Below are 57,671 nucleotides of genomic sequence, written 5' to 3'. Positions count from 1 at the left end.
AATAAATCGGGCTTTTATATTGGGATAAGAATACGATAGTTGTATGGTAACATTTGAAAGGTTTTATGGGGTTTTGTGGTAACATATTGTAATAGTTAAGTGTTTTTTTGTAGTTTTTTAAGGTTTTTTTGTAAAATTTTAGGATGAAAGTATAAGAGTGTCTGGGATAACGGCTAATAAAAAAAAAGGATAAAGACTTTCTTTTTAGGATTTCGAAGTAAAAAAAACTTTTTATTGAAGTATTGGCAAAAATATTCACTGAATTTGCTTAAAAATTGAATTTTTTGCTTTTCAATGGGTAATTTTACTGGTAACTAATAGTCTCTTAGAAATAAGAAACATAACACAGACTCAACATGAAAACCAAGACAAAGGTCATACTTGGATTAAGTATGATAGCCACGATTTTGGTTTCCGGTAAAGAACTACCCTCCGGAGACCATCAAACAAGAACAAATTCAATTAATGTGCAACCATGTGAATGGGGAAATAGTTTTCTGACTCCAACTGTCGATTTCAAAGATACAGACAGAGGCTCCGTTGGATCGAGAATTTTCCATCAAATGATTTCTAATCCAGAACAGTATATGCAGCAAAAGTGTCTGGAAGTAGCCAGAGTGCTGTATAGAAGATCACAAGAAGCTCCCAGATTCAGAAAACTAGGATTTAATATCCAGAAAAAAGATGGACAAGGAAACAGTTTTGTTGCATATTTATTAAAAGGAGATAATGAACTGACAATTGTAGTGAGTTCAGAACACCTTACTAAAATCTACCAGGATTCAGGGAATAATGGACAGATTATTAAAGACGAAATTGATGGGATATTGTATCATGAAGTAACACATGGATACAATCATTCTCCAGAAGCAGGAGGAACCTATGACGGATCTTCTCCATTTTGGGCATATACGGAAGGAATCGCAGATGCTGTAAGAATACATGCTGGTTTTCATCAAACCAGAACTCCTGATCCGAATAACGGGAGAAAATGGCTGGGAGGATATACTACTACAGGTTTCTTTTTGCACTATGTGTCTCAGAAATACGACAAAAACTTTTTGTATAAATTCAATGAAGCGGCAAAAGATTTAGGGAAATCCTGGTCATTTGATGCTTCATTCAAGAGCATATTAGGAAAAGGAGTAGAACAGGTATGGAATGAATACAAAAACTACATTAATAGTAATAATAAGTTGGATTATGATGGAGATTATCCATGGGTTCTTGATTGCTCTGGAGGAGGAGGAAATCCTACTGATGATGTAGATATTACGAATGATGGTGGAGTTGTAACAAGTCAACATAACGATTCTCCAAACGGAGAAGGAATAAACCAATTAATTGATGATAATATAAATACTAAATACCTTACTTTTAATAATAAAGGATGGGTGAAATATGAAGCGACAAAAACCTATAAATTATCTTCGTATACTATTACTTCTGGGAATGACGCTCCAAATAGAGACCCTAAAAGCTGGACATTAGAAGGATCTGTCAATGGGTCAAACTGGACAGTAATTGATCAGAGAAATAATCAGGATTTCCCTAATAGAAGGCAAAAAAGAACATTCACTATACAGAACGCAGGAACATTTAAAAGTTACCGCTTAACGCTTACGAATAATAGCGGAAATATTTTGCAATTATCAGAAGTAGAGTTGTTTGGTAAAGACTCAGATATTGTTGTAGATGCACCTGTAGCTTCATTTACGGCGAACCAACAAACGATCACAGAAGGAAACCAGATAACTTTTTCTAATACTTCTACGGGAGCACAGCAATACGAATGGACATTTACAGGAGGTAATCCTTCCACAAGTACAGCTAAAAATCCTGTAGTTCGATATGATAGAGAAGGAAGATATGATGTACAACTAAAAGTAACAAATAGCGCAGGGTCAGATTCAGCTGTAAAAAGAGGATATATTACTGTGACTAGAAGAGGAACTGACACCTGTGAGTGGGGGAATGATTTCCTAACTCCAACAATAATCTTTAAAGATTCAGATGGAAGTTCGACAGGATCTCAAGTGTTTCATCAGGTGATTCCGGATGCAAAAAGACATATGCAGCAAAAATGCTTAGAAGTTGCTCAGATTCTGTACAGAAGATCATCAGAAGCTCCTAAGTTCAGACAATTAACTTTTGAGATTAAAGATGGAGATTTTGTAGCGTATAAATATGGAGATGGAGATGCAATTGGAATTGTGGTAAGTACGAGACATTTAACAAAAATTTATAGAGATTCAGGGAATGATCCTCAGGTGATTAAGGATGAAATTGATGGGATTTTATACCATGAAGTAACACATGGATATAACAATTCCCCAGAGGCAGGAGGAACATATGACGGTTCTTCTCCATTCTGGGCATATACAGAAGGAATAGCTGATGGAGTTAGAATCTATGCAGGATATCATCAAACCAGACAACCTGATGTGAATAATGGAAAAAGATGGCTAGGAGGATATACTACTACAGGTTTCTTTTTGCAATATGTAACTCAGAAATATGACAAAAACTTTATCTATAAGTTTAATAAGGCAGCAAAAGATTTAGGAAAATCATGGTCATTTGATGCTTCATTCAAGAGCATATTAGGAAAAGGAGTAGAGCAGGTATGGAATGAGTATAAGAATTTTATTAATAGTAATGGAAAACTAGATTATGATGGAGATTATCCTTGGGTATTAGATTGTTCTGATGGAGGAGGAGGAGACCCTGGAGGAGAAGTTGATATAACCAATGACGGAGGAACTGTATCAGGAGAGTATTCGGATTCGCCTTCCAGAGAAGGAATAGAGAATCTGATTGATGATCAGTCAACTACAAAATATCTGACATTCCATAACAAAGCATGGGTACAGTACAAGGCTAAAAAATCATATAAACTAGTATCTTATACGATTACTTCTGGGAATGATGCACCTTCCAGAGATCCAAAAGACTGGGTGTTGCAAGGTTCTAATAACGGAAGATCATGGGTAGTATTAGATGAGAGAAATAATCAGGACTTCCCTAATAGAAGAGAGAAAAGAACATTTACAGTACAAGATGCTGGTGTGTACTCGTATTATAGATTGACATTAACAAATAATAGTGGAAACATTCTTCAGCTATCAGAGATAGAATTATTCGGTAAGGAAACAAGTTTGCGTAGTAACCAAAAGAACCTGGAGGAAGCTATCGAAATTTCGACTTATCCAAATCCGGTTAGAGATAAAATCTATATTCAGAGATCATTACAGCTTAAGAATAAGGCAGTTCAATTAGAGGTATACGATATTCAGGGAAGAATGATCCTGAAAACAGTTACCAAAGGAAATGAATTAGATGTACAAAGAATAGATAGCAAAATGTACTTTATGATGGTTAGGTATAACGGTAGCGTAGTCTATAAAGGACGTTTTGTGAAACAATAAATTGATATCGATTATTTTGATGTGAAGTTACTGCGAGATATAAGAAAGAGTGCATAACAATTTTAGAACACAACAGATGATTTAATAAATGATCTTTGGTTTTGGATTACTCAAAAAAAGTATTCTTTCTTCTCGCGGTTCTTGGTTAGAGTACGATATGATTTAATAGGGTTCAAAAAAAGGGCGTAGCAGAAGAAGCTACGCTCTTTATTTTATTCGGATAAAGTATAGATATTATAGGTACAATTCGGAAGTTTGTTTAATGACTTTTAAAGAAAAAGTAGTATTGAGAATTCCAATATTTTCAATTTTAGAAAGTTTCGTTCTTACAAACTCATGATACTCTTCCAGACTTCTCATATTTATTTTTAATAAAAAGTCTACCTGCCCAGCCATGTGGTAACATTCCTGTACTTCTTTTAGATTAAGAATTTGATTTTCAAACTTGTCAATAAAAGATTCATGGTGTGATTGCAAAGATACCTGGCAAAAGGCAGTAATAGGTAAATCGATAAGATTCTTATTGACGATGGCAACATATTTTTCAATATACCCTCTTTTTTCTAACCTTTTGATACGTTCATAGATAGGGGATACTGTAAGGTTTAACAGGTTAGCGATTTCCTTAGCGGTTTTTTTAGAATCTCTTTGAAGTATTCTAAGAATGGTCTTGTCTGTGTTGTCTAATAGTTCCATAGCAATAAAAACTCTTTTTCTTCACTTTTTATTCTTTCTCTGCAATGTGCTTTTGAACAGTAGGGAATAGTTCTAAATAATCACTCTTTATATTTCATGACTGCTTAGTAATAAGCTACCTGTTCATAATTTAGAAAGTAATATATAAGATTTTTAGTTTATGAGTCATTATTTTGAAATAAATATGCAGAAGATCGTAAATATTACTGTTTTTGTTGTTTTTTTATGATTTAAAAAGGAAAAAACATAAGAAAAATAACTTTTGAAAAGAATAAAAACTGTTCTTTAGATTTGATGATTGTAAGGAGAATAAATAGTATAAATTTGAAGGATTAAATTAGATAATAATTTACGTTAAAAGTGAGTGTGTTATCCGATTAGAAAAAAACAATTTGTTTTTTTAAAGAGAAAAATTCAGAAAAAGAAAAGTTTTTACGTACTTGTCTTTTTGTTGGATCAAATTGAGTGTAAAAACAGATAGTGAATAATAACATGATATTAGGTGTAGATATAGGAGGAAGTCATATTACAGTAGCTTGTATTGATATAGATAAAAAAGAAATAATAAAATCTCAATTAGTAAGTGTACCGGTTGATAGTCAGGGGACAGCAGACGATATTATTGATAGGTGGGTATATGCTATAAAAGAAGCCAAAAAAGGAATACCCCCGGGAGCATTGGAAGGAATAGGAATTGCAATACCTGGACCTTTTGATTATTACAACGGTATTTTTGCTTTTAGAATGGAGCAGAAATACGATGCATTGTTTTGTATGAATATCAAAGAGATATTAGTGAGAAGGTTAGAATTATCCGATGATACATTAATGCGATTTTATAATGATGCAGCCTGTTTTGGAATTGGAGAAGTATGGAAAGGCAAACTGAAAAATATAAAAAGAGGACTGGCAATTACCTTAGGGACTGGATTTGGAGCTTCTTTTCTTTTTCACGGGCTTCCGATTCAATCAGGAGAAGATATTCCTAAAGATGGAGAATTATATCACGTGCCGTTTAAGGCAGGTATTGCAGATGATTATTTCTCTACCCGTTGGTTTGTCAAGAAATATGCAGAACTTACAGGAGAAACTATTGCAGGAGTAAAAGAACTCACAGAAGCAGAAGATAAGAAACTAATTACAGCAACAATTTTTAAAGAATTCTCAGAAAATCTGGCGCAGTTTTTAGCACCGTGGTTGCTCACATATGAAGCAAGTGCACTTGTTATAGGAGGGAACATTGCAAATGCATGGAATTTTTTCTATCCTATACTTAAAAAAGAATTAGAAAAGCGAAAGTGCTACACAGAATTACATAGAAGTGAATTGCAGGAAGATGCAATTTTATTAGGAAGTGCTCGCTTGGTAAATGATATTTTTTATAAAGGATTGAGTTTCTAAACCTTCTTTTCCATAAAAAAATCAGATGGGATTCTTACTTTAAAAGGTATGAATCCCATTTTTTTATCCTTATATAAGGTTAAAAAAATGTAAATTTTATTACAAAACAGTTAATAATTTGAGGTGTAAGCGCTTGTAAAACAGTTTGTTGTTTTGGTTTTACTGTTTTATTGTAATTATTGTAGGGTTTTTGTGTATCTATCATAAATAGCAAATTACCTATATTTGACTGCCGCTATATTCAGGCATTTAGATGTCGATACAATCTTAAGCAGTCGACTATATAAAAATTAATTCATCACGTCAATTTCTAAAAAAGACAACATTGTGAGTTAAAGAAGCGAAGCTTTGCTCATAAGTGAACAATCAATAAACATCAATATTTTCCTAAGGATTGTATCAGATGCTATGAATCCCCCTTTTCTAAATTAAGTAATCAAATAGCGATCAGTTCTATTTTGATCAATAAGAAGATATCGATACGTTCATCGGGTTCATAATCAGTATACAAACTCAGGTTCTTCACAATAAAAAATCGTTGGTTTTTCATTAAGGTGTAGCATTTAATTGCATTTAGAATAGAAACGTGCATTCTTATTAATAGAAATCAAATAATTAAACATACAGAAATGAGTCAACAAAAAGAAAAAATAGGAGTTATTGGACATGGATTAATGGGGAGGGGAATTATTCATTCGTATGCAGAAAATGGATTTGAAGTAGTCGCGGTTAAAAGAAGAGATAATGACACTCGATTAGAAGATCATTTTCGACATGAAATAAAAAAAGGACGATTAGAAGAAGAGCAATACACAACTATAAAGAAACAGATTACTTCTACCACTGATTTGTCTGCGATTGCAGACTGTCAGTTAATCATAGAAAATATAAGTGAAAATGTAGCAGAGAAAGTAGCGCTTTTTGATACTTTGGAAAACCTGTGTCCTCCCGAAACAATTTTTGCTACAAATACTTCCAGTATTCCTATCGGGAAAATGGCAAAAAAAACCAAAAGACCAGAAAAGGTAATAGGGTTACATTATATGTCTCCGGTTCAGGTAATGGACTTAGTAGAGATTGTAAAGGGGTTAGAGACTTCTAAAGAAACATTGGATACCTGTATAGCTATTAATAAACAAATCAATAAGGTACCGGTAGTGGTAAAGGATTTCCCTGGATTTGTAGCCAGTAGATTAGTATCTACTTTGGTGAATGAAGCTTCTTTTATTTATATGCAGGGAGTAGCAGAAGCAGAAGCAATCGATGAAATTGCTAAGTTAGGAATGAACCTTCCGGTTGGTCCTTTAAAACTGGCAGATTTAGTAGGACTGGATACTGCACTGTATACATTAGACAGTTTATTCGAAAATTTTAAAGATCCTAAATACAGAGCAAACCCTTTATTGCGTACAATGGTAGAGTCAGGTCATTTGGGAAGAAAAACAGGAAAAGGTTTTTACGACTATAATAAATAAAGATGAAAACACTTAGAAACGTTGGAATTGCAGGAACTGGATTTTATTTTCCGGAACAAAGAGTTAGTAATGACGATTTGAAAAAACATATGGCAACTTCTTCTTCTTGGATAGAAGATAAAATAGGTATCAAAGAAAGAAGAGTCGTAGCAGAAGATGAATGTTTGTCAGATCTGGCATATCATGCATCTAATGAAGCGATAGAAAAGGCAGAAATATCAGTAGACGATATTGATTTAATTATTGTTTGTGCCGTGAACCAGGATAAAAGAATTCCGGCAACAGCCAACATATTGCAGAAAAAGCTGAAAGCAAAAAATGCAGCTACCTTTGATGTAAATGTAGGAGGGTGTCCAGGGACTGTATATGCCTTGGTAATAGGACAGCAATTTGTGACATCCGGGATGTATGATACTGTTTTGGTTGTTTCTGGAGAGGTGTACTCCAAACTACTGGATTGGTCCGACCGAAATATTTCCATGTTTTTTGGGGATGGGGTTGGAGCCGCTATATTAAAACCCTGCAAGCCAGGAAAAGGAATTTTGTCTTCTGTACTGGGAGCAGATAGTGAATGGGGAGCAGATAAGGTAGTGATGGAAGGAGGATCATTACATACCTATTCAGAACACCTTATCAAAGAAAACCGCCATAGAATTAGAATGGACAATCGAGAAGTTTGGAATTTTGGAACTACTATTTTTCCTAAAATCGTTAAAGAAGCTTCTGCCAAGGCAAATATAGAAGTTGATAAGCTGGATTTAGTAATACCTCATCAGGCTAATATCAATATGATTAAACACGGAATGAAAACATTGCGATTAGGAATGGATAAGGTGTTTACCAACTTAGAATACTATGCTAATACAGGAGCGGGCTCAGTAATTATTGCATTAGCAGATGCAGTAGCTCAAGAAAAAATAAAAGAAAATGATACCATTGCCTTAGCTTCATTTGGGGCAGGTTTTTCCTGGGGATCAGCCATTGTGAATTGGTGTAGTAAAGAAGACTTTATCAATTAGTCTTTTTTATTAAAAACAAATGTACAAACGTTAATAGATCATTATGGTAGCATCGAAAATATCCCAATTAGCTTATTACTTACCAACAGCAACCCTTAGCAATGAAGAATTACAAAAAGAATTCCCGGAACTGGATATAGATAAAACAGAATCCAAATTAGGAATAAAGAAAAGGCATATCAGTGCTCAGAATGAAACAGCTTTAGATCTGGCAGTCAAGGCTTCGGAGAATGTGTTGAGTAACTTTGATAAAGAAGCCATAGATTTTGTGATTTTATGTACGCAAAGTCCTGATTATTTTTTACCTACCTCCGCCTGTATTCTTCAGGATAGATTACAGCTAAAAAAAGATATTGGTGCGTTGGATTATAACTTGGGATGCTCCGGTTTTGTGTACGGATTAGCCATGGCAAAAGGATTGATCAAAGGAAATATAGCTTCGAATGTATTACTAGTTACCGCAGAAACCTATTCTAAGTATTTGCACAAAAGGGATAGAGGAAATCGCTCTATATTTGGTGATGGTGCTACTGCGACCATCATATCTTCCTCAGATAAAGAACAGATTATGGATTTTGTTCTGGGAACAGATGGAGGAGGAAAAGATAAGCTAATAGTGCATAATGGAGCCATGAGGAATTGTACGGAATTTGCAGCAGAAGAAGTGATCGACAAGTCTGGAAATATTACTTCCAGAAACCACCTGATGATGAATGGACCTGATATTTTTAATTTTACAATTAAGAATATCCCGCAGGCAGTTTCCCAATGTTTGTCCAAAAATAACATTACGCTGGAAGATATAGACTTTGTTATTTTTCATCAGGCAAATAAATATATTCTGGAATATCTGAGAAAAAAAACAAAGATTCCCGAAAGTAAATTTTATATCAACCTAGAAAATACAGGGAATACAGTTTCATGTACCATACCTATCGCAATACAGGATTGTCTGAACAGTAAGAAAATAAAAGCAGGAGATAAAGTCATGCTTGTAGGTTTTGGAGTTGGACTTTCCTGGGCAATGACTGTAGTAGAGATATAGTCTGTTATAAAATATCCCCATCACACTTTTACAAAAAAACACTAATTATAAAACACACATAAATGAAAGCAATGACAATTGATCGGTTTATTGAAATTATCAAAGATGACCTGGAACTGGCTAAAGATGAAAATGTACAATTAGATACAGAATTAGAATCATTAAGTAAGTATGATTCTATGTCAAAACTGTTTTTAATTACGTTAGCAGATGAACATTTTGATGTTCAACTAATGGCAGAACAAATCGATGGTTTAACTACAATTCTCAGCTTTGTAGAGTTGATTGGAGTAGAGAAATTCGAATTAGAGCACCCTCTAGCAGAAAACGCTGTAAGTTGATTGAGGTCTTGTATGTAATATTATTATCCATAGGAGTATAGGTGCTTTCTATGAAGTTTATCGCTCAGCTAATTATTCCCCTTTCTTTATAAAAATTCACACGTAAAAGGAATTCAATAGTATCTTTTTGATTCCTAAAATAACAACATTGCTGTAACTTCTTAACTAATTTTTTTACACAGTGAAGCGAGTCATGAAAAAATAAGAACATCAAACATGATTACTTACTAAATAAGATTTAAACGCTTCGACATTTGTGAAGCAATATTTTATAGTAGTTGCCTTTGAGTATCTTGTGGGCTTGTCCCGTGATAGTTGATTTGGCGAGTTCTATGTGACTTCTAAAACAATTGTATAAACACATGAAACAAATAAAAACGATCATATGGATCGCCATACCAGTAGTATTATGTCTTTTTTCGACAGCTTCAACAGCACAGGATGCTACAGAAATAATAAAGAAAGCAGATCAAAAATGGAATGGGGAGAAATCCAGCCGGGGACAAATGACAATGACCATTGTACGACCTGAGTGGAAACGGACCATTGTTTTTAAAGTTTGGACATTAGGAGATGCCTATTCTATGACATTGATCACTAAACCGGCAAAAGAGGCAGGGCAAACATTTCTAAAAAGAGAAAAAGAGATGTGGAACTGGATGCCGTCCATTGGAAGGATGATTAAACTGCCTCCATCAATGATGGGTGATGGTTGGATGGGATCAGACTATACGAATGATGACATCTTAAAAGAATCTTCCATGGTCACTGATTTTGTACATACGATTATAAAAGAAGAGACAATTGATGAAATTCCTTGTTGGGTTATCGAAATGAAACCCAAAGAAGACGCTGCTATTGTATGGGGTAAGGTCGTTAAGTGGATTAGTAAGGATGAAGAATATCTAATGCTGAAATCAACATATTATGATGAAGATGATATCTTGGTTAAGACAGAATATGGGAAAGAGATTAAAGATATTGGAGGAAGAAAATTACCGACACGAATAGAAATCATTCCGGCAGAAAAAGACAATCAAAAAACAATTTTGATAACTAATGAGATCGAATTTAATATACCTATAAAGAGTGGGTTTTTCTCTCAGCAACAAATGAAACGATTAAGAAAATAAACTCCTGTATAGAAATAGGGAAACTATAAAAAAATCAATTAAAGTTATGAATGAATTATCCATGGCATGGAAAAACCTTTGGAGGAATAAAAGAAGAACTATAATTACGGTAGCTTCTATCTTTTTCGGGGTCGTATTGTCTACGGTTATGAGTTCTCTACAGGATGGAACCTATAGTAATATGATCAAGATGTCGGTCAAACTATCATCAGGTTATATTCAGGTTCAACATCCAAAATTTCATGAAAAAAAGTCGATTAATACTATTTTCTCTCCAACGGATACTTTTATATCTTCAATAGAAGAGGTTAAAACAGTAAAAACAATTACCAAACGACTAGAATCATTTGCCTTATTCTCATCAGAAGCCAATACCCGAGGTGGGGCGGTGATAGGGATAGAGCCATCAAAAGATAAAGAGACCTCTAACATACAGCATTGGGTATCAGAAGGAACATTTTTAGAAAAAGGAGATACAGGAATCTTATTGACCAAAAACACAGCAAAAAATCTGAAGGTTGGAGTAAAAGATACTGTAGTGCTGATCAGCCAGGGGTATCATGGGGTTTCTGCTGCAGCAAAATACCCTGTAAAAGGAATTATCACATTTTCGACCCCACAGATGAATAACCTGGGAGCTTTTGTCGATTTAAAATTAGCGCAACAGTTTTTTTCTGCCGAAGATAAAATCTCATCTATTATGATTATGGTAGATGATTATAATAGTGTTCCCTCTACAGTTCAACAAATAAAAGACTTATCCGATAATCAGTATAATGTGTTGGATTGGAAAGAAATAAACCCGGAAATTGTCCAGTTTATTGAGAGTGATAAATCCGGAGGGTTAGTAATGATCGGAGTGTTGTATATCGTTATTGGTTTCGGAATTTTTGGAACAATTATTATGATGGTAGCAGAGCGAAAAAGAGAATTGGGAGTAATGATTTCTATCGGAATGCAACGCATGCGATTATACACAATTTTGTTTTATGAAACCATCCTTATAGGAATTATAGGAGTTGTTGCAGGATTTTTAGTAAGTGTTCCTGTTATATTTCTTTTTAGAAAGAACCCTATTAAGTTACCTCCTGAGCTAGCAGAAACCTATGCTCAATATGGATTCGAACCATATTTTTTCTTCGGAACGACTCCGTCTGTTTTTATGAATCAAATTTTTATTGTGTTTCTGATTACATTGATGATTTCTCTTTATCCGATTCTGAAAGTCAGAAAATTAAAAATAACAGAAGCCCTGAGGAGTTAAGTATCTCTTTTGGTAGTTGTATTATCCAGTAAAAAGGCAATTAAGGATGTCCTTTAACCCTAGCTAACAAAACTTAATAAATTATGATTTGGTCAATATCATGGCGAAATATTTGGCGAAGTAAAACCAGAAGTCTGGTGATTATTTCTGCAATTGCACTAGGCATATTTGCAGGTGTGTTTATCATTGCGTTTTTATACGGATGGGTGAATCAAAGAATAGATAATGTGATTAAAACGGAGGTGTCTCATATTCAGATTCACCAACGAGAATATATGAGAACAAATGATGTACATCGTTTTATTCCCTCTGCTCAGAAGGTAAGAGATGAGATCCTGGAAGAAAAAGAAGTACAGGGAGTGTCAGCAAGATTAATTAGCAATGCAATGATTGCTTCGGCAGAGTCAAAATCAGGAATTCAACTGATAGGAGTTACCCCTGAAGAAGAACAGAAAGTTACAGATCTGCATACTAAAATCGTAGCAGGGAAGTATTTTGAAGGGATTAAAAGAAATCCAGTCGTAATTGGGCAGAAATTAGCCAAAAAATTAAATGTAAAGCTTCGCTCTAAGATTGTACTGACCATTTCAGAATTGGATGGAACACTCACCAAAGCGGCTTTTAGAATTGCAGGGATATATAAAACATCAAATACGGCTAATGATGAGTTAAAAGTGTATGCTTTAGCAAAAGATATGAAAAAAGTGATTAAAGCAGAAGGAGAAATAACACACGAAATAGCCATTTTGCTCAATAAAAATAATATAGAGAATAAGGTGGTGCAACAGTTACAGAACAAATTTCCTCAGTTAGAAGTGGCTCCCTGGACAACATTGATTCCCGAAATAAAAATGATTAACGAGAATATGAATGTAATGACATATGTTTTTGTAGGAATTATTTTACTGGCACTTGGTTTTGGAATTATCAATACCATGTTGATGGTCATATTAGAACGAATAAAAGAACTGGGAATGATCATGGCAATAGGAATGAATAAATTAAAAATATTCTTAATGATCGTCGTGGAAACAGTATATCTGGCAATAGTAGGAGGAAGCATAGGGATTGTATTAGCAGTAATATTGATAACCATTACCCATAAAACAGGGATTGACTTATCAGTATGGACAGAAGGTTTACAAGCAACAGGATTTGATACGATCATCTATCCGGAAATTCAGTTAATGGAAGTGTTGAAGGTTGCTCTTCTGGTAGTGATCACAGGGATTATAGCCTCCATCTATCCAGCTAGAAAAGCTATTAAACTGAATCCTTCTGAAGCATTAAGAGTAGATTGAGGAAACGATTAGGATACATGTAATTGAATAAAGGAGCAGAAAGGATTATTACATGAAATAAGCCATAACAATTATGTGGATATCCGCGGGTATGATGATATGGCATTCCATCTGACCAATAAAAAACAATAAATATAAACAGATGAAAGTATTAGAAATAAAAAATCTGGTCAAAGTATATAAAAATGCAGAAGTAGATGTTCGCGCAATTGATGGAGTAAATTTATCGTTTGAGGAAGGGGAGTTTGCCGCTATTGTAGGACCGTCAGGTTCCGGAAAAACATCTTTGTTAAACATGATTGGAGGGTTAGATACCCCTACAGACGGCGAAATATATGTCAATAAACAAAATATAGTTTTGTTAAGTCCATCTAAACTGATAGATTTTAGACTACATAATATCGGGTTTGTATTTCAGTCATATAACTTGATCCCTGTACTTACAGCAAAAGAAAATGTAGAGTTTATAATGGAGCTACAGGGAAAGAGTAAGCAGGAAAGGAAAGAAAGATCTATAGAATTATTGACTGCAGTAGGTCTGAAAGAAAGAATAAATAGCAGACCATCTAATCTATCAGGGGGGCAACAACAACGAGTAGCTGTAGCTCGGGCATTGGCATCAAAACCAAAGTTCGTTTTGGCAGATGAACCAACCGCAAATCTCGATTCCAAATCCACAGAAAATTTGTTGAATATCATGGAACAATTAAATAGAGAAGAAGGCATTACATTTATATTCTCTACACATGATCAACGAGTAATTAATAAAGCGAGAAGAGTCATTACTGTTGAAGATGGAAAAATCGTATCAGATGAACGAAAAACACAAGCTAAGAAAATAAACAGGCAATTAGAATCCTTTGCATAAAACATCTTTGATGAAAAGCAGTTGGCTAGTATTCCTTTTTATAGGAAGTATTACTCTTACCTCAGCACAGGAAAAGAAAACCATATTTTCTACGATGGATGTAAACGGGTATCTAAAATATATGAATACCAGTATGTTTACAAAAATAGATTCTACCTGGGTCGTAGATAATTTAGTACACAATCGGTTGAATTATCTATGGGATATAGCAGATAATCTTACTGTAAAAGCAGGGATGCGTAATCGGATTATTTATGGAGATATGGTTAGGTTGAATCCCGATTACGCCGCTTCACTAGAGGCAGATACCGGGTATTTTCATTTTTTGACAAACAACCTTAGTGAAGGAGAATCATATGTGATAAATACCACTTTTGATAGAGCATTTTTGGAGTATTCGTATAAAAATATAACAATAAGTGCGGGAAGGCAAAGAATTAATTGGGGGCAGAGTATGGTTTGGAATCCGAATGATATTTTTAATTCGTATTCTTTTTTTGATTTTGATTATGAAGAAAGACCGGGAAGCGATGCTGTCAGGGTACAGTACTATCCTGATTATACTTCAGTGACAGAAGCAGTGATAAAAATTGATAAAGATGAAAATATTACAATGGCAGGGTTGTATCGTTTTAATAAATGGGGATACGATATTCAGCTTATAGGAGGAGTTATAGATACGACAGATTATGTGCTGGGAGCAGGTTGGTCCGGAAACATAAAGAAGATGGGGTTTAATGGAGAACTGACATACTTTTATCCTCAGGAAAAAACAGAAAATACCTCAGCAGATGTTATAGCCTCTGCAGGGATTAATTATACATTTAAGAATTCAGTTACCGTTACAGCAGAAGGAAATTATAATAGCTATTTTGATAAAATAGGCATAGAAGGAATTGCCGGCTTATATGCCGTTCCGTTATCAGTGAAGACTATTACATTTAGTAAGTTTTCCTGGTTTGGTCAGGTGTCTTATGCAATTAATCCACTACTGTCTGGAAGTCTGGCCTGTATCTACATGCCTTCATTAGAAAATGGATATTACATTACGCCCTCTCTTCAATATTCGATAAAAGATAATTTTGAGTTGTCATTACTGGGGCAACGATTTGAGATGACATTAAATCATCAGAAAAGCGAATCAAATCTTCTGTTTTTGAGAATGAGATGGAGCTTTTAGCATAATTAAATTACCGATTAGACTAAAATTTTTAGCACATGAAAACGAGCCTGAGAAAGGGAAATAAAGAGGGATCGTCTTTTTTAAATCCAAAAAACTAACGATGAAAAATATTTCAATAAAAGTAGCTACCTTTTTTCCAGAAGCTACAAAAACCTTTGCAGAATTAACAAGTGCATCAGAATATAAAGACTCAAAGATATTAGCAAATGGAATTCGTTCTGTACATACTTGTGATGAAGGAATATCGTCTACTGCATTATCTGTAAAGGCTTTTGAAAAACTAGTAGAAAGAGAAAATATAGATGCAGATAGCATTGATTGTGTTGCCTGGATTTCAGAAGGAGTAGATGACTATATCTATATGGATACTGCAAAGACATTCGTAGAAGATATCAAAGGAATTGTTGATGGCGAAATACATACATATCAGTTATACGGAGGAGCAGGAGGAACAATTCAAACTATCCAATTAATCAGTAATCAGATAATTGCTAATCCTAGTATAAATAAAGCAATTATTGTGACATCACTAATCTGGGGGGCACACTCAGAGAACAGACTCTTATATCCAACATATGTAGGGGATGGGACGGGAGTTATTGTATTAGAAAAAGACACGGTCCCCGATATGATTCAGGGAATTAAAGTGAGAACTCTAGAAGCCTATAATACTCCTTATGCAATTCCATACGGTGGAACTAAGCATCCAATTACACAAGAAGTAATCCAGCAAAATGCATTTAAGGTCGAAACCATCACGAAAGAACATCAAAATGGAATTCTAGATACCATTATTCAGGAAGCAAGTCTGATGATTAATGAGTTATGTGAGGAGAATAAGTTTGATATTCATACACTTGACTATATAGGGATTTCAGGATTTCACCAGGATTATACAGTAGAACTGTTAAAGATGCTTCCAGCAAAGAAATTGATCAATCCTCTATCTGAAAAAGGATATCTGGGAAGTTTAGGCGTTTTTGAAATTTTACATCAGTTTTTGAATACTTCTAAAATAAGAGAAGGGAGTAAAATGCTGGTTATAAACCTTGGACTGGAAGGGAATTTAGAAGGGATGCTGATCCATAAACCTATTTCATTATAACCCAAAAAAACAATATTTAGTTTGGAGACAGAAGTAAAAGCAGGTATCGCAGGAATAGGAATTTACATTCCTGATGAAAAAGTAAGTACTAAAGAAGAAGCCGCGAAGGTAGCATTACCGGAAAAAGTGTTTGAGAATATAGGGATTCGAACCATACATAAAGCCCCGGAAAATGAGCATCCGTCAGATATGGCAGTAAAAGCTGCTAAAAAGGCGATAGAGGATGCGGGAATTTCTGAAGAGGAGATCGATCTGATTATTGCTGTAGGTGTTTTTAAGGATTATTACCGGTGGAAAATGTCGAATAAAGTCAAGTATGAAATAGGAGCAAAGCGAGCTGCCACCATGGATGTGACAGGAGGCTGTGCCGCATACTATCAGGCGACAGAAATAGCAGCCAATCAAATTGAAGCAAACACTGGTATCAAAACAGTATTGATTACCTGTGGAGAAAAGCTATTTGGGTATGGGTGGCCTACATTTTTGAGCTCTGGGGGGCAGTCAGTTATTTTGACAAAAGACCATCCGGACTTTAGGTATTTGAGTTTTGCAACTTCTAACCTGATTAAATACCACAAATTCGGTAAAATTCCCATAGGAGGTACACAGAAGCCTTTTACAGAAACATCCGTTTGGAAAGATAATTTAATTGAGAATTTTGATGCGGATAAAGACCTGTATTACGATAAAGTAAAACCCATAGTATTTCAAAAGTTTTTAGAAGTAGCTACCATAGCCATGGACAGGGTTGGAGTTTCTATAGATGATATTAGTTACATGGTTACCTTGACACAGCAGTATAATTTTCCGGATAAAATACTGGAAGTATTAGAGCGACCAGATTTGCCGACATCAAAAGAATATTCGGTAGACCTGGGACATTTTAGTGGGGGAGATAATTACATCTTATTAGATAAAGCCAGAAAAGACGGCAAAATAAAAAAAGGGGATCTCATCCTCAATATGGGATTAGGGGGAGTAGCTTGGTTTGCTTCCATTATTCAGTACTAAAGAAATATAGAATGATTGGTATAAAAGGATTAGGGTTATACATGCCAGATGCTGTAATTCCCATAGAAGAACTATTGCCGGCGTTGAATGAAGATCAAAAAAAAAGAATCGGGGTTCAACACTCTATGCTAGAAGAGCAATACACCGCTACAGAAATGGCTGTAGAAGCATCAAAAAGAGCCATCGAAAAAGCAAATATTGATCCGTTGGAAATCGATTTGATTTTGAGTTGTCAGGCAGGATTACCAGACTATTTAGTATGGCAGACCGCAGGTAAAATACAAGAAGACTTAAACGCAAAACATGCTGGATTTATAGATGTTTATCAAGGGTGTTGCAGCTTTATAGCAGGAATGAGAATGGCAAGAAATACACTGCTGGCAGAAGAGAATATTAGAAACATTTTGATATGTTCCGGAGAAAAATGGGAACATGTTATAGAAAATAGAGTTGTAGGAGGATATGTTTTTAGTGATGGGGCTTCTGCAGTATTGATGTCAAGAGGAGAGTCTAATAATATAGTCAAGGGATTTGGAGTGACAGGAAGAGGGGATTATGGAAATATTTCTAAAATGAAAACAGGACGAATTGACGGGCTGAAAGGAGATAATCCAGGAGATAAATATTATAATATAACAGGAGATAATCCAGAAGGATTAGAAGAGTTAAAAACAACCAATCTTCAGAATTATTTAGATACGGCAAATAAAGCATTGAAAGATGCTTCCTGTACTATGGAGGATATTGATTTCGTCATATTACCTAATGGGAGACTCGATTTTACCAATAAGTTAATACAGGCTTTTGGAATAGAACATGATAAAACCAACTATAAATATATAGCTACTACAGGAGATATAAGTTCAGCAGATGCGATGGTTAATTATCAGCGACTGTTAGAAGATGGTTCTCTTCAAAAAAATCAAAAAGTTTTGATATTGTCTCAGGGAGCAGGAATGACTTGGGCATCAACCATATTACAAGTGTAAATAAAATAAAAAAGCAATGAATAATGTTAGTATCATCGGATCTGGTTCCTATGTTCCGGAAAATATTGTAACAAATAAGGATCTCGAGAAGACATTGGACACCACAGATGAATGGATCGTCCAGAAAACAGGAATAAAAGAAAGGAGAATTGCTCCTGCAGATATGTTGACATCGGATATGGCTGCCTATGCTGCCAGAAACGCATTGAGTACGTATTCGATAAACCCGGAGGATATTGATTTGATTGTTTTAGCTACCAATATGTCAGATCACCTAAGCCCAGCTTGTGCTGTAAAAGTTCAGGAGAAAATAGGAGCTATAAATGCTTGCGCTTTTGATATAAGAGTTGGAGGATGTCCTGGAATTATTTATGCAATGTCTGTTGCATATCAATATATAGCAAGTGGAACTTATAAAACAGTCTTGGCGCTTTCTGCAGATATGAACTCTAAAGTAGTGAATTGGGAAGATCGAAAAACCTGTGTATTCCTGGGAGATGGAGCCTCTGCTTTTGTACTTCAGCAAAGTGAAAGACCAGGAATTAAAAATATAAAATTACATACAAGCCCTAAAGGGTATTATGATGCATTTATTCCAGCAGGAGGTATTGCAGAACCGATCACTACCGATAATATAACATCCGGGCGACAGTATTTTACAATGAATGGAAGAAATATTTGGGAATATGCAACAACAGTATTTCCAGCAACAGTTCATGAACTATTAGAAGAAGGAAACCTGGATATAGAAGATGTTAATTTCGTGATTCCACATCAGGCAAATCTGAATATTATAAAAGAAGGATTACGTCAGTTAGCTGTGCCTTTAGAAAAAACAATTATCAATGTAGATCGCTATGCGAATACAGGAGGATCTTCTGTAGGAATTGCTTTTGCAGAAGGGATCGAAAAAGGAATCATAAAAAAAGGAGATACAATAATATTAGTAGCTTTTGGTGCAGGATACTCCTGGGGAGGAATGCTACTGGAACTACATTAAATACGATACCTATGATTACATGTATTGAAATATTAATAACGGTTATTAGTCATATATTTATTTGGCTATACAGTTTTTAGAAAAGATAAAAGTGTATGATTAAAATTTTCAGGATCATCCAGATTAGCAAAATGACCTGCGTTTTTTAATTCTTTTAATTCAAAGTTACCTCGTAAAAGAAAGCAGGTAATTGTACTCTCCAGAACATTATTTATTTCATCATCCATATTCCCCCTGATGATCATAGCTCTTGTTCTGGATTTTTTTATGGTTTTGAGATAATTTATTTTTCGTAAATGTGGAATTAGATTCATCACGGTTAATGTTTGAGTAGCAGCGATCATATCCTTTATTTTTTGTTTGGAATATGGAGTTATTCCTGCAGCGTTAGATAAATGACTGAGCGTCTTTGTTCCAACTACCTGATAGACTAATTTAATAAGTCCGACGACAAAAGGGGATTTTTTTAGGTATGCAGTTGTACCGAAAGTTGTAAGTGAAAGTAATTTTTCCGGATATGATTTTAGCATTTCATAACCGATATTTCCTCCCATAGAGTTTCCTACGTAATGTATTTTCTCTATATGTAATTCTTGAAGCAATGTAATTATGTCTTTGCAAAGCCTTTTTAATCTAAAATCAGAAATTCTCATTTTTTTTGGAGGAGAGGAATTCCCGTGACCTCTTAGGCTGACAGCAATTACACAATATGTCTCGTTAAAAAAAGGGTGTTGATACTCAAATTGACTTTGATTAGCACCTAACCCGTGAACAAATAAAATGGCTTGTTCATTTTTCTTTCCAGAGATAGTATACTCCAAATATATTTTTCCGAGATCAGCAATGTGTTTCTCCACTACCGTAGTCGTAGGGTCAAGTGTGGTTGGGGGATGTATTGTATGAGGCATGGTTATAAGAGTTTTAAGGTTTAAAACTACGTCTTTTTAGTGAGAAAAAGAATCAGAAAAAGGAAAAGAAAAGCAACCTTTTTACAAAACAAGCATCTTTTAGATATGTGATATTTCATTTTTTATAAAAAATGAATGAATAGGGGAAATTAAGACCTTGCCGTATATAAGTATTACGCTTCTTATATATGAATGCAAGGTTTTTTTGTGCGTATTGTTTTTTCAAAAAAAAGAAAGGAAATCAACATATGTAAATGTATAGCGAATAAGGTTGAGGTACATTTGTTTCAAACAAAAAAGGCAATATCATTGAACTACTTTAATTTAATTTTGTTAGCATTTTTAGGAGGTGTTTTTTTGGCAATACAAGGGGCATTAAACGCTCGTTTGGGAGTGTTGTTAAAATCTCCTTTACTGGCAACTGTGATAGCGTATGGGGTAAGTGTGTTATTTGCATTGATTTGTGTGTTCTTCAAGAAAGGAACTTTGCCTACAGTTGGGACCGTTAGGAATATTCCATTTTATATGTGGTTTTCAGGAGGGGTTTTTAGTGTGGTTGGAATTTTGTTATACTACTATACAATTCCCAGATTAGGAGTTGGTACCATGATTTCTTTTGGACTTTGCGGGCAGCTAATTCTGGCAGTGATAGCTGGGCATTTCGGATGGCTTCAGTTACCAGAAGAACCGCTGACACTGAAAAAAATAATTGGAGTAGTAACGATGATTGTCGGAATAGTACTAATTAATATTAAATGAGAATGTTATGAATACAATGGAGAGAAAAAACATAGATAACTTAGTATCCATCTGGGAACTTGTAGGGAATCAATTTGAAGCATATAAAGATTCAGAAGAATATGCCTGTGTATTCATAGAAAATAGTAATTGGCCAAATAGATTATGGTTTAAGGAAAGAATAACGAAGACAGGTATTGAGAATGTAGAAAATCAATTGAAGAAAGTCGGAGCGCCAATGATACTTCCTTTTTGGGATTTGTATGATATAATTCCCTCTGATTTTTTTGACAAAAAAGGATATACAATTGCATTCGAACAAATAGCAATGTATTATACACTAGGTAATCAATTTACAGATACTATTGGAGTTACGCTCCACAAAGTCCAGACTGAGGAAGAAGCAAGTCAGTGGGCTATTGCATTTGAGAGTTCTTTTGGCTATCAGATCATGACCGAAATTGTATATAAAACAAGTGATAAGATAGCATACTATGTGGTAAAAGAAAATAAACGCGTAGTAGGAACCGTATTATTGCATAATACAGAAGATGTGATGGGAATACATTCGCTGGGAATTTTACCTGAGGAAAGAAAAAAAGGGTATGCAGATCAAATCATGAAAAAATCATTAAATATAGCGCAAGATCAAGGCTGCAAACATGCTGTTTTACAGGCTTCTTCAATGGGGAGATCACTATATCTCAGACTGGGATTTAAAGAACAATTTTTGATCAAAAATTATGAGTCTCTTAAGAGATAAAGAATAAAATGAAAGATATCTTTCATGAGCTTTAAAACGAATTAAAATCATGGAAAGATTAGATCATGTCCTGATCAGAGTTGATAATCTGGAAACGGGGATTGGCGACTTTAGAAAAGAAGGTTTTACAGTATATCCTGGAGAAAAAGGATATAATGCAATGATTTATTTTAAGGATCATAGCTTTATAGAATTAGTAGCTCCAAGTCGCTTTCCGGGAATATATACGCTTCTTGCCAGAATTGGTTTTTTCTCCTTATTAGGAACCGCATTTAGAAGAATAGGAACTTATGCTATCTGGAAAGAGAGGTTCTTGGATTATTCCGTCTATAGTTCGGCAATAGAAAAACAACATACGGATGTACAAAATAGGTCATCAAAACTTCTGAAAATGAATAAGAAAAATAAAAATGGAGACACGATTTATTGGCGATTATTTGCCCCCAAAGAAAGAAGCTTCCCCTTTGTGATGTCTGATTATAGCCGTATAAATACCCTGATAAAACTGCACATACTCATGATAACGGAGTAGAAGGAATTGAGGAACTAGTAATATCGGTGAACGAAAACCTGAAAAGTTATTTAGAAAGACTCAGTACTTTTTTTAATATTCGGTTATCTGACTTTATTGAGGGGGCTGAGATGCATTCATTAGTTACTTCTAATACCAGAATTACATATGTAATAGGAAACAAAAATAAGATTGTTCGATTGGTTTTAAAAGGAGAGAATTCGCTTCCTGCTTTAGAAAAATATAAGGTTTTCGGTATAGGGGAAAAGAAGAGGAAATAGAAGATTATATGCTTTAATAGATGTAGGGAATGAATATAAAGTAAAAGACTTCTTTATTCATTGATCGAATATATAGATCTTTGTAAAATACAATGTTTATTAAAAAAGCTATGGAGAAGAAACAGAAAAAACCGGATTCGATAGTATTTGATGAAGAAACAGAAAAGTATGACGCTTCTTTAAAACCATATGCAACTGATATGGGAGCTCCTGTTATTACAATCACCGATACGGCTGCCTGGAAAAATGCAAATATCAATAAAGTAAATAATCAGGTAAAAGCAAAGTTCGAAGAATTGAAAAAAGAATACGATGCATTAATGGAAAAATATGCATATAATGATCTTATCTATAACGCGAAGTTTAATTTTGAACCGGTAGTTGGGAAAATATATCATTTGTATAAAGATAAAACGGAACAACCTTATTTGTCAATTATAGCTCCAGAGGAATGTAATTTTGAACATTTGGGAAGTTTCCGGCTGAATGCGGATAAAATGTGGGAAAAAATCCAGAAAAATGATAATTAAAAATAAACAAGTACCTTTAAAAACTGAAAAGCGAAAAATTAAATCTTACCAGATCTAACTAATATACGGGTGCGATGCCTAAAAATAAAGCCACCATACAATCCATTGCTGATACACTCGGAGTTTCTGTGTCTACAGTTTCCAGAGTGATGAATGGAGTCGGGAAAAAATATAGAATTAGTGCTAAAACAATAGCAGCAATTCACGAAACGGCTGATAAGCTCAATTACACCCCTAATAATATTGCAAAAAGCCTTCGTCTGAAAAAGACATTTACCGTCGGATTAATAATTCCAGATATTTCTAACCCCTGGTTTGCCAAGATAGCAATGCGGATAGAAGAAGAATCCAGAAAAAGAGGATATAATATTTTTTTGTGTAACAGCAATGGAGATATTACAGTAGAGAAAGAATCATTAAAACTATTAGAAAACTGGAAAGTAGATGGGATAATAACGGCACCTATAGGAATTGAATATTCACATTTATTAAAGTCGTATAAAAATGGAATGCCTCTGGTATTGGTAGATCGTTTCTTTGAGAAAGCCGAATTACCATATGTCTCCACCAATGATGAGCAAGGGGCTTTTGATGCGAATGAACTCTTGATTTCTTATGGGCATGTCAATATTGCCTGCATTCAGGGACTTGTTGGAACCTCTCAGAATAGACAGCGGGTAGATGGATATAAAAAAGCCTTAAAAAAGAATGGTTTGAAGGTAGAAGAATCACTTATCGTAGGAAGCGATTTTGGCTATGATAATGGATATAATGAAGCGAAAAAAATTATTAAAGAGCTACACAAAAATAAGGTGACAGCAATTTTTTCTACAGGAAATCAGATCACATTGGGAGTATTAAAAGCTTTTAAAGAAGAAAGCATACGAATCCCTGAAGATATTTCGTTAATTTCATTTGACGAAAATAATTATTCGGAACTTCTTTATACACCTATTTCTACAGTATCTCATGTCGATAATGAAATAGGAAGCAAGGCAGTTGCTATGTTGTTTAATCAAATTAATGAAGAAGAAACAGAAGAAGTACAACGTATTTTAGCTCCTACCCACCTAATTGAAAGAGATTCTGTACGAAGAATTAAGTGATCGAAGCCTTTTTTCACGATATTTTTAGTTTACAAAGTGTTTTGTTATTAAAATTTTAATTTTTTAAATATTTTTTTAAGAGATTCTTAACAAGGGCTAATTTTTTGATAATCAATATGTTTGAGTGCCTGTTTTTGTGTAGAAATCTAGGGTAGAAAGCATTGATTTATAGTGTTTTGTGTACCTGTGGATTTTGATGAATAAAAAAAAACACTTACATTGCACAAACGTTTGCGCAAATATACAGTTAACATAATCAAAGGATTGTGGAGCGTATTTTAATCTCGCTAAAGTTTAAAACGAAGAGAGGAGTAGACCTTTTAAGACAGTTCATCTTTATTTTCTTAAAACCAGAACAATGAATTGTAGTATGCTAATTTAATTTTCTGTAATTATGAGAAACAATTTTCTTATTGTCATTTTTTTACTGTTCCTAGGGGGGACAATGACAGCACAAGTAACGACATCGAATATCAGGGGGAAGGTGTCGGATGATCAGGGACTCGCCTTATTGGGGGCAGATGTAATTGTAGTACATACACCAACAGGAACAAAATATGGAAGTATTACCAATGGGGATGGTCGTTTTAATTTATTAAACCTTAGAGTTGGTGGACCTTATACAATTACGATTTCATATTTAGGGTTTAAAACACAAACACAGAATGATGTATTCCTTTCACTAGGAAAAACCATGACATTTGATACGGTACTTACCCCGGATGCAGAAGCGTTAGGAGAAGTAATTGTGGTTTCTGATGGGTCAGGAACGTTTAATGGGGATAAAACAGGAGCAGTAACCAGTGTGACGAGTAGACAATTGACAAAATTACCTACAATTTCCAGATCTGCACAAGATTTTACACGATTAGAACCTACTGCCAGTGGTAATTCTTTTGGGGGGAGAAATGATCAGTTCAATAACTTCTCCCTAGATGGAGCAGTGTTTAATAACCCTTTTGGGTTAGATTCGCCAACTCCCGGAGGGCAAAGTGGAGCACAACCTATTTCATTGGATGCCATTGATCAAATTCAGGTTTCTACTGCTCCGTATGATGTAACACAATCTGGTTTTACAGGAGCGTCTGTTAATGCAGTGACAAAAAGTGGAACAAATGAATTTCACGGAACAGCATATGGTTTTTTTAGAGATGAAAACCTAACGGGAGAAAAAGTAAAAGGCGATAAAGTGATTCGCCCCGATTTAAGTCAGTATCAATACGGTTTTAGTTTGGGAGGTCCTATTGTGAAAGATAAATTATTCTTTTTTGCTAACCTAGAGAATGATCAGCGAGAAGACCTGGGTACGAATGGATTTATCCCTAATACGGGGTCAGGAGCAATTAATGAAACAAGAGTGTTAGAAAGTGATTTGATTGCTGTAAGACAGGCGTTGAGTAACCTGGGATATAATACAGGTGCATATGAAGGATTTACATATGGTTCGGAATCCATAAAAGGAATTGTAAAGCTCGATTGGAATATCAATTCCAAACATCGAATGGCATTCATATATAATTTTTTAAGGGCCTCAAAAGAATTGCCTGCACACCCTACTGCTATTGCTGCAAGAGGACCTAATTTTCAGACACTTCAATTTGAAAATTCCGGGTATGAAATCAATAATAGATTACAGTCATTTCAGTTAGAAGTAAACTCTACATTTTCCGATGTGATTACTAATAAATTGCAAGTAGGATATTCTTATTTTGATGATTTTAGAAATCCATTATCAGCACCAGCTCCAAGTATTATCATTCAAGATGGGCAGGGAAGTAATTACATCGTTGCAGGACATGAACCCTTTTCGATTCATAATAAATTAGACCAGAAAGTATTTCAGGTAACCAATAACCTGAACTATTTTAGAGGGAATCACACTTATACCGTTGGAGTTTCGTTTGAGAAATTTGAGTTTGATAATTCATTTAATCTTACCGCATATGATAATTTTGCAGCAGGAGGGAATTATTATGGATTATTCAGACCTTATGGAAGTGTACAGGAATTTTTAGATGATGCCAGTAATCCGGCAGGAGGACTAGCAGGGAATTTGCAGTTTGCTCAAAATGCCTTTGAGAATAACAATCAATTGGCAATAGGAGCTCCAGGAGGATGGTCCCTGGCAGAAACCAATGTAGGGCAATTAGCATTCTACCTGCAAGATGAATGGAATATCTCAGATGATTTTAAACTTACCTATGGAATCCGTTTTGATAAGCCGTTGTTTTTTGATACTGCTGATAAAATCAGAGAAAATATCGATAGAAAAGGAACTTATGATCCCTCAATTGTATATTTCAACCCTAATACAGGAGAAGAAACAACTATTGATTCAGAAGTACTGCCTAATGACGATTTCTTAATCTCTCCACGTCTTGGTTTTAACTGGAATATCAATGGAGAATCTAAAACCCAGCTAAGAGGAGGATCAGGAGTTTTTACAGGGCGATTCCCTTTTGTTTGGATAGGAAATCAGGTACAGGGAGTTGATTCCTTTTTCTATCAGACCGTAAGCCCTGATTTTAAATTTCCACAGGTATGGAGAACTAATATAGGTGCAGATCACCGATTTGAGAATGGAATAACATTAACGGCAGATATATCGTATACCAAAGATATCAATGCTCCTCATGTACAAAATTGGGGGCTGAGAAATCCTTCGGGAACCTTAAATGCTCCGGGAGATAATCGTCCGGTATATACCGATGCGGATAAAGGAAATAACGGATATGTTTTTATCAATTCTAATAAAGGAAGAATTTGGAACACCTCTTTAAAAGCACAAAAAACATTTAATAATGGATTGTATGCCAGTTTAGCATATAGCTATCTGAATGCAAAAGATATCAACTCTATAGAAGCAGAAATTACAGGAGATGCTTTTGATTTTAATCCCGTATCCGGAAACGCAAATGGCGATGTATTAGCACACTCTAAGTATGGAGATACACATCGTTTTATCGGAGTTGGGTCAAAACAATTTAAATATGGAAAAAGCGATCAGTGGTCAACAACTATTTCTACGTTTTTTGAGTATGCACAAGGAGGACGATTTAATTATACATATGCAGGAAATATAAATAACGATAGCTCTGGACAGAATAATGATCTGTTGTATATCCCAACCGAAGCAGAAGTACAGCAAATGCAGTTTTCGGGAGCAGGGCAAGCAGAGGCTTTCGAAGCGTTTATCAGGCAAGATGATTACCTAAGTGAAAACAGAGGGAAGTTTGCAGAGCGATATGGAGCATTAGCCCCTTGGAGAAGTAAGTGGGATGTAAAAGTGTTGCAGGATTATAATTTCGAAATTAATGAACAGAAACAGACCATACAATTTAGTGTTGATATCCTGAATTTTGGAAATTTGTTAAATTCTGATTGGGGAGTGATTTCTCAACCAACAACATTAAACCCACTATCTGTTTCTTTAGATACGACTACGAATACACCAACCTATACATTTAATCCGGACTTAAAGAAAACTTTCGGATCAGATGCTAGTTTGTTGTCCAGGTGGCAAATGCAATTTGGACTTCGTTATATTTTTTAATAAAAAAGGCAGGAATTGTAATTATAAAACTTGTTTTGTTCATAGTTGACTTTAAAATCAATTTGTGAGATTAATCAGGGAAACTCTTGTATCGGTCGCAAGAGTTTCCTTACTGCTAAAAACAGCACTCGAAAAGATCGTGTTTTTAGTTATGATAAGAAGACCAGAATACGTACTTTATACTAAATAGAAAAAGAAATAAGATGAAAAAAATTATAACTGTAATAGGAAGTTATAATCATGATATGGTATTTCGAACCACGTGTTTTCCAGAACCAGGAGAAACTGTTACCGCGAGAAAATTAGAAATGTTTTCTGGAGGAAAAGGAGCAAATCAGGCTGTTGCAGCCGCGAGGTTAGGAGGAGATGTGTGTTTTATTACCAAGGTAGGAAATGATGCATTTGGAGAGAATGCAAAAAGAAAGTTTTCTATAGATAATATGCGTACAGAGTATGTACTTAGGGATATGAAAACACCTTCAGGAACGGCAGCTATTTTAGTAAATGACGAAGGGCAAAACTGCATTGTTGTAAATCCTGGAGCAAATGATAAGTTGTCTCCGAATGATATTGATGACTGTATAGAAGCTGTAACAGAAGCGTCTTTTATTTTGATGCAACTGGAGATTCCTTATGATACCGTAAAACATGTGATCAAAAAGGCAGATCAGATGGGAAAGAAAATGATTCTTAACCCTGCGCCAACGGTCGCTTTGGAAGATGAACTGTATTCCAAACTTTTTTTGATTACTCCAAATCAAACAGAAGCTGCAGCACTAACAGGGGTTACTGTAGAGAATGAAGTGTCTGCTTCAAAAGCAGCAGCTGTTTTTTTAGAGAAAGGAGTACAAAATGTGATCATTACTTTGGGAGAAAACGGAGCCTTTTTCAAAAATAAGGATCAGGAATTTTTAGTCCCCATACAAGAAGTAGAAGTTATGGATACAACAGGTGCAGGTGATATTTTTAATGGAGCTTTAGTGGTTGCCTTGGCTGAAGGGAAATCATGGAGACAAGCAGTTGAGTTTGCTAATTCAGCGTCTTCCATAGGAGTGAGTAGAATGGGAGCGCAATCTTCAGCCCCATATAGAAACGAAATTTCCGTATGATATGACCCCTAAAAGCAAAACGATAATGAAAGGAATATGAAGAAAGAACAACAGATAAAAGAAAGAAAAAAGTAATGATAAGATTACAATACCCCATATATAATATAATAGGAAGTCTTGTATTGCTGATGCTTTTGGTCTCTTGTCAACAGAAAACTAAGAACCAACCAAAAGAAGAAAACTATTCATATCAGGAAGCAAGAGCAAAAATGATAGAACGCAATGAAAAGAAATCTTTTGATGCAGCTATTGTTTTAACAGAAGAAGAGCAGAAATTAAACAGTTTTATTTCGAGCTATCAAACATATTTTAATACAGCGGTTTCACATAATAAAATTCCGTTTTATAATCAGCCTTTTCATCAGGTACAGCCAGTAATTGATTCTTCTGAGCTGTATAAAGTATTAAAAAAAATGCCCAAAGGAGGATTGTTACATACACACAGTATTGGAATGACTAGTATAAAATGGCTGATATCATTTGCTAAAGAAATTCCAAACTGTTACGTGTTTGTAAAAAAAGAAGATGATAAGCATCTGTATGGGACTTTAGGTATTTATTTCAAAGAAAAATCACCAGAAGGATTCGTCTTGCTGAAAGATATACTAAAACAGAAACCTGATTTTGAAAAAGAGTTATATGGGTTACTTACATTAAAACGACAAAGCTTGTCAGATAGCTTAGATTACTGGACAGCTTTTGAAGAACGATTTAGAAGAGTTGCTCAGCTACTCAATTACAGACCTTTGTTCAAAGCTTACTATAAACAGGCTTTTTTAGAATTACTAGAAGATCAGGTAACACACGTGGAAATCCGTATGATATTAGATCACTTATATGATGAAAGAACAGGAAGCTATCCTATAGAAACGATGATTACTGATATAAAAAAGGTCATCGAAGAAGTGCAGGAAGAAAATCCGAATTTTAGTGCTAATATAATCTATACCAGCTTTAAATTTTTAGATGTTAAAGCAATTGATACACAGATAAAACAAGCGTTTGATTTAAAACAAAAATACCCGGACTTGATCAGTGGATTTGACCTGGTAGCAGAAGAGGATAGAGGCCATACTGTTGCGTACTATGAAAAAAATTGGAAGCTGATAGACTCACTTCAACAAATACTGGGAGTTCAGTTGCCTTTATTTCTTCATGCAGGAGAAAGTAAGTCAAGTAAAAACGAAAACCTGATAGATGTCTCTTTGTTGAATAATAAACGAATAGGGCATGGTTTGAATTTGTTGTTATATCCAGAAGTAATGGAACAGATTAAAGAAAAAAACATGTTGATAGAAGTAAGTCCTCTGAGTAATCAGATACTCGGATATGTAAATGACTTGAGAAATCATCCGGCAAGAGTATTAATGGCTAATGGGCTACAATGCAGCATTAATAGCGATGACCCCGGGGTTTTTGGATATCAGGGGCTTAGTTATGATTTTACAATGGCATGTATCGCATGGGAGCTGGATCTTAGAGCAATTAAAAAAATGGTTTTTAATTCTATAGAATATTCAGGAATGCCCTTAGAAAAAAAGAAGAAAGCACTTCAGCAATTACAAAGTGATTGGGACACATTTATAAAAGACCAGACAAAACTATTAGAAACTACAAATAGTAATAAAAAATAAACTAAGATGAAAAGAAAATTCATTATAGATACAGATACAGCTTCTGATGATGCAGTGGCATTGATAATGGCTATGAATTATCCAGATGTGGAAGTAGAAGCCTTCACCTTAGTAGCAGGAAATGTAAGTTTGGAACAAGGAGTTCAAAACGCAATGTTTACTATTGAATTGTGCAAAAAAGAAATTCCTGTATATGCAGGTATAGGAAAACCAATGCTTCGTTCTCTAGAAACGGCTGAACATGTTCATGGAAAAGATGGTATGGGAGATATTGGTTTATTGTTATCGGGGTATATTCCTGAAAAAGAGCATGCAGTTTCCATATTAGTTCAAAAAATAAATGAACACCCTGGAGAAATTTCCCTGATTTGTTTAGCTCCTTTAACCAATATAGCAACGGCTTTATTGATTGATCCTTCTATAGCTTCAAAAGTAAAAGAGTGTGTAATTATGGGAGGTATAGGAGAAGGAAGAGGAAATGTTACTCCAATAGCAGAATATAATTTTTGGGCAGATCCGGAAGCGGCTAAGATTGTTTTCGAATCGGGAATGCCTATAAAAATGGTAGGCTGGGATATTTCCAGGACATATGCAGTTTTTGACAAAACAGATGCAGAGAAAATAAAAGATATAGGGACGTCCCTGGCTAATTTTACAGTAGACATCCAGAAGAAATGTGATGAATATGCAAGGAATAATTCACGTATTAAAGGATTTGACTTACCAGATCCGATTGCAATGGCAGTAGCTTTGGATAGTGATGTTGCTACTGTGGTTAAAGATGCATATGTAAGAATACTGACAAATGACGATTACTCCAGAGGACAATCAGCTATGGATTATACAGGAGCAACCGGAATGCCTCCAAACGCACAAGTTGTTTTAGAAGCAGATAGGGAACGTTTTCTGGAAATATTATACCAGGCACTAGGGAAATAATAAATAGCTAAATATCAGAAATTTTTAGGTTGTTTAACCTCCCGGAAAAAGACTGCTTTTTCCTGGGACAGGGCTTTTTATTCCTTTTTTTAAAGTTTTTAGATACATAAATATATAAATACGAAAAATCGAAATGTCTTTTTTCAATCAAATACATATTAAAACGAGATTAACAATTCTCAATTTTTTAGAATTCTTTTCATGGGGGGCATGGTTACTCTCAGCAGGAGCATATATGAGTACTACTTTAGGGTTTACAGGAGTTCAGATAGGGTCTGTATATGCTACTCTGGGAATAGCATCAATTTTTATGCCCCCTGTTATTGGGATCATTGCAGATCGATGGATTCCCGCAGAGAAACTATTTGGGATTAGCCATCTATTGTTAGCAGGTTTGTTTGTAGTCTTAACCTCCATGACGAGTTTTAATTCATTTTATATGGTTACTTTTTTAGTTGCTTTGGTGTATATGCCGACTCTGGCCTTGAGTAATTCGATTTCGTATTATAACCTAGAAAAAGAAGGACTAGATTCGGTGGTCACTTTTCCCCCAATCCGGGTGTGGGGAACTGTTGGATTTATCATTGCAGCCTGGCTGGTGGATGTATTAGGCTTGAAAGTAAGTCACGAACAATTTTATCTTGCTGCTGCGGCTTCTGTTTTATTAGGGGGGTATTCTTTTTCTCTTCCGTTAATCCCAATAGTAAAAAATACGAGTAGAACACTGTTTCAACGTTTCGGGTTGGATGCTTTTGTATTGTTTAAGAATAAGAATCTGGCGATTTTCTTAGTGTTTTCAGTTTTACTGGGGGCAGCATTGCAAATAACCAATATTTGGGGAGTTCCTTTCTTAAATGATTTTTCGATTTCCTATAAAGATTCTTTTGTGGTCAAACACGCTGTTTTTTTAATGTCTTTATCACAAGTGTCTGAAGTTCTTTTTATTCTGGCGATTCCTTTTTTCTTAAAACGGTTTGGAATTAAAATAGTAGTGCTGATAAGCATGTTCGCATGGGTATTTAGATTTGGCTTTTTTGGAGTAGGAAGTCCAGAAGGAATGGGGCTATTATTTTTGATCACTTCCATGATTATATATGGAATGGCATTCGATTTTTATGTGATTTCAGGATCTCTGTACGTAGATAAGATGTCAGATGCAAAAGTACGTTCAAGTGCCCAAGGGTTATTCATGATGATGGTCAACGGTTTTGGAGCTGTATTGGGAGCGTACATAAGTGGGTTTGTGGTAGATTATTACACGGCAAATAATGGGATAAAAGATTGGGCAAGTATTTGGTTTATATGTGCTGTATATGCTCTAATTATTGGGGTTCTGTTTGCTTTGGTTTTTAGATATAAGCATACAGGAGAAGAGAATTTAGTAATTAAAAAATAAAAAGATGAAATTTTTTATAGATACCGCAAATCTGGAAGATATACGAACAGCAGAGGCATTAGGGATTTTAGACGGAGTAACAACAAATCCTTCGTTAATGGCAAGAGAAAAAATAACAGGAGAAGAAGCGATCTTATCACATTACCAAAGGATTTGTGATTGTGTTCAGGGAGATGTCAGTGCAGAAGTCATAGGAACGTCTTTTTCTGAAATGTTAGAAGAAGGAGAACGTTTAGCAGCGTTAGATCCACAGATTGTAGTGAAGGTTCCTATGACCAAAGAAGGAATTCAAGCCATAAAGTATTTTTCAGATAAAGGAATTAGAACCAACTGTACTTTAGTTTTTTCTGTTGGGCAGGCACTATTGGCAGCCAAAGCGGGAGCTACATATGTGTCTCCTTTTGTTGGGAGATTAGACGATATCTCAACAGATGGGATGGCGTTAATTGCAGCGATAAAGAAGGTGTATGATAACTACCAGATCTCGACACAGATACTAGCAGCTTCAATACGTTCTCCAATGCATATTATTCAATGTGCATCAATTGGAGCAGATGTTATGACCGCTCCCTTATCGGCAATTTTAAAATTGTTGGAACATCCCTTAACAAATAAAGGACTGGCAGGGTTTTTAGCAGATTATCATCAGGCTATCTCTAAGTAAAGCATAAGAACAATTAAAAGAAGAAGAAATGAGTAAACGAATCACATTAAAAGATATATCAAGATTGTCAGGTTTTTCTATTTCTACCATCTCTAAGGCACTTCATGATGATCCGGACATAAGTTTTAAAACAAAAAGAAAAATAAGAGAACTGGCATCAGTGTATAATTATGTGCCTAATTTTTTGGCAAAATGCCTGAAAGATGATACTCCTAATGTTATCGGGATCTCTATTCCCAAAATAGGGGATCTTCCTTTAAGATCATTAGCCAGGGAAATTAAAAACATTCCTCAGTTAAAAGGTAAAACCTGTTTGGATTATACACAACCATTGGTGTTTTTTGAAGGGCATCAGATTACACAAAAAATGATGAAATCTGATATTGCTGGAATAATAGTATTGTTGTCAGATAAAAAATAAAGGGTATTATATAACAACGCGACCAAAAAAAGAAGCCTAAGAGGTAGCTACTTTTTTGGTAAATAAGTACATCCATAACAATCTGGAGTATTTGTAGTTTACAAAGCTGAGCAAGAGTATGGAAATAACAATAAGAATAAAAATTTTCAATAGACTAGAAATAAAAAAACTGCTAATAATATAAATAGCGATACACTCTGCAACAGTCATTCCATAACTGACGTACATCGCTCCAAAAAAGAATCCGGGTTCTACTTCAAATTTATGGTTACAATTAGGACACTTCTCATTCATTTTTGGGATTGCTAAAAATTGATTTCCCTGTTTATTGAAAACAGCTCCTGTTTCACATTTTGGACATTTCCCCTTAAGAATATTATTGATACGTGCCATAAGTATTGTATATAAGATAACACAAATATAGCCATAGAGAGAAGGAGCGTTGTTTTATAATTATCTCATAAATTTGTATAATTCGGACATTTTAAAAGTTGATATGCAAAGTTTACCCATATTGGATATTGAACAGTTTCAGCAAGAAGGCGACCTGAGTAGTTTTTATGCGAATAATTTTACAAACCACTTCAAAAAGAACCATAAAAAGATATTGAAAGCTCATAAACATAACTTTTATTTAGTAGTAATGTTTACAGAAGGAACCGGAATTCATGAAATTGATTTTGAATCTTATCATATACAACCAGGAAGTGTATTTGTAATGCGTCCAGGGCAAACACATTTATGGAAGTTTGAAACAGCCGCAAAAGGATATATTTTTTTTCATTCCAGAGATTTTTACGAGTCGATGGGAGGGTATAAAAGTCTGAATACATTTCCTTTTTTCTTATCGAAACAAAATACACCATGTATCTATCTCGAGACATCAAAGACAAAAGAGATGGCATTCTTATTTAAAAATATTTATGAGGAGAGTTTAGGGAAACAGGTTTTGAAAAAACAAAAAATAGTAAGTCTCATTGATTTGATTTATATCGAATTATCGAGATTGGTTGTGAATGATAACCTTCATAAAGCATTACAATCTAAAAATGTAATTTCAAAAATTTTGGAATTAGAACAGTTAATTGACGTGCATTATAAAGAAAAAAAATCATCCAAAGCATATGCAGAGATGATGAACATATCGACAAAACACCTAAATCGAATTTGCAAGGAGGCAGTAGGCAAGACAACGACAGAATTGATTGTGGAGAGAGTGATTCTTGAAGCAAAGCGATTGTTATTGTATTCAGGAGGGAATCTCAATGAGATAGCGTGGGAATTAGGATATCATGAATATGCCCATTTTTCTAAGTTTTTCAAAAATAAGACAGGAGAAGCTCCCTCTGATTTTAGAAAAAAATATGTTGATCCAGGTGCTGTATTTTAATAAGAAATACAATAACTTGTTATAGGAGTATAAGATGGGCTTGTTATATGTCTTTATAAGGAAGGTAGTATAGACAAGAAACCAAAATCTTGTTTAAGAAATATCAGCGATGAATACAATCTTTTTTGACAGTCATATGTATTACTTAAATACTATAAGGGAGAGGAAACAGTTTATAAAAAGTAAAGAAAATTTAATGCTAATAAGGACATGGTATGGGGAGATATGAACGAAAAACAGAAGTAAAAGAAGATTGTGGAATTGAAAAAACTTTACAACTAATTTCCGGAAAGTGGAAACCAGCTATTTTAAGTGAATTGATGAGGAGTAGTACAATTCGCTTAAAAGATGTACAAAAAGGGTTGCCAGAGGCATCGAAACGCTCTCTGACGACACAATTAGGAGAAATGGTAACAGATGATTTATTGCGAAAAGAAGTATATGAAGTATACCCTAAAAAAACAGTCTATTCGCTAACAGAAAAAGGAAAAGCGTTAAAAGAGGTATTTGAGGAGATGAATGACTATGCTAAAAATTTTTTATAGTGTAAAATTCACCCCCTATTGGATGAGATTGCTGAAAGAAATATTTTTGAAATAGTAAAAAGTAAAAGAATGCTAAAAAAAGGAATTATTATTCAAGGAAGTGCTAATAGTAAGGGAAATACGAATAAGGCGGTTGTGTATTTTAAAGATAAAACAGGATTTGATTTTATAGATCTAAAATGTAAAGATATTGCCCCTTTTGATTATGAATTCAAAAATAAATACGACGATTTCCTCCCTTTAATCAAGGACATTGCTCAACAGTATGAGGTTATTGTATTTGCAACTCCGGTATATTGGTATTCGATGAGTGGGATACTGAAAAACTTCTTTGATAGAATTTCAGATTGTCTGATGATAGAAAAAGAAACAGGAAGACAATTCAGAGGTAAAAAAATAGGAGTGATTAGCAGTAGTTCAGATGGACAGCCTATAGAAGGTTTTGAAATGCCTTTTAGAGAATCGGCCAACTATTTGGGGATGGAATATTTAGGAAGTGCTCATACCTGGGTAGAAGAAAAAGAGCTTACTATAAAAGCAAAAGAAAGGCTAACCTGGTTGTCAGAAGTTACCATGGAGTAAATCAATCCCTTCCCTTAGTAAGTAGGATTATTCTTTAGTTTGTCTTCAAGGAATACGATTTTGCTTTCCAGATCATGCAATCGATCATATACATCTACAGGTTCAGGCATTTGTTTGGAAGCGAACATTGTTACATACCAGACCTCCATAATCTCATCTGCATTTATTGTGTAAGTAGGATAATTCCCATCTTTATTATCAGATTTTAGAATTAGCTTACCTCGTTCTTCTATCCTGTTAATAACCCGTTTAAGAATAATCCCATCATTGTGACTGACAATAACATATACACGACCATCTTTTATATCACTTAAGTTTTCTATGTATTTTCCAAAAACTAAATCCCCATCAAAGAATGTTCTTACCATTGAATTTCCCTGTACCTCGAAACAGCGATATGTTCCGTTTGTCAGATGAGGCATTCGAAAAGAAGGAAGTGTTTCTATATATTCAGTATCCCCATAACCATTCAGGTAACCAGCCCTTGCTTTTATTGGTACATAGACGACATTTTCTTCCCCAGCTTGGTTTACTGCTACAACTTGCGGGATTCCATCATATGTTTTAGGTGATTCTGTGCTATGTTTGATTAATTCAGTGCTTTTGCCGAATAAATACTCAGGATTGATATTGAATTCAGAAATAATACGCGCTAATAAATCGTACCCAGGTTTTGTTCTTTTTCTAGACCCGTCAGTCTGTAATCTTCCAGAAGTGATACTGTCAATGGTAGTGCTGGTAACGCCTATTTTCTTTGCAAAAGAATGATTATTAAGCTCTAAGAATGCAATGATTTCCTTTATTTTCTTATCTATTTCTACCATCCCTTTTCGTTTAGTATTACAGGAGTAAAGACAATTAAATATAACGGGATTATACGAAGATGAAGAGAATGTTAAATCTTAACATTTTGCAGGATTTATTCCGTAATATGTTTGTTTTTATCTGTAATATGTTGTATTTTTGTCATGTAAATATCTGCTAAAATACAAAAAAGAAATGAAAATCTAACATTTGTACTAATTCTATTACAACATTTTCAGGTGTTTTTTTGATGTAAGCGCTTAAAAACACTGTTGACGGCTAACTATTCAAACTTTTGTTTGGATAGGGTGGAAGAATATGTAAAAAACCAAAACAATTTAATCTGTATGCAAAGAAGTCAGTTGCTGTTGGAAAAAAGAAAGCAATTTATAAAGAATTATGTAGAAAATAATTCAGATCGACAAATGAAAGTTATTGTAGAAGAGTTGATAGAACGTTTGTTTATCTCTGAAAGAACTATTTATAATATTCTGAAAGATTAAGTGAATAGAAATAATTAGAAGGAGGAAAACAAGTAGATAGTAAGGGTAAGGTCGGTGTCATACTATATCATAATTATTACTAAAAATGCAATGATATGGTACTGAAAGATAAAAGCAATGAAAATAGGGGACTTGCAGATTTCTTACCTGAAGCAAATGGAAATTTAGAAAATTTAATAACAAAACAGGAAAGAGAAGCGAGTCAAGATACCAGAAAAATAAATAAGTAATTGCTTGGGAATACATAAAAGTACATGATATATGTACTTATATATAATTTGTTTAACCATTATAAAGAATAAGCAAAATGGATAGAGTAACACATATGATTTTTTGGGTGTTGACAATCTTATCTCCTGTTAATGCAGTAATGATAACCATCGTTTTCTTGATTGTTGTAGACTTTATAACAGGCTCTTATGCTTCTTATAAAAGCAAAGTACCAATCAGTAGTGAACGTATAGGAAATACAATTTCTAAATTTTTTATCTATAATCTGGTGATTTTAGCTTCCTATTTTATGGAAGAACACATCGTTGATGAGATTCCTTTTTTAAAAATTATAGCTGGTTTTATAGCCTTAACAGAAATTAAATCGATCATGGAAAACTTCAATAAGATATACGGAGTAAACCCTTTTAAAGCCTTAATAAATCTCTTAAAAAAAAGTGAGCTGAAAGATGCTATAGAAAGTATGTCTAAAGACCAGAAAACAAAATAATAAATAACTCACAAACTCAACTTTTTTTTCTGATTGACAATGAGGAGAAGGATGCCTGTAATAGGTAGTCTTCTCCTCTTTTTTTTAATACGATATAAAGACCAGAGAAAAAAAGTTGAAAATTAAATGCGACTTTATTGCAATTAAAATAAAAACACTGTATATTGCGACAGTGTTGCAATTGTGATAAAGGGTGTTGTAGACAGTTTAAGTTATTGAATAATTCAAAAAAAATAACTGTCATTTAAGACAAATACTCAGAAATAGTAACATTTGTAGGAACTGTGGTCATTGTTCAGCTACAATAAATATGGTAGCGATATAACATACTATCGCTACCACTTTAAAAAAAAAGAAATAATAAAATAAAAAGCTATGGGATAAATCGAATGGTTTGTTTATAGAGAAAATACCTTAGGCATAGAAAGTCATTGTTCATATAGAGATTCTTTTGTTCTAGCTTTCATATATACTAAATATTAGATAAGATTTATCCTCCATGGAAGGTTTAAGGTGTTTTCTCTTTGTGTTTACTTCCTCGCTTTTTATTGATAAAAATATATCCATTGTATTTGCTTTGTTTTGTATAGCAGATCGTGGTGAAAAATAAAGTTTGTGTTCGACAGGAAAAGGAAAGCGGTGTTAGATCAATCAAAAAACTGTAGATCTAATTTCCTTTTTTTCTGTCGATGATTTTTTTTAAACAATTTCTTCTTCGTCTTATTTTCTTGATAATCTTTACGGTATAGCCTTATTTATTTTGAGTTCTTCAATCAATAGGAATTGATTATTTATACATAGATTTATGATTGGTAAATACAACAATGTTGGATTTAGAATATAAAAAGTTATAGTCACTTAGAATAAAAGTGCTATTTAAGTAGTAAAGTTTTATAAGCGCATAATAAAGCTTTTATATGAATTTTAGTTAATTAAATCTTAGTTGTAAGTATTTCATATTAGATAAAACAGTGCGGTGATAAGTAATGTAATTAATGAGGAGATAACAGAAACTGTGTGATCAAATACTGTCTAAACTGTAAAGGCAATATAGTAAGAAAAGGAGATTTTGAGATTGTTATTTACAATCTCAAGCATACCCATGTCGTATTTCTTTAGAGAAAACATAAGATTCCACATATACTCATTTTTATATACTGATTATTTAAATAAATATTCATTTAACAGCATTTGTATGAGTAAAAAATACGTTAGCTCTGTCTTTATCTTTAATCTTTCAACAACAATAATCGTATTATCTTTTTCTTTATTGTTTGGAATAAGGAGCACCGCACAAACATCGCTGGCAATTATTGACAAAGGAATAGAAGAACCTAAAATAATTGTAAATCACTTATCGGTAAAAAAAGCAATAGATGTATATAGTAAGGAGCAGTTTTTTGAATCAAAAGCTCCGGAAGAAATCCAGGTTTTTAGTCATGCCAGACCGGGAGAATTGTTTTTAGAAGGAAAGTGGCATAAAAAAGAAGAAATTGTCGACTGGTTTCTGTCATTAGCAATAGATAGAGCAGCCATAAAGAACTTGAGTATTTACGGATGCAATTTTGCAAAAGGAACAGTAGGGAAAGAAACGATTCAGTATTTAGAGGAACAATTATCTCTTTCAGTTGCAGCATCTACAGATATTACTGGAGCTGGAGGGAATTGGAAATTAGAAATTGGAGAAGCTATAAACCCTGTTCAGGTTTCGAATTACGAATACAGTTTTCAAAATATAGGAGGAACCGTAAATAGTTACGCTTCTGTTACAGGTATCAGTGGAACAACTTTTACAGTGGATGACGCAACGGGTTACACTTCAGGTGATTTGGTAATGATTATTCAAATGCAAGGAGCTATAATTAACACTACAGATGACGAGAATTACGGAAGTGTAATAGATAATAATGGAGTTGGAAGTTATGAGTTAGTAAATATAGCCAGTGTTACTTCAAATGATATTTCTTTTGCAAGTATCACTAACTCTTACAATGTAAATAATACGATTCAAATTATAAAAGTCCCAGATTATTCCACAAATGCTTTAACAACAGTAACTTCAGAAATAACAGGAGTGGCTTTTGATGGGACAAAAGGAGGAGTTATAGCCCTGAAAGCAGATGTTTTGCAATTAGATGCCAACATTAATATGTCAAATTCTGGATTTAGAGGAGGTGCTGTGAACTTAACAGATAGTAGTGTTCTTGGATATATAGGAACCTCGGGAGCACAAAAAGGAGAAGGGGTTGCTAAGTTTACTGTAGGAGATAGAAAACGAGGAAAACAAGCGAATGGAGGAGGAGCAGGAAACTGGGTTAATGCTGCGGGAGCAGGTGGAGGAAACTTTGGAGTAGGAGGAAGAGGTGGTGAATACGCTGGTTCTAATGTTATTCAATCAGGAGGAATCGGAGGAGACGCATTCGGAGGATGTGGAAGTTCGTTAGGAGGTCAGACACCTACAGTAGTTCGATACCCAATTATGGGAGGTGGAGGAGGAGCAGGAGATAGTAACGATGCCGGAGTTTCCATAGGAGGAATCGGGGGAGGAATTATTTTCGTTTTTGCCAATGAAATTAATGGGAATGGAGGAAGTATTCTTGCTAATGGAGAAAATGGAGATCAGAGTAGTGCAGGAGATGGATCCGCAGGAGGAGGAGCAGGGGGAACTTTTTATACCGATGCAACTACTTTTTCTGGAACCATACCAGTTTCTCTAAAAGGAGGTAATGGAGGTAATGCAACAAGTAACCACTCTTCTGGAGGAGGAGGTGGTGGTGGAGCATTGTTTTTAAATGGTTCTTCAATACCAGCAGCGATATCTTTAAATGCTTCTGGAGGAAGCCATGGTACAGGTTCTACAAGTACTACTCCTCAAGATGGGTTTTCAGGAGGTTTAGTGAATGTAAACCAAGTATTACCACCAGAGATTGGAGATAACCAAACTTTTTCATTAGTTATAGGAAGTATTACAAATGGAGACGTTTTAACTGGAGTCTCTGATCCTGGGAATGGAATTGTAGATGCCACAGTGAGTTCTGGGTCTACGCTTGCAAATTGGGCTATAGTAGGACCTTCTGAGTTATCAGGAATATTTCAAATTAGTGCCACTACGGGTGAATTGTCAGTAGCGAATTCTTCGGTATTAACAATTCCTAGAGATTATACTATTTATGTACAAGTAGAAAATGCAACAGGAGAAATTTCTTGTGTAAAACCAATTACAATAGATGTAGATTGTGAATATGGATCAATCAATAACCCTCAAAATGCAACAGGGGCAACTCCTAATGCAAATACTAGTTGGGGGTCAATCGATGGAGCTTCAGGAGCTCCTGATATTACTTCAGTAGCTACAGATGTCATAGCTAATAGAACAAGTATATATAATACTACCGCTACAGTTTTAACGTATACAGATACTTTTTCGGGAGGCTCAGAAATTACCATTTATGCAAGAAGATGGAGCGGTTATGCTCGAGGAATGACCATTGCTTTTTCCGAAGATAATATTACCTATACTTCAGAATCTTATGAAATAACTCCAACATCACAAACTGATGGAGTGTATGATGTTTTAACATATACTATTCCAACGACTGTTGGTAGCAATTATCAATATGTTAGATTATCCCCAGCAGGAGGAACATCTTCATTATTGCTAATTGATGCAGTTTCAGTATCAAAGAATGAATGTTTCACTTGTCCGGCAGGGGTAAATTCACCAGCACTTTCAGCAACGGATATTTCAAACTCTTGTCCTGTAAGAACATTTGATTTAACCTCAATAACAGCTAGTAATGGTTTAGTAAATACAATAGTAACATGGCATACAGGTACACCAGCGACCAATGCAAATAAAATTAGTGACCCAACAGCTGTTAACGAAGGAATATATTATGCTGCTTTTTATAATGCAGCTAATGATTGTTATAGTGGTGAAAATGGAGAAGGAACTACATTAGTAGAGGCAAGGGGAGACTTGGATTGTGATGGAATTCTAAATAGAACAGATATAGATGATGACAATGATGGAGCTTTAGACACAACAGAGTACGGAAATTATACAAGTACGTGTTTAGGGGAAGTATCAGTACTTAACGGATCAATGGATGGAACAGCTAGTACTATGCCAAACGGAACGATTCCTGCTGATTGGACAGCCGTAAATACAACAGATTTAGGAGATGCTAGTAGTACTGTTGACGGAGTTGCAGGCTTATTAGAAGCATCACCAGATGGAGGAACTTTTGTTAGAATGGTAGGGAATAGTGATGACTATGTTGAGTCTATTTCTCAAACCATAAACGAGCTTCAAATAGGAGAAACATATTACGTAGGGTTTCATCAAGGATTAATAAGAAATTGGGCTCAAAACAGTGGTTATATTGATGTAACTTTTGCAGGAACAACAATTTCATCACCACTAATGGAGTTACCATCTACGAATCCTTCATTTACAGGGTGGGAAACAGTGTACATAGGACCATTTACCGCAACAGCTACCTCGCATACTTTGCAATTTACAGCCATTTCAACAACAATAAGTTCATATGCAGATGTTACAATTGATGGAGTAAGTATTTGTAATGCCGTAGATTATTCATATAGAGATACCGATGGAGACAGTATCCCTGATTATCTTGATTTAGACAGTGATGGGGATGGATGTAGCGACAGTGTCGAAGCAGGAAATACGCTTGTTACAAATAACGATATTGTAAATTCTAATACAGGAACCGATGCTAATAACAATGGATTATTAGATCAGTTCGAAGATGGTACAACGGGTACTATAAATTATGCTTCTACATATTATTATGCCTTAAGTGGGGTAACCAATGTTTGTGCGGATACTGATGGTGATGGCATAGGAGATTTAACAGACATTGATGATGACAATGATGGTGTTTTGGATACAACAGAATTAGGGTGCGGTAATGGAGCTGCTGAAGTTACCAATTCGGTATTAACAGCAGGAAGTCAACAAATTGAAGGAACCTTTACAAATGGATCAGGTATCGCTGATTTCGATATTCAGTTTACAAATTTAAGTGCAGCACTCGTTGCAGCTAATATTGTCCCCGTAGAAGGTGGAATTCACTATGTAGTTGATGATACCAATTTGGGAGATTATGAAACGACAATTGCAATTACACCTCAAACAGGAGGCGTATTACAAAGTATTGAATGGGGACCAAATTTATTAGGAAATACAGATGCAGAAAATGATAATGATGAGCAAACTATTACCCTAACTTGGAATCCAGCAGTTACAGCAGTAGTTGTTGATCCAGATAATCAATTAGATATTGCCGATGGTACAATAATTAACTCGGGGCAAGCTATCTTTCAAGGAGCAGAATATGAAAATGCTGCACCACCAACATGGAAAATTGTTTTCAATACAAATTTACTACCATCTCGATTTGAAATTAATGCATCTCATGTCGCTTTGGCGGGTATAGCCGATTTAAGAGATGAAGGGTTTAGTATTATTGCAAATGTTTGTAATGAAGTGAATACAGATGGAGATGCGTTGATCAATAGCCTGGACTTAGACAGTGATGCAGATGGGTGTAGTGATGGTGTTGAAGCAGGAAATACAACAGTTGCTAATAATGATATTGTTAATTACAATACAGGAACAGATGCGAATGGAAATGGGTTGTTAGATCAGTTCGAAGATGGAACAACAGGTACCATCAATTATGTGGATACTTATAAAATATATGCCAATTCAAGTAATTTAAGTTTATGTGCTGATACGGATGGTGATGGAGTAAATGATTTAACAGATATAGATGATGATAATGATGGAATTTTAGATAAAGACGAATCTCCAGATTGTTTTTATACCGAAACTGAAATCGGAGAGATTGTAAAAATAACCTCAACATTAACTAGTCCCGATGATGATCAATCAGATGGAGATATTCAAATTTTACATGATGGTGTTTCTTCATATACTTTTAATTTTAATGCAAGTCAAAACATAATAGGTTCTGAATTTTTTAGAATAGAATATCCATCATTGGTCCAGTTAGCGGACATTACCTTAGTAAGTAATACTACATGGGGGGCTGGAGTGACAACGAAATTACAAGGTTCTTTAGATGGTATAAATTGGGTAGATATCAGCGCCATTACGGATATGGCAACTACTGCAAATAAAGTGTTTACCATTACAGATACTAATAAGTATAAGTATTATAGGGTTTTAGGAGAAACAGGAACTACCACAGTAGCTTCTGCAACAATTGGAGAAATAACCTCAAATGTTGCTTCGGGGTATGTTAAAAGTTTACATCCTAAAGAAAATTGTACCATTGATACAGATGGAGATAATAGTTATAATCATGTTGATTTGGATAGTGATGGAGACGGATGTAGTGATGGCGTAGAGTCAGGGAATACTTTAATTTCAGATAATGACATAGTTAATTATAACACAGGAACTGATGCCAATTCAAATGGATTATTAGATGAATTTGAAGATGGAACTACAGGAAATATTAATTATACTTCAACATACAGGTATGCAACTAATAGTGAAAGAACAAATTGTGTGGACACTGATGGTGATAATGTAGGGGATTTAACGGATATTGATGATGATAATGATGGGATATTAGATATTCATGAATCTATAGCAGGTCCTTCTGGATGTACACCAATAGTCTCATCATATTCAGACTTTTCATTAACAGGAAATAAATTTGCAGGAAGATTAAATGTTGATGGGGTGTACGTTGCTGATGTCGAATTTGATATACCTCCAGGGCAAACTCCTTCGAACACAGTTCAAGCAAGTACGACACAATTGCAAAACTCAAGTAAAGTAACATATTCTACCACCCAGTCGGTAGCTTATGATTCTTTACAAGTTTCGATAAAATTAAAGCCTTTGCCAGGACAAAGTATTAAAGCCATTTTTAGAATCTTTATACCAGGAACCTCTGGATGGACAAATCACCAAGGAGCTCATAGAATGTGGTTACCAGCACTTCCAAACGGAGATCCTAATGTAGCTTCTTTTACAGAGTTAAATGAGTTTGTGAATGAGTTCGATGGTACTTCTGATTATCATAGTGGAGATTTAATGACCAATCCTTCTACAGCACCTGCAAATGCGGGGTACTTAGATATTTATGTAGAAGCAGATGAAAACAATCCTTATACCTTTTATTATACTCAATATGATATTTATGGAACTACTTATGCAAATGAATCTATTGACATTGACTTACCAGTATGTAGTCCTGTACAAATACCACCAACAGATATAGATACTGATGGTGATACGATACCCGATAGATTAGATTTGGATAGTGATGGAGATGGTTGTAGTGATAGTGTAGAAGCTGGTAATACAGCCTTGGGAGGAAATGATATTACTAACTATCCCACGGGAACCGATGCTAATAACAATGGTTTGTTGGATATTTATGAAAATGGAACTTCAGGAGATATTAACTATGAATCTACCTATGATTTATATGCGATTACTGAAAATATTGATGGTTGTGCTGATACAGATGGTGATGGGATAGTAGACCTAGTAGATTTAGATGATGATAATGATGGGGTATTGGATGAGATAGAATCTTCGGATTGCTATTATACAATTGATGAAATAAATCAAATAGAAAAAATTACTACCAATTTAATAAGTCCTGATGATGATCAATCGGATGGTGATATTCAATTATTACACGATGGAGCTTCAACATATACCTTTAATTTTAATGCAGGGCAAAATATTGCGGGAGAAGAGCTTTTTAAAATCGAATACCCATCGTTAGTTCAATTAGCTGATGTTACTTTAGTTAACAACACAACATGGGGAGCTGGAGTAACGGCAAAATTGCAAGGTTCAATAGATGGAAATACATGGGTAGATGCCAGTGCAGCGGTTGATATGGCTACAACTTCTGATAAAGTGTTTACTAGTTCGAATTCAAATGAATATAAATATTACAGAATACTAGGTGTTAATGGAGGAGCAACAGTTGCTTCGACCACCATTGGAGAAATTACATCAACAGTAGCTTCAGGATATGTGAGAGGATTACACCCAAAAGCAACCTGTACTTCCGATAGTGATGGAGATGCCATATTAAATCATTTAGATTTGGATAGTGATGGAGATGGATGTAGTGATGGAGTGGAATCAGGAAATACATCAGTAGCTAATAATGATACAACAAATTACAATACAGGAACAGATGCTAATGGCAATGGATTATTAGATCAGTTCGAAAATGGAGCTACCGGAACACTTAATTATACAGTTACTTATTTTTATGCGACTTCTTCAGTTTTAAACGCATGTGCAGATACAGATGGAGATGGAGTAAATGATTTAATAGATATTGATGATGACAATGATGGGGCATTGGATACAATGGAATTAAGCTGTGGTGTAGGTACAGCAACAGTTACAAATACTGTACTAACAGCTGGAAGCCAACAAATACAAGGTACTTTTGTTAATGGAGTAAGCATTGCTGATTATGACATTCAGTTTACAAATTTAAGTGCGGCATTGGTTGCAGCTAATATTGTTCCAGTAGCAGGAGGATTGCATTACATTGTTGATGATACCAATTTAGGAGATTATGAAGCAACAATGACCATTACACCTCAGTCAGGAAGTCTATTAGAAACTGTTGAGTGGGGACCAAACCTTTTAGGAAATACAGATGCTGAGAATGATAATGATGAGCAAACGATAACCCTTTCTTGGGAACCTGCCGTTACTGCAAGGGTTGTCGATCCAGACAATCAACTGGACATTGCTGATGGTACTATTATCAGTCCAGGACAGGTAATTTTTCAAGGAGCTGAATACGAAAATGGAGCACCACCTACGTGGAAAATCGTTTTTGATACAAATTTATTACCTATTACATTTCAAATTAATGCATCTCATGTGGCTTTAGCAGGAGTGGCAGATTTAAGAGATGAAGGATTCTCATTGGTAGCAAATGTGTGTTACCTAGAAAATACAGATGGTGATGCTACCATTAATAGTTTGGATTTAGATAGTGATGGAGATGGCTGTGGCGATGGTGTTGAAGTTGGAAATGCCTTAGTGCCAAATGATGATATTGTCAACTACAATACTGGGACTGATTCAAACAATAATGGACTGTTAGATCAGTTTGAAGATGGTACAACAGGAAGTATTAATTATAATTCAACATATTCATATGCTACCAATAACTTGTTAAACGTCTGTGCAGATACCGATGGCGATGGAGTAGGAGATTTACTTGATATTGATGATGATAATGATGGAGTTTTAGATGTTGATGAAGGTTCAAATTGTAACACAGGTGTTGATTTAGGTGTTGATGGAACTTTTGAGGATTTAGCGGGTGTTGCCAGTACAGATGCATATAATAGTAATGTTACTGCTGGAGGATGGAACAATGGAACAGGAAGTTCTGATTCATGGCAATCTCCAATGCCAACAACGGGTTCAGGTACCTGGGGAGGAATTGCCGATGGTACACCATCATCACCTGATGGAGGTGTGTTTGTTGGAGGTTGGACTAATGATGCCGGGACTGGAGAATCGTTTTATACGGATATTTCTGGGCTAACGATTGGTCAGGAATATACGGTTGTCTTCTATCAAGCCCATGCCGGAATTGAAGGAACAACAGCATTAAATGATAATGCCAGATATGACATTTTATTTGGTAGTGAAACAAAAGCGAGTAATGAACAACCTTATCTTGGAGAAGGAAATCAGATATGGGAAGAACAAAGATTATTGTTTACAGCTACAGGAGAAACTCAACGATTAGAATTTTTTGCTCACTCAGGAAGTGATAATCATGTAGGAGGGTCTGCTGCTTACAATTATCCTGTAGTTGATGGAGTCCGGATTTTAGAAGGAGATCAGGTCGTACCAATTGTAGGAGGATGTATCAGTATTGATACAGATGGAGATACCATTCCTGATCATTTAGATTTAGATAGTGATGGAGATGGTTGTTCTGATAGTGTTGAGGCAGGAAATACAGCCATAGCCAGTAATGATATAACCAATTATAATACAGGAACTGATGCCAATCAAAATGGATTGTTAGATCAGTTTGAAGATGGAACTACAGGAAACATAAATTATACCTCGACTTATGCACAATATGGATTAAGTGATTTCTTAAGTGTATGTGCCGATACAGACGGTGATGGTATTAATGACTTATCAGATTTAGATGATGATAATGATGGTGTTTTAGACGCGGTTGAATCATCTTCATGTTATTATGCTGAAAATGAGGTTGCCTTTAACAATGCAACCACAACTTTAACAAATTATAGTACTAATGCGGCATATCAGTTTTCTGAGTTGTATGACGGGGTAACAAATGATATAGCGGCCTATGGAGCTTTAAATACTGATATAACAGGAGAAACGGTATATGAATTAGATTTAGAATTTCCTGTCGAGCTTTCTGAAATTGATGTGATATTCAATTATAGTATTTTCAGAACATCGGCTACTTTTAAATGGCAAGGTTATAATGGAAGTACATGGGTGGACGTAACTGGAGTTCTAAGCGAAACCGAAACAACCAATAATACATATACTTATACATTAACACCAACGGGTCAGGTATATACGAAATATCGTGTGCTAGGAATTTCAGGTACTACTTATTACAACCGTATATATGAAATAGTTCCTAAGGTAGATTCAAGTACATATCAACCTTCATTATATCCTAAGTATAATTGCTCAGTCGATACAGATACCGATTCTACATACAATCATTTAGATTTAGATAGTGATGGAGACGGGTGCTCTGATAGCGTTGAAGCCGGAAATACACTAGTTCCAAATAATAATACGTCAACATACAATACAGGTGCTGACGCAAATAGTAATGGATTATTAGATCAGTTTGAGGATGGAACCACAGGGAATATCAATTATACGTCAACTTATAGCTATGCAACGGATAATACTTTAAGTGTTTGTGTTGATACGGATGGAGATGGTGTTGGAGATTTAATAGATATTGATGATGATAATGATGGAATTTTAGATAACCAAGAGTCTACGAATGGTAGGTCTTGTTTTTCTTGTGAATTTGACCCAGAATATCAATATGTAAGTTGGGTAGATGCTCCTTATGTGAATAATGGTTACACTGAAATCGATGGTGTGGTTACAGTAAAAGGAGAATTGGTAAACGTAACCGTTGCCTCAAGTATCTTACACGGATTTGATGGACCTTTCCAAACGGATGATTTCTGTCCTCCTGTCAATACAACTAATGTCTCGATTTCTTCAAATCATGTTGGAGCACATACTATTGATTTTGATAAGCCAGTATTGAACCCTCGTTTGATGATGAGTTCAATGAATACAGGAGCAACATTCCCTCATGATGTTATAATTATACAGGGAGGAGTTGCAACGGTAGGAAATAGTATTGCGGGTTGTGAGTGTGACGCTACAGTAATTTTTCCGGGGGTATACAACCAAATTGCTTGGACTGGTGGAGGAAGTGAGTTTAGAATGAGTATTAGTGTAGCTCTTGAAAATGTAATGCCAACAGGTACCACTCCTTATATTCAAACCGGCATTACAGCGGGAGATTGTACTGATATTTTTACAGATAAAGACACTGATGGAGATTCTATTCCTGATAGATTAGATTTAGATAGTGATGGTGATGGTTGTTCGGATAGTGTTGAAGGAGGAAATACAATTATAGCAAACAATGATACTACAAATTATAATACAGGAACAGATGCGAATAATAATGGATTATTAGATCAGTTTGAAGATGGAACAACAGGTAATATAAACTATACGTCAACATATACACAGTATGCCCTAAGCGATTTCTTAAACTTTTGTGCTGATACTGATGGAGATGGAGTAAATGACTTAGTTGATTTAGATGACGATAACGATGGGGCATTGGATGCTACAGAATCACCAGATTGTTATTATACTGAATCGGAAATAGCCATACCTGCTGAGGTAACTACAGAGTTAACTACAAGATCAAATGAAGGAATTGAGAGAAGCTTTGATAATGATTCAGCTACCTATTCTTCATTCAATCCAACACAAAACATTGTTAACGTTACGCTTTTCGAAATTACACCAGCGGCACCAATTGCTATTAGTGCTGTTAATTTTGAAATGGTAAGTTGGTATATGACAAGTAATGCGAGTTCTACTGTGAAACTTCAAGGATATAATGGAAGTACATGGGTTGATTTATCGGTAGCTGAAGCCCATAATACCGTAGCTAATGGAACGGATACTTTTGTAAATACAATTAATCCAAATACGGTTTATGAAAAATATAGAATTTATGGAGTTGCAGGAACGAACTATTATAGTGGTGTTAGAGAGATAACATTTGATATCAACAATTTTGTTTCGGAGTTATATCCAAAATCGAGCTGTTCTACCGATAGTGATGGTGATACAGTTTACAATCATTTAGATTTAGATAGTGATGGCGATGGTTGTTCTGACAGTGTTGAAGCTGGAAATACGCTCGCTACAAATAATGATATAGTAAACTTTAATACAGGAGCTGATGCAAACAACAATGGATTATTAGATCAGTTCGAAGATGGAACTACAGGAAATATTAATTACACGTCAACGTATCATTATGCCACAACCAATTTGGCCAATGCTTGTTCCGATACGGATGGTGATGGTGTTAATGACCTAGCCGATATTGATGATGATAATGATGGGATATTAGATACTCAGGAATTGTCATGTGGAACAGGTGCAGCAGCAGTAACAAATACTGTTTTAACAGCAGGAAGCCAGCAAATTGAAGGAACGTTCACCAAAGGTTCAGGAATTGCAGACTTCAATATTCAATTTAATAATTTGAGTGCGGCCTTAGTTGCAGCCAATATAGTTCCAGTAGCAGGTGGATTACATTATGTTGTTGATGACACCAATTTAGGTGATTATGAAGCAATGATGACAATTACTCCTCAAGCAGGAGGAATGATCGAATCTGTTGAATGGGGACCAAACCTATTAGGGAATACAGATGCTGAAAACGATAATGATGAGCAAACAATAACACTTACTTGGACACCGACTATAACTGCTACAGTAGTTGATCCAGATAATCAGCTTGATATAGCAGACGGAACCATTATTAATTCTGGGCAAGCAATTTTCCAAGCAGCAGAATATGAAAATGCAGTACCTCCAACTTGGAAAATTATATTTAATACAAATTTATTACCAACTGAGTTTAGCTTAACTACTTCTCATGTGGCTTTAGCTGGAGTGGCAGACCTTCGTGATGAAGGATTTAGTTTAGTTGCGAATGTTTGTTATTCTGAAAATACAGATGGAGATGCATTAATCAATAGCTTAGATTTAGACAGTGATGGAGATGGGTGTAGTGATAGTGTGGAAACAAGCAATACACCAATAGCAAACAATGATATTACCAATTTTAATACAGGAACTGATGCGAATAATAATGGATTATTAGATCAGTTTGAAGATGGAACGACTGGAAATATAAACTATATATCAACCTACTATTTTGCAACTACAGATACTGCAAATGCTTGTACTGATACTGATGGCGATGGAATTGGTGATTTAGTGGATATTGATGATGATAATGATGGAGTGTTGGATATTGATGAGTGTGATGCAATTCCTACCATCACAAATGGAGATTTTGCTACGAATGATGCTACGGGCTGGACTATTTCTCCTTCATTAGGAAGTGCTTCTAGTGGACGTTATATAGTTAATAACGATACCAATTGGGAGGTTTCATTAACGCAGTCAGTAACAGTGAGTCCTGGAGATGAAATTACGATTACCATGGATTTAGGATCATTAAGTGCGAGTGCAGCATATGAAACTCAAGATGGATTTGATGTTTACATCGGTGATCAATTATTAGGAACAGCTCCTGGGAATATTGGAAGTACAATGACGGAATATTCTTTCAGTGGTATTTCTTCTGTGTCTGGAGCGGTGGATTTAAAAATTGTAATGCGTCATATGCATATAGGGAATAATGATTTATATCTTGATAACGTTCAGTTTTCTAGCTATAATAGTCCAACATGTGCAACTGATACTGATGGTGATACAATTCCAGATAGATTAGATTTAGATAGTGATGGAGACGGTTGTAGTGACAGTGTAGAAGCAGGAAATACTTCTATCGTAAATAATGATATTGTTAATTATAATACAGGTACTGATGCCAATAATAATGGATTGCTAGATCAATTTGAAGATGGAACTACAGGAAATATAAACTATACGTCAACATATAATCAATATGCATTAAGTGATTTCTTAAGTGTCTGTGCGGATAGTGATGGCGATGGTATTAATGACTTAAGTGACTTAGATGATGATAACGATGGAGTGTTAGATGCAGTGGAGTCACCAAGTTGTTACTATGATTCGTCTGAAGTTGCTATCGTTAACGTAACTACTTCCCTAACGAATTATAGTACAAATGCTGCTTACCAATTCTCTGAGCTGTATGATGGAGTGATGAATGATATAGCATCATACGGTGCTTTGAATACTGATATAACAGGAGAAACCGTTTATGAGTTAGAAATGGCATTCCCAGTAGAGCTGTCGGAAATTGATGTTGTTTTTAATTATAGTATTTTCAGAACGGCAGCAACATTTAAATGGCAGGGGTATGATGGTAGTAATTGGACGGATGTAACAGGAGTATTAAATGAAACAGAAACAACAAACAATACATATACATATACCTTAACACAAACAGGTCAAAAATATACTAGGTATAGATTATTAGGAGTTTCAGGGACTTCATATTATAACCGTATTTATGAGATTGTTCCAAAAGTAGGGACCTCATACAAACCTAGCTTACACCCTAAAAATAGCTGTAGTGAAGATGCAGATACAGACACAGTGTATAATCATTTAGATTTAGATAGTGATGGAGATGGATGTAGTGATAGTGTTGAAGCAGGAAATACCTTAGTTACAAATAATGATATTACAAATTATAATACAGGAACTGATGCAAATAATAATGGATTATTAGATCAGTTTGAAGATGGTACGACAGGTAATATTAACTATACATCAACTTATGGATACGCAATTGATAACTTATTAAGTGTTTGCTTAGATACTGATGGTGATGGTGTTGGTGATTTAATTGATATAGATGATGATAATGATGGGATTTTGGATGTTGATGAAGGAGAGTGTTTGTCAGCAAATGTGTCATTCTCATTCGATAGTACTAGTGAAAGTTGGGAGATTGTTGATAGTGTAGGAACAGATCCAGCAAACCATAATACGGATGCAGCCGTATCTTGTCTTTTAGGTAATGTAGCAAATAGCCCTAGTGGAGGAGGATATTTAATTCAGTTTGATAGAGGGTCAAATAATACCGACTTTCAGTCACCAAATAATATGAACCGAGATGCACTTGCTACATTAGGAGGAAACTTTTCTTTTGAATGGATCAATGCAACAATGGATGGAAGTGGTAGCCAAAGTATAACATCTTTAACACTAGTGCTTTCAGGCGGAGGAACTCAGGTAACAACAGAACTATCAGTAACAGGATTAGCAAATACTGGATGGCAATCTTTTTCAGTACCTTTAACTGTAGCAGAATGGGGAGCAAGTTTAGCAACGGTTCTAGCAGATTTGGATCAAATCAAAATTGAAGTTGAAACAATCACTGGTGCAGTTTCTGATTGTGGTGCAGGAGGAGAGTTTTTTGGAATAGATTTTGTAAACTTTGGTTGTAGTGAGAATTTAGATACAGACAATGATACTATTCCAAATCATTTAGATTTAGATAGCGATGGCGATGGATGTAGTGATAGTGTTGAAGCTGGGAATACCCTAGTGGCTAGCAATGATACAACAAACTATAATACAGGTACTGATGCCAACTTAAATGGATTGCTTGATCAGTTCGAAGATGGAACAACAGGGAACATAAATTATGCGTCTACATATGCTCAATATGGACTAAGTAATTTCTTAAATGCTTGTACTGATACAGATGAAGATGGAATTAATGATTTAAGTGATATAGATGATGATAATGATGGGGTTTTAGACGCAGTGGAATCCCCAAGTTGTTATTATACAGCTAGTGAGGTGGCAATAACTGATGTAACTACTACACTGACCAACTACAGTACGAATGCCGCATATCAGTTTTCTGAATTATATGATGGAGTACTAAATGATATAGCTTCTTACGGAGCATTAAATACGGATATCACAGGAGAGACTGTCTATGAGTTAGAAATGGCATTTCCAGTAGAACTTTCTGAGATTGATGTTGTTTTCAACTATAGTATTTTCAGAACTTCTGCAACGTTTAAATGGCAAGGCTATAATGGTACTAATTGGGTTGATGTGACAGGAGTGCTAAATGAAACGGAAACTACAAATAATACATATACTTATACCTTAACACAAACAGGGCAAAAATATAGTAGATATCGATTGCTAGGAGTTTCAGGAGCAACGTATTATAATCGTATTTATGAAATTGTTCCGAAGGTAGCAACTACTTTTAAACCAAGCCTTCATCCAAAAGAAAATTGTTCAGTTGATAATGATTCGGATACCGCATATAATCACTTAGATTTGGATAGTGACGGAGATGGATGTAGTGACAGTGTTGAAGCAGGAAATACTGTCATAGCTAATAATGATATTGTAAACTATAATACAGGAACAGATGCTAATGGAAATGGTCTGTTAGATCAGTTCGAAGATGGTACTACAGGAACTATAAATTATACATCAACATATAATGAATATGCATTAGATGATACTCAAAATGCATGTACAGATACCGATGGAGATGGAGTTGCCGATGTGGTTGACATTGATGATGATAATGATGGAATATTAGATACGGACGAGCAGGATTGTAATGTTATTGAAACCACCAATCCAGGCGATATGACTTGGCATGGAACGGCAGCTGCAAATGTATCATCTCCTGTTTCTACGACATTGGATGTAACTGGAGCAGCTTGGTCAACAGCGTATTCTGATCAAACATTTACTTTGCCACTTGTAATGGAAGGAACGGTTACATCTGCTTCGAATGGAATGATTGGATTCTTTCCAGTAAGCGGAACTGAAATAACTGGAGCTACGTGGGATGATAAAGGGTATAAATTCCAGTTCAATGGTTCAAATGGAATGTATGTACGTCATGGAGCTACGGTTAGTGGGTGGCACGCGCCTTCTATTGTAGGAACTACCTTTAGACTAGAAGTTGATGCAGCAGGAAATATGACATATATTCATAATGGATCAACGGTTTATACAGGAACAATTCCATTGGAAGATTACAAAATAACTGTTTCGCGTGGTGCCTTTACTATTGAAAATTTTACCGTATCAGGAAAGTCAGATACATGTGCAAATATAGATACAGATGGAGATACGATTCCAGATCATTTAGAATTAGATAGTGATGATGATGGATGTTCAGATGCGAATGAAGCATATGGGCTATACAATGCCGATGGAGGAGATGGAGGACAATATGGAACTGGTGATCCGTTAACTGTTGCTGAAGGAGAAGTAAATGCAGATGGATCTGTAATTGCTGCGGCTTATGATACAGGAGTTGTAGCGGCAGTCACTGATAATACTGATTCTTCAGTGTGTCCAACTGATACAGATAGAGATGGAGTTCCGGATATTGTAGATTTGGATGATGATAATGATGGGATATTGGATATAAATGAATTAGGAACTTGTGAACCTTCTTCTATATTGAGTCTCGAAGGGTATTTCGCAACGGTTTATGATGCAGCTGTTTTTGATGCTTGGACAGAGGTTTCTTCTTCGACATCTTTTCCAACTGCTAGTTATACGGAAATAGGTAGGTTTACCTACTCAGAGTTTGCAGGAACAAACCAAGCATTCAATATTAATTTTTCCGGTTGGGGATCTGCTGTGAGTAATTCAAATGTTGATATAGACGATTATACAGGAACAATATTAGCTGATGGAGAAGATGATTTTGCTATTCTATTTAAAAAAGAAATAAGAACTGAAGAAGTAGGAACGTACCAAATAGATTTGACAAATGGAGATGATCATATTCTAATTTATAAAAATGGAACTAAAATAGGACAACAACAAAATGTATATTCAGGAGCTCCCCACATTAATTTTGTGTCAGTGTCCTTGAATGAAGGAGATATATTAGAGATTCTCTTAGTTGAAGAATTTGTCTTTAATACAGCAATTGATGTAAATATAACAAAGACTTCGGGTGCATGTATGTTAGATACAGATGGAGATCTTATACCTAATCATTTAGATTTAGACTCAGAAAATGATGGTATTCCTGATAATATAGAAGCCCAATCGACAACAGGGTATATAGCTCCTTCTGGAAATGATACAGATAACGATGGGTTAGATGATGCATATGAAGGGTCCGGTAATGAAGGATTAACTCCTGTCAATACAGATGGTACAGATGAACCGGATTATCTGGATTTAGATTCGGATAATGATGGAGCAACAGATACGACTGAAGCAGGGCTCACTTTAAGTGGTACCGTTGGAGTTAATGGGTTAGATAATAGTTATGATAATGGGGATAGTTATGCCGATGTCAATGGTAGTTTTGATAATACGCAGACAGATAATTTTCCTGATGCAGATGGAGATGTAAATTCAGGAGGCGATGTGGATTATCGTGATATCGTAACTCCTACCGTGGTTAGTCAGACCACCAATGATACCACCCCGGTGATCACGGGTACACATGATTCGTCTACAACTTTAACAGTGATAGTAGATGGAGTTACCTATAGCGAAGGAGATGGGAATTTAGTAGATAACGGGGATGATACCTGGAGCTTAACAATTCCTGCGGGTAATGAGATCAGTCCTGACGGCACCTATGATGTGACGGCTACTTCAATTTCTGGAAGTATTTCTGTTTCAGATACCACTTCCGGGGAATTAACAATTGATACAGTCGCGCCTACAGTTCCAACAGTGGTTAGTCAGACCACCAATGATACAACTCCGGTGATCACAGGTACAGCGGATTCTTCAGACAGCTTAACAGTAACGGTAGATGGAGTTACCTATAGCGAAGGAGACGGGAATCTGGTAGACAATGGCGACAATACCTGGAGCTTAACAATTCCTGCGGGCAATGAGATCAGTCCTGACGGGACCTATGATGTAACGGCTACAGCCACGGATACAGCTGGTAATACGGCTACGGATACCACTTCCGGGGAATTAACAATTGATAC

The 57,671-nt window shown here is 35.1% G+C and carries 38 protein-coding genes; 34 read left to right on the top strand and 4 right to left on the bottom strand.

Going from position 1 to position 57,671, the window contains the following annotated elements; all coding sequences use genetic code 11:
- Positions 1–356: 356 nt before the first annotated feature.
- Positions 357–3,428, top strand: coding sequence for a basic secretory protein-like protein (locus tag ACFSTE_RS11145; protein WP_378256869.1), 3,072 nt, complete (start codon positions 357–359; stop codon positions 3,426–3,428).
- A 234-nt stretch (positions 3,429–3,662) separates the two neighbouring features.
- On the opposite strand, the gene ACFSTE_RS11140 is transcribed toward ACFSTE_RS11145, so the two are convergent.
- Complete coding sequence (locus tag ACFSTE_RS11140; protein ID WP_176028979.1) at positions 3,663–4,124, bottom strand: Lrp/AsnC family transcriptional regulator; 462 nt, start codon at positions 4,122–4,124, stop codon at positions 3,663–3,665.
- A gap of 492 nt (positions 4,125–4,616) precedes the next feature.
- Between ACFSTE_RS11140 and ACFSTE_RS11135 the strand changes: the two genes are divergently transcribed.
- From ACFSTE_RS11135 to ACFSTE_RS11070, 14 genes are all read left to right on the top strand, one after another.
- Positions 4,617–5,525: an ROK family protein gene (locus ACFSTE_RS11135; RefSeq protein ID WP_378256866.1), complete on the top strand. Its 909-nt coding sequence runs from the start codon at positions 4,617–4,619 to the stop codon at positions 5,523–5,525.
- A gap of 629 nt (positions 5,526–6,154) precedes the next feature.
- Positions 6,155–7,000, top strand: coding sequence for a 3-hydroxyacyl-CoA dehydrogenase family protein (locus ACFSTE_RS11130; RefSeq protein WP_176028981.1), 846 nt, complete (start codon positions 6,155–6,157; stop codon positions 6,998–7,000).
- A gap of 2 nt (positions 7,001–7,002) precedes the next feature.
- A complete protein-coding gene (locus ACFSTE_RS11125) occupies positions 7,003–8,019 on the top strand; it encodes a 3-oxoacyl-ACP synthase III family protein (protein ID WP_176028982.1) in 1,017 nt (338 codons plus the stop codon).
- Positions 8,020–8,062: 43 nt separating this feature from the next.
- On the top strand, positions 8,063–9,064 hold the full coding sequence (locus ACFSTE_RS11120; RefSeq protein WP_176028983.1) for a 3-oxoacyl-ACP synthase III family protein: 1,002 nt from the start codon (positions 8,063–8,065) through the stop codon (positions 9,062–9,064).
- A gap of 62 nt (positions 9,065–9,126) precedes the next feature.
- Positions 9,127–9,405 carry a hypothetical protein gene (locus ACFSTE_RS11115; protein WP_176028984.1) on the top strand — a complete coding sequence of 93 codons (279 nt, stop codon included), beginning with the start codon at positions 9,127–9,129 and terminating at the stop codon, positions 9,403–9,405.
- Positions 9,406–9,767: 362 nt separating this feature from the next.
- On the top strand, positions 9,768–10,538 hold the full coding sequence (locus ACFSTE_RS11110) for an outer membrane lipoprotein-sorting protein (RefSeq protein WP_176028985.1): 771 nt from the start codon (positions 9,768–9,770) through the stop codon (positions 10,536–10,538).
- 46 nt (positions 10,539–10,584) lie between these two features.
- On the top strand, positions 10,585–11,802 hold the full coding sequence (locus ACFSTE_RS11105) for an ABC transporter permease (protein ID WP_176028986.1): 1,218 nt from the start codon (positions 10,585–10,587) through the stop codon (positions 11,800–11,802).
- Between the two features lie 83 nt (positions 11,803–11,885).
- Positions 11,886–13,103, top strand: a complete 1,218-nt coding sequence (locus ACFSTE_RS11100; protein WP_176028987.1) for an ABC transporter permease — start codon at positions 11,886–11,888, stop codon at positions 13,101–13,103.
- A gap of 142 nt (positions 13,104–13,245) precedes the next feature.
- Positions 13,246–13,971 (top strand): ABC transporter ATP-binding protein, encoded by a 726-nt coding sequence (locus ACFSTE_RS11095; RefSeq protein WP_378256862.1) that lies wholly within the window; start codon positions 13,246–13,248, stop codon positions 13,969–13,971.
- A gap of 10 nt (positions 13,972–13,981) precedes the next feature.
- Positions 13,982–15,151 carry a hypothetical protein gene (locus ACFSTE_RS11090; protein WP_176028989.1) on the top strand — a complete coding sequence of 390 codons (1,170 nt, stop codon included), beginning with the start codon at positions 13,982–13,984 and terminating at the stop codon, positions 15,149–15,151.
- A 103-nt stretch (positions 15,152–15,254) separates the two neighbouring features.
- Positions 15,255–16,259, top strand: a complete 1,005-nt coding sequence (locus ACFSTE_RS11085) for a hypothetical protein (protein WP_378256860.1) — start codon at positions 15,255–15,257, stop codon at positions 16,257–16,259.
- Positions 16,260–16,280: 21 nt separating this feature from the next.
- A complete protein-coding gene (locus ACFSTE_RS11080) occupies positions 16,281–17,270 on the top strand; it encodes a 3-oxoacyl-ACP synthase III family protein (RefSeq protein WP_378256858.1) in 990 nt (329 codons plus the stop codon).
- Positions 17,271–17,281: 11 nt separating this feature from the next.
- Positions 17,282–18,259: a 3-oxoacyl-ACP synthase III family protein gene (locus ACFSTE_RS11075; protein WP_378256856.1), complete on the top strand. Its 978-nt coding sequence runs from the start codon at positions 17,282–17,284 to the stop codon at positions 18,257–18,259.
- A 16-nt stretch (positions 18,260–18,275) separates the two neighbouring features.
- Positions 18,276–19,259: a 3-oxoacyl-ACP synthase III family protein gene (locus ACFSTE_RS11070; RefSeq protein ID WP_378256854.1), complete on the top strand. Its 984-nt coding sequence runs from the start codon at positions 18,276–18,278 to the stop codon at positions 19,257–19,259.
- 65 nt (positions 19,260–19,324) lie between these two features.
- Here ACFSTE_RS11070 and ACFSTE_RS11065 read toward each other — a convergent pair whose 3' ends face one another.
- A complete protein-coding gene (locus ACFSTE_RS11065; protein WP_378256852.1) occupies positions 19,325–20,167 on the bottom strand; it encodes an alpha/beta fold hydrolase in 843 nt (280 codons plus the stop codon).
- Between the two features lie 309 nt (positions 20,168–20,476).
- On the opposite strand from ACFSTE_RS11065, the gene ACFSTE_RS11060 reads away from it, so the two are divergent.
- The 12 genes from ACFSTE_RS11060 to ACFSTE_RS11005 all read left to right on the top strand — a co-directional run bounded on the left by ACFSTE_RS11060 (position 20,477) and on the right by ACFSTE_RS11005 (position 33,812).
- Entirely contained in the window at positions 20,477–20,926 is a 450-nt protein-coding gene (locus ACFSTE_RS11060) for a DMT family transporter (RefSeq protein WP_176028995.1), read from the top strand.
- Positions 20,927–20,933: 7 nt separating this feature from the next.
- The gene (locus ACFSTE_RS11055) at positions 20,934–21,668 is read left to right on the top strand and encodes a GNAT family N-acetyltransferase (protein ID WP_176028996.1); all 735 of its coding nucleotides are present in this window, start codon (positions 20,934–20,936) and stop codon (positions 21,666–21,668) included.
- Between the two features lie 49 nt (positions 21,669–21,717).
- A complete protein-coding gene (locus ACFSTE_RS11050) occupies positions 21,718–22,200 on the top strand; it encodes a VOC family protein (protein WP_378256849.1) in 483 nt (160 codons plus the stop codon).
- Positions 22,201–22,570: 370 nt separating this feature from the next.
- Complete coding sequence (locus ACFSTE_RS11045; RefSeq protein ID WP_176031092.1) at positions 22,571–22,990, top strand: DUF2452 domain-containing protein; 420 nt, start codon at positions 22,571–22,573, stop codon at positions 22,988–22,990.
- A 74-nt stretch (positions 22,991–23,064) separates the two neighbouring features.
- Positions 23,065–24,096 carry a LacI family DNA-binding transcriptional regulator gene (locus tag ACFSTE_RS11040; protein ID WP_378256843.1) on the top strand — a complete coding sequence of 344 codons (1,032 nt, stop codon included), beginning with the start codon at positions 23,065–23,067 and terminating at the stop codon, positions 24,094–24,096.
- A gap of 394 nt (positions 24,097–24,490) precedes the next feature.
- Positions 24,491–27,649: a TonB-dependent receptor gene (locus tag ACFSTE_RS11035; protein ID WP_378298144.1), complete on the top strand. Its 3,159-nt coding sequence runs from the start codon at positions 24,491–24,493 to the stop codon at positions 27,647–27,649.
- 203 nt (positions 27,650–27,852) lie between these two features.
- Positions 27,853–28,758 (top strand): ribokinase, encoded by a 906-nt coding sequence (gene rbsK, locus ACFSTE_RS11030; protein ID WP_378256837.1) that lies wholly within the window; start codon positions 27,853–27,855, stop codon positions 28,756–28,758.
- 74 nt (positions 28,759–28,832) lie between these two features.
- Positions 28,833–30,392 carry an adenosine kinase gene (locus ACFSTE_RS11025; protein WP_378256835.1) on the top strand — a complete coding sequence of 520 codons (1,560 nt, stop codon included), beginning with the start codon at positions 28,833–28,835 and terminating at the stop codon, positions 30,390–30,392.
- Positions 30,393–30,398: 6 nt separating this feature from the next.
- A complete protein-coding gene (locus ACFSTE_RS11020) occupies positions 30,399–31,331 on the top strand; it encodes a nucleoside hydrolase (RefSeq protein ID WP_378256833.1) in 933 nt (310 codons plus the stop codon).
- A 151-nt stretch (positions 31,332–31,482) separates the two neighbouring features.
- A complete protein-coding gene (locus ACFSTE_RS11015) occupies positions 31,483–32,727 on the top strand; it encodes a nucleoside permease (protein ID WP_176031093.1) in 1,245 nt (414 codons plus the stop codon).
- Between the two features lie 4 nt (positions 32,728–32,731).
- The gene (gene fsa / locus ACFSTE_RS11010; RefSeq protein WP_378256831.1) at positions 32,732–33,391 is read left to right on the top strand and encodes a fructose-6-phosphate aldolase; all 660 of its coding nucleotides are present in this window, start codon (positions 32,732–32,734) and stop codon (positions 33,389–33,391) included.
- Positions 33,392–33,419: 28 nt separating this feature from the next.
- Positions 33,420–33,812 (top strand): LacI family DNA-binding transcriptional regulator, encoded by a 393-nt coding sequence (locus ACFSTE_RS11005; protein ID WP_176029004.1) that lies wholly within the window; start codon positions 33,420–33,422, stop codon positions 33,810–33,812.
- 36 nt (positions 33,813–33,848) lie between these two features.
- Here ACFSTE_RS11005 and ACFSTE_RS11000 read toward each other — a convergent pair whose 3' ends face one another.
- Positions 33,849–34,205 carry a DUF983 domain-containing protein gene (locus ACFSTE_RS11000; RefSeq protein ID WP_378256828.1) on the bottom strand — a complete coding sequence of 119 codons (357 nt, stop codon included), beginning with the start codon at positions 34,203–34,205 and terminating at the stop codon, positions 33,849–33,851.
- Positions 34,206–34,308: 103 nt separating this feature from the next.
- On the opposite strand from ACFSTE_RS11000, the gene ACFSTE_RS10995 reads away from it, so the two are divergent.
- The 3 genes from ACFSTE_RS10995 to ACFSTE_RS10985 all read left to right on the top strand — a co-directional run bounded on the left by ACFSTE_RS10995 (position 34,309) and on the right by ACFSTE_RS10985 (position 36,329).
- Positions 34,309–35,202 carry a helix-turn-helix domain-containing protein gene (locus ACFSTE_RS10995; protein WP_378256826.1) on the top strand — a complete coding sequence of 298 codons (894 nt, stop codon included), beginning with the start codon at positions 34,309–34,311 and terminating at the stop codon, positions 35,200–35,202.
- Between the two features lie 215 nt (positions 35,203–35,417).
- The gene (locus ACFSTE_RS10990; RefSeq protein WP_378256824.1) at positions 35,418–35,747 is read left to right on the top strand and encodes a winged helix-turn-helix transcriptional regulator; all 330 of its coding nucleotides are present in this window, start codon (positions 35,418–35,420) and stop codon (positions 35,745–35,747) included.
- 69 nt (positions 35,748–35,816) lie between these two features.
- Positions 35,817–36,329, top strand: a complete 513-nt coding sequence (locus ACFSTE_RS10985; RefSeq protein WP_176029008.1) for a flavodoxin family protein — start codon at positions 35,817–35,819, stop codon at positions 36,327–36,329.
- A gap of 14 nt (positions 36,330–36,343) precedes the next feature.
- Here the strand turns inward: ACFSTE_RS10985 and ACFSTE_RS10980 are convergent, their stop codons facing one another.
- The gene (locus tag ACFSTE_RS10980; protein ID WP_176029009.1) at positions 36,344–37,153 is read right to left on the bottom strand and encodes a LexA family transcriptional regulator; all 810 of its coding nucleotides are present in this window, start codon (positions 37,151–37,153) and stop codon (positions 36,344–36,346) included.
- Positions 37,154–37,480: 327 nt separating this feature from the next.
- On the opposite strand from ACFSTE_RS10980, the gene ACFSTE_RS10975 reads away from it, so the two are divergent.
- The 4 genes from ACFSTE_RS10975 to ACFSTE_RS10960 form a co-directional block, all read left to right on the top strand.
- Complete coding sequence (locus ACFSTE_RS10975; RefSeq protein ID WP_176029010.1) at positions 37,481–37,636, top strand: hypothetical protein; 156 nt, start codon at positions 37,481–37,483, stop codon at positions 37,634–37,636.
- Positions 37,637–37,731: 95 nt separating this feature from the next.
- Positions 37,732–37,866 (top strand): hypothetical protein, encoded by a 135-nt coding sequence (locus ACFSTE_RS10970; RefSeq protein WP_303246380.1) that lies wholly within the window; start codon positions 37,732–37,734, stop codon positions 37,864–37,866.
- A gap of 77 nt (positions 37,867–37,943) precedes the next feature.
- Positions 37,944–38,357, top strand: coding sequence for a phage holin family protein (locus ACFSTE_RS10965; protein ID WP_176029011.1), 414 nt, complete (start codon positions 37,944–37,946; stop codon positions 38,355–38,357).
- Between the two features lie 1,195 nt (positions 38,358–39,552).
- Positions 39,553–57,671: DUF4347 domain-containing protein (locus tag ACFSTE_RS10960; RefSeq protein WP_378298143.1), on the top strand; the 18,119-nt coding region annotated here is incomplete at its 3' end.

The sequence above is a fragment of the Aquimarina hainanensis genome (assembly GCF_042684685.1).
Lineage (GTDB): Bacteria > Bacteroidota > Bacteroidia > Flavobacteriales > Flavobacteriaceae > Aquimarina > Aquimarina hainanensis.
Note: the sequence above shows the minus strand (reverse complement) of the source record. Positions and strands in the feature narration are given on the sequence as shown.

Excerpts from the sequence above, each read along its gene's own strand:
- ACFSTE_RS10990 (WP_378256824.1), top strand. The coding sequence starts at position 35,418 with ATGGGGAGATATGAACGAAAAACAGAAGTAAAAGAAGATTGTGGAATT.
- ACFSTE_RS11095 (WP_378256862.1), top strand. The coding sequence starts at position 13,246 with ATGAAAGTATTAGAAATAAAAAATCTGGTCAAAGTATATAAAAATGCA.
- ACFSTE_RS11070 (WP_378256854.1), top strand. The coding sequence starts at position 18,276 with ATGAATAATGTTAGTATCATCGGATCTGGTTCCTATGTTCCGGAAAAT.
- ACFSTE_RS11125 (WP_176028982.1), top strand. The coding sequence starts at position 7,003 with ATGAAAACACTTAGAAACGTTGGAATTGCAGGAACTGGATTTTATTTT.
- ACFSTE_RS11115 (WP_176028984.1), top strand. The coding sequence starts at position 9,127 with ATGAAAGCAATGACAATTGATCGGTTTATTGAAATTATCAAAGATGAC.
- ACFSTE_RS11040 (WP_378256843.1), top strand. The coding sequence starts at position 23,065 with ATGCCTAAAAATAAAGCCACCATACAATCCATTGCTGATACACTCGGA.
- ACFSTE_RS11075 (WP_378256856.1), top strand. The coding sequence starts at position 17,282 with ATGATTGGTATAAAAGGATTAGGGTTATACATGCCAGATGCTGTAATT.
- ACFSTE_RS11025 (WP_378256835.1), top strand. The coding sequence starts at position 28,833 with ATGATAAGATTACAATACCCCATATATAATATAATAGGAAGTCTTGTA.
- ACFSTE_RS11105 (WP_176028986.1), top strand. The coding sequence starts at position 10,585 with ATGAATGAATTATCCATGGCATGGAAAAACCTTTGGAGGAATAAAAGA.
- ACFSTE_RS11020 (WP_378256833.1), top strand. The coding sequence starts at position 30,399 with ATGAAAAGAAAATTCATTATAGATACAGATACAGCTTCTGATGATGCA.
- ACFSTE_RS11065 (WP_378256852.1), bottom strand. The coding sequence starts at position 20,167 with ATGCCTCATACAATACATCCCCCAACCACACTTGACCCTACGACTACG.
- ACFSTE_RS11100 (WP_176028987.1), top strand. The coding sequence starts at position 11,886 with ATGATTTGGTCAATATCATGGCGAAATATTTGGCGAAGTAAAACCAGA.
- ACFSTE_RS11035 (WP_378298144.1), top strand. The coding sequence starts at position 24,491 with ATGAGAAACAATTTTCTTATTGTCATTTTTTTACTGTTCCTAGGGGGG.
- ACFSTE_RS11130 (WP_176028981.1), top strand. The coding sequence starts at position 6,155 with ATGAGTCAACAAAAAGAAAAAATAGGAGTTATTGGACATGGATTAATG.
- ACFSTE_RS10995 (WP_378256826.1), top strand. The coding sequence starts at position 34,309 with ATGCAAAGTTTACCCATATTGGATATTGAACAGTTTCAGCAAGAAGGC.
- ACFSTE_RS11005 (WP_176029004.1), top strand. The coding sequence starts at position 33,420 with ATGAGTAAACGAATCACATTAAAAGATATATCAAGATTGTCAGGTTTT.
- ACFSTE_RS11045 (WP_176031092.1), top strand. The coding sequence starts at position 22,571 with ATGGAGAAGAAACAGAAAAAACCGGATTCGATAGTATTTGATGAAGAA.
- ACFSTE_RS11145 (WP_378256869.1), top strand. The coding sequence starts at position 357 with ATGAAAACCAAGACAAAGGTCATACTTGGATTAAGTATGATAGCCACG.
- ACFSTE_RS11055 (WP_176028996.1), top strand. The coding sequence starts at position 20,934 with ATGAATACAATGGAGAGAAAAAACATAGATAACTTAGTATCCATCTGG.
- ACFSTE_RS11090 (WP_176028989.1), top strand. The coding sequence starts at position 13,982 with ATGAAAAGCAGTTGGCTAGTATTCCTTTTTATAGGAAGTATTACTCTT.
- fsa (WP_378256831.1), top strand. The coding sequence starts at position 32,732 with ATGAAATTTTTTATAGATACCGCAAATCTGGAAGATATACGAACAGCA.
- ACFSTE_RS10985 (WP_176029008.1), top strand. The coding sequence starts at position 35,817 with ATGCTAAAAAAAGGAATTATTATTCAAGGAAGTGCTAATAGTAAGGGA.
- ACFSTE_RS11000 (WP_378256828.1), bottom strand. The coding sequence starts at position 34,205 with ATGGCACGTATCAATAATATTCTTAAGGGGAAATGTCCAAAATGTGAA.
- ACFSTE_RS10980 (WP_176029009.1), bottom strand. The coding sequence starts at position 37,153 with ATGGTAGAAATAGATAAGAAAATAAAGGAAATCATTGCATTCTTAGAG.
- ACFSTE_RS11140 (WP_176028979.1), bottom strand. The coding sequence starts at position 4,124 with ATGGAACTATTAGACAACACAGACAAGACCATTCTTAGAATACTTCAA.
- ACFSTE_RS11135 (WP_378256866.1), top strand. The coding sequence starts at position 4,617 with ATGATATTAGGTGTAGATATAGGAGGAAGTCATATTACAGTAGCTTGT.
- ACFSTE_RS10970 (WP_303246380.1), top strand. The coding sequence starts at position 37,732 with ATGGTACTGAAAGATAAAAGCAATGAAAATAGGGGACTTGCAGATTTC.
- ACFSTE_RS11050 (WP_378256849.1), top strand. The coding sequence starts at position 21,718 with ATGGAAAGATTAGATCATGTCCTGATCAGAGTTGATAATCTGGAAACG.
- ACFSTE_RS11110 (WP_176028985.1), top strand. The coding sequence starts at position 9,768 with ATGAAACAAATAAAAACGATCATATGGATCGCCATACCAGTAGTATTA.
- rbsK (WP_378256837.1), top strand. The coding sequence starts at position 27,853 with ATGAAAAAAATTATAACTGTAATAGGAAGTTATAATCATGATATGGTA.
- ACFSTE_RS10965 (WP_176029011.1), top strand. The coding sequence starts at position 37,944 with ATGGATAGAGTAACACATATGATTTTTTGGGTGTTGACAATCTTATCT.
- ACFSTE_RS10975 (WP_176029010.1), top strand. The coding sequence starts at position 37,481 with ATGCAAAGAAGTCAGTTGCTGTTGGAAAAAAGAAAGCAATTTATAAAG.
- ACFSTE_RS11120 (WP_176028983.1), top strand. The coding sequence starts at position 8,063 with ATGGTAGCATCGAAAATATCCCAATTAGCTTATTACTTACCAACAGCA.
- ACFSTE_RS11085 (WP_378256860.1), top strand. The coding sequence starts at position 15,255 with ATGAAAAATATTTCAATAAAAGTAGCTACCTTTTTTCCAGAAGCTACA.